Raw genomic sequence first — 57,671 nt, forward strand, 5'->3', positions numbered from 1 at the left:
GAAACGGGCCATCGGGCCTTTCGATATCAGGCCGGACGGCGGGAAGCGACTGCGGCATGAGGCTTGCAGCAACCAAAGCGCGGTCGTGGCGTTCCACCCCGCGAAATGTCCGATGTCCTGAAGCCCCATCCGGCCGACCGCACGAGCCCCTTCCCCTTGCGTCCCGGCCGCCGGTGCCTCGCGGCGCTCGGCATGGTCGCCGCCATGGCCGCGCTTCTCCTCGTCATGGGACGCGACCCCACCTGCCCCTGCGGGGTCGTCCGCCTCTGGCAATCCGGCCTCGACCCCCTGGAGAACTCCCAGCAGTTCGCCGACTGGTACTCGCTCCTCCACGTCGTCTTCGGCATGGCGCTCGCCGCCTTCGTCGCCTGGATGCGCCCCCGCTGGTCGCTCGGGGCCCTCCTCCTTTGCGTGATCCTCGGCCATTCCATCTGGGAGGTCGCGGAGAACACGCCCGTCATCATCGGCCTCTTCTCCGGCAGCGTGAACGCGCCGCACTACGAGGGCGACAGCATCCTCAACTCCCTCGGCGACACGGTCTTCGCTCTGGCCGGCGCCCTCCTCGCCCGGCGCGCTCCCCTCTGGACGAGCGTCCTCGTGGTGCTCGCGGTCGAGATCGCGGTGACGTTCGCGATCGACGACGGCTTCGTCATCGGGACCCTGCGGCTGGTGGGGGTGAATGTGTGATGGACGCGAGGTCGCAAGCGGTCACGACCGATTGAGCCGACCCGCTTCCGACGGACGTTGAGAGCGTTCAGAAGAAGGTAGACCCGTCGAAAGATGCTATGTTCGACGTCCATGTCGATCGACCTTCAGAACTGCTCTCGTGTTTTTCCTGTCGTCGAGGTCGGTATCGAAGCCGTCCTGGCGTCGACGACACGAACCTTCGCACGGCATTTTCACGATCAGTTCGGCATTGGGGTGATCCTCACGGGAGCCCAACGCTCCGCGAGTGGGCGAGGCCCCGTCGAGGCCATTTGCGGAGACGTCATCACGGTCAATCCTGGAGAGGTCCACGATGGCGCCCCCATCGACGGCGAAGCCCGCACCTGGGCGATGCTCTATATCGATCCCGACACGGTGGCGCGGATCGCTCTCGACCTCAGCGAAGGACGCACCTCCGACCTCCAACTCGAACATCCGGTTCGCACCGACCCCGCCCTCGCGAGGATGTTTCTCCGACTGTTCCACTCTTTGTCGAACGACCGCGGCTCGCGGGAGGATTTTGGCACCGAGCAGTTGATGCTCCTCCTCGAACGCTCCGCCTTGCAAGGTGCGAGGCTGGAAAGGAACGGCGGTGCGTCGCACGGCTTTCGTCGCGCGCGGCAGGCGATCGATGACGATCCCTTCGCTCGACACAGGCTCGATCGCCTCGCGTCGATCGCGGGCATGGGACCGTTCCGCCTGATCCGCGCCTTCTCGGCCGAGACCGGCATGACGCCGCATGCCTATGCGATGCAACGCCGACTGCAAGCCGCACGCCGCCTGCTCCGGCAGGGTCTGTCACCTGCACAGGCTTCGGCCGAAGCAGGCTTTGCCGACCAGAGCCATCTGACACGCCTTTTCGCCCGTAGTTACGGCATGACACCAGCCACCTACGCTCGCGCGGGCCGCTGACGCCGGCCGCTTTGCGCGATCCCAGCGCAATTTCGTTCAAGACCGGAACTTCGGGCTTCTCCAGGATAGATGGACCGATCTCTCCTAGGTTTTTGAAATGACAATGTCCTTCGAGCATTCCCATGTGGTCCGTGCCGCCTTCCCGAACCTCGTCTGCAGCACCCTTCGGATCGGCGGCCTCACAAGCGACGTCGATGCCTCCCCCTTCTCGCGCCTTCACATCGACCGCGCCCGCGACCGCCTGTCACGACAAAGCGAAGGCGACTGGCCCGAGATCCAGGCGTGGCGCCGCGCCTTCTCGGCCATGGGCTTGAAGCCGACGCAGTATCGGTGCGCGGCCGAAGCTCTTCTACGCAGGCTTCGGAAGGACGGCGAATTGCCCTCGCTTCACCCACTCATCGACATCTGCAACGCCATCTCGGTCGCGTTCGCCATCCCCATCGCGGTGTTCGACACCGACAGGATCGAGGGTGGGCTGATGGTGAAGCCCGCGCAGGGCGACGAGCGTTACCATGCGTTCAGCGGCGCGATGGAAACGCCGGAGCCCGGCGAGATCATCTTCGCCGATGGAGAGGGGCGTGCGCACTCGAGGCGTTGGACGAACCGGCAGAGCGCGGCTTCGGCCGTCGGTCCCGTGACATCGAACGCACTGATCGTCGCCGAAGCGCTTCATACCGATGCCGACGCCGATATGATCGCCTTGAAGGCTGCGGTCCAGGAGGCCGTATCCACCCTCTGGCCGACGGTGCATTGGGCGGATCGAGGCGCAGCGTGACCTCGGAATTTCTTCTGATGACGCTCGTCGTCGTCGCCTCGCCGGGAACCGGCGCGCTGTACACCCTGGCTGCGGGCCTGTCCGGAGGCGTTAAGGCCAGCGTCCTCGCCGCCTTTGGATGCACGCTCGGAATCGTTCCGCACATCGTTGCCGCCGTCAGCGGCCTCGCCACTTTGTTCCAAGCGAGCGACACGGCCTTTCAGGCCCTCAAACTCGCGGGCGTCGCTTACCTTCTTTTCATGGCAGGATCGATGCTGCGGGCCCGAGATGCCTTGGACCTCACAACGGAGAGGTCCGAGCCGTCACCGAGAGATCTCGTCGGAAGAGCCATCCTCCTGAACGTTCTCAATCCCAAGCTCTCCATCTTCTTTCTGGCTTTCTTGCCGCAATTCGTTGCCAGCGACGATCCCGCTCCGATCGTCCGGATGATGAAGCTCAGCCTCGTGTTCATGGCCGCGACGTTCATCATCTTCGCAGCCTACGGACTCTTCGCCGCCGCCGTACGATCCCATGTTCTGGCAAGCGCAACCGTGCGGCGCTGGATGCAGCGCGGCTTCGCGGCAGCCTTCGCCTACCTGGCCATCCAGTTGGCGTTCACCAGCCGTAGCTGACGCAGGGATCGCTGTTTGAATCGATGTTCGGACGGGCACGTGACGGTGGACATGCTTGGATGCATCTGGAGAACGACGTTGGAGCGCTCACACCGTCCCCCGTCTCGCCGCCCGTCTCAACCGCGCCTCGTCGAGCTTCGGCGGGGCGCTCGACTGGACGGAGCGCCAGCCGGTTCCCGTGATCGTCACGACCCGGTTGCCGCGGAAATCCGTCTCGGCGGTCACGAGGCCGCGGTCGGCCATGTAGCCGATGAGGAAGCGTCCGCGCGAGGGCGAGTGGCTGCCATAGGCCCGGGCGAGCGCCGCGTCGTCCGGCAGGGGCTCGCCGGCCCGCGCGGCCCGCGCCAGCATGAGATAGACGCCCTGCATCTCCTCCGGCAACGCGTCCGCGCGCTCGATCACCACCTGCCATTCCGGATCGTCCGCGCCCTCCGAGACGCCGGCCCGCGCCAGCGACAGCCGGCGGCGAAAGGCGGGCATGTCGGTTTCCGCGCCGCGCAGGCGCTTCAGCCGGCAATGGACGAGGAAGTCCTGGTAGAGGACGGGCACCGGCCGGAAGGCGGCTTCGGGATCGGCCAGCATCTCCGAGAAGATCGCCTCCACCAGCACCTCCCGGTCCTCCATCGAGCGGACGTCCTCGTCCTCCGGCGCCTCCGCGCGGGGCGCGGAGACCCGCTCGAGAAGATCGCGCGTCGGCACGCGCTCGCGCGAGCGCACGACCGGCATCTCATCCTCGCCGCCGGCCGGCGCGGAGAAGATGAGGTCCTGCATCTGGTCGCGGGTCATCTCGGGCAGCGCCATCAGCGAGGGCCGTCCCGTGCGGCCGCGCGTTTCCACCGAGCCGATGCGGATCGGCACCGGGCGGCGCGAGAGCGCCGGCCCGAGCGCCACGAAATGGCCGGGCTCGAGGTCGCGGAACCGCTCCGCCTGGCGGCGTTCCAGGCCGAGGAGATCGGCCGCGCGCGCCATGTCGATGTCGAGGAAGGTGCGTCCCATCAGGAAGTTCGAGGCCTCCGCCGCGACGTTCTTGGCGAGCTTGGCCAGCCGCTGCGTCGCCACGATGCCGGCAAGGCCGCGCTTGCGCCCGCGGCACATGAGGTTCGTCATCGCGCCGAGCGAGATCTTGCGCGCCTCGTCCGACACCTCGCCGGCAATGGCGGGCGCGAAGATCTGCGCCTCGTCCACGGCGATCAGCATCGGGAACCAGACGCTGTGGTCGGCCTCGAAGAGCCCGTTCAGGAAGGCTGCGGCGCACTGCATCTGCACCTCCGTATCGAGCCCCTCCAGATTGAGGACGACGGAGGCCCGGTGCTGGCGGATGCGGGCCGCGATGCGCTGGAGCTCGGCCGGCGTGCGGTCGGCATCGACCACGACATGGCCGAAGCGCTCGGCGAAGGACACGAAGTCGCCCTCGGGATCGATGATCGCCTGCTGCACCCATTCCGCGCTCTGTTCGAGGAGACGGCGCAGGAGATGGGACTTGCCCGAGCCGGAATTGCCCTGAACGAGGAGGCGCGTCGAGAGCAGTTCCTCCAGATCCATCTCGGCGGGCTCGCCGGTGGCGGTCGTGCCGAGATCGACGGCGACTTTCATCGGGAAACCTCCTGGGGGAACGGACGGACGCGAGGAGATACCACCGGACGGCGCCCAGGAGTCGGTCGGCTCGGCCGATCTCCACAGCTTCGATGCCGCATCCGCCTCGGGACGACGGGCCTCCCGGCGCCAGCGGCACTCGTCTTCGCAGGGCGCATCGCCTATTCCATGTCGTCATGTCTCACGAGGCGAAGGCGCCGGGCGGCGTCGGAAAGGATCCTTCATGCGGGTTGTTCTCATCGGCGCCAGCGGCACGATCGGGCAGGCGATCGACGCCGAGCTCGGCGCGCGCCACGAGATCGTGCGCGTCAACCGCACGAGCGGGGATGCCACCGTCGACATGACGGACGCCTTGTCCGTGAAGGCGCTCTTCGAGACGATCGGCGCCTTCGACGCCCTCGTCTGCGCCTCCGGCAAGGTCCATTTCGGCGCGCTTCAGGATTTCACCCCCGAGCTCTACGCCGTCGGCCTCGGCCACAAGCTGATGGGACAGGTGAACCTCGTCACGTTCGGCACGCCTTGGATCCGCGACGGCGGCTCCTTCACGCTGACCAGCGGCCTCCTCAACGACGACCCGATCCTCGAAGGCGTCTCGGCCGCGATGGTGAACGGCGCGATCGACGGCTTCGTGCGCGGCGCCGCCGTCGCCCTGCCCCGCGGCCTTCGAATCAACGTCGTCAGTCCGACGGTCATCACGCAATCCATGCCGTCCTACGGCCCGTTCTTCCGCGGCGTGAAGCCGGTGCCGGCCGACGAGGCGGCGCTGGCCTATGCGAGAAGCGTCGAGGGCGCCCATACCGGGCGTGTCTATCGCGTCGGCTGGACCCGCGACCACTGATCCTTCGCACGATCGCGCGGCGGGTTCCGAGGGTGGGGTGAGGATCGCAAATCGGTCGCCGCCCATGGGAGCCGGGAGCCCTCCCGGCGCGCGGGCGAGGGGCCGCCGATCGCTTTGCCGGCTTGCCTTCGCGCCGCTTTACCGCCACCCTGTTCCGCAGCGCAGCATTCGGGTTCGACGAGAGGGCGGCAGGCCGGGGAATGACGAAAGAGGCCCTCGCCATCCTGATCGTCGATGAGAACCGTGCTCGCGCGACCATCATCGAGGAAGGCCTGCGCGAAGCGGGGCACAGCCGCGTGCATGTCGTGCGCGAAATGCAGGGGCTGGTGCGCGAGATCGAGGCCTTCGCGCCCGACGTGATCGTCGTCGATCTCGAGAATCCCAATCGCGACCGGCTGGAACAGTTCTTCCAGGTCACGCGCTCGGTGCGCCGGCCGATCGCCATGTTCGTCGATCGCTCGGATGCGGCCTCAATGGAGGCCGCGATCGAGGCGGGAGTCTCGGCCTATGTCGTGGACGGATTGAAGAAGGAACGCGTGAAGCCGATCCTCGACATGGCGATCCTGCGGTTCGGCGCCTTCTCCCGGCTGCAGAGTGAGCTGGACGAGGCGCGTTCGGAGCTGGCGGACCGCAAGGTGATCGAAAAGGCCAAGGGGCTGATGATGAAGATGCGGGGCCTTTCCGAAGAGGAGGCCTACCGCCTCCTGCGCCAGACCGCGATGAACGAGAAGAAGAAGCTCGTCGAGATCGCCCGGTCGGTCGTGACGGCCGCCTCCCTTCTCGGCGGGGAGGCCGGTCAATGAGCGACGCCCCCGCGATCCGCCTCGGCTTCATCCCGCTCCTCGACGCCGCCGTGCCGATCGCGGCCGCGGCCCTCGGCTTCGACCGGCGCGAGGACGTCCGGCTGGAACTCGTGCGCGAGGTCTCCTGGTCGAACATCCGCGACCGCCTCGCCTTCCGCCAGTTCGACGTCGCCCATCTCCTCGGGCCGATGGCGGTCGCCTCCCAGCTCGGCCTTGGCTCCAATCCCTATCCCGTCATCGCACCGATGGCGCTCGGCCGGGGCGGCAACGCCATCACGCTTTCGACCGCGCTTTTCGAGGCGATGCGCGAAGCGGCGGGCGAGGACGGCCGCGACGAGGCGGACGCCCACGGCCGCGCCCTCGCCAAGGTCGTGGCCAAGCGAAGGGCGGCGGGCCAGCCGCCGCTCGTCTTCGCGATGACCTATCCCTTTTCGTCCCACAATTACGAATTTCGATTCTGGATGGCCGAAGCCGGCATCGACCCGGACCGCGACGTGACGATGACCGTCGTTCCCCCGCCGCTGACCGCCGACGCCCTGAAGGCCGGCGCCATCGACGGTTTCTGCGTCAACGCGCCTTGGAACGTGCTCGCGGCCGAGGCTGGGATCGGCCGCGTCGTCGCGGTCAAGGCGGACATCTGGCCGTCCTCGCCCGAAAAGGTCCTCGGCATGCGCCCGGACTGGTGGAGCGCCAACCGCGAGACGGCGGGACGTCTCCTCGTCGCGCTCGACGCCGCCGCGCGCTGGTGCGACGAGCCGGCGAACCGCCCGGAACTCTCCCGCATCCTGGCGCGGCCGGAGCATGTCGGAGGCTCCGCGGACATGATCTGCGAACTTCTGGCCGGCCGCATGCCCGTCGACGGCGCCGGCACGATCCGCAGCATTCCAGACTATCTCACCTTCCATGCCGGCGCCGCCACCTTCCCCTGGTCGAGCCAGGCGCTCTGGGTCTATTCGCAGATGGTGCGCTGGGGACAGGTGCCGCTGACGGCGGACGGCGAGCGCGCCGCGCTTGCCGCCTTCCGCCCCGACCTTTACCGCGAGGTCTTCGGCAGCCGCATCGCCGATCTTCCCGCAGCCGATACGAGGATCGAGGGTCTCGCGCCCTTCGACGCCATCGGCGACGGCCGCACCTTCGATCCCCGTGATGTCGCGGCCTATGTCGAGGGCTTCCCCATCCGCCATCTCGGGTCCTCCGGCTCCGGCGATCGCCCGGACTGACCCGGGCGGCGCCCTCCCCGGACGCCCGCCGAGACGGCGAACCGCTCGCCTTCCCCCGCTAGTCCTCACCGGTGTCGCATCGGTGTTCGACCATCGGTGGGGAAGATCGCATCGACGGTGCGGCACGTCGCGATGCGCGGATGATGTTTCCTTGCCTTACGTTCTACGGACGCAGCGCCGGCTCGCCCACGCAGTGCGACATATTCGTGCACCGCGATGTTTCTTTCAGCACGACGGGCGAGCAGCCTGAAGCCCTTACCGCATCGGCTGTTGAGACACTTCTGCTTGATTTTCAGGCATGCTGCATTGCCGCACATTTGGACTTTTCAAACCGTTCCAATTGCCGCTCAATAGGAGCGTGCCCGTCAAGGACGACAGGGCCATCGAGAGACCTCAAGCAGGTCCTCCTCCGAGACACCGACGTCGCGAGATCTTCCAGTCGGTCCCTTCTTCCAGGGACCACTCCGAAGGGACCGCGGCGTTTTTTCGTTTTCCACTCCGTTTTTCCGCCCGTGTTCCGCCGTCCCGCGAGGATTTTCATGTCCGATTTCGTCAGCATCAGCCGTCGTCGCTTCCTTCAGTCGACCGCCGCAACGGCGGGCACCGCGGCGCTCTTCTCGGCGATCGGGGCGAGCTTTCCCGGCGGCGCCTTCGCGCAGAGCGCCGGACCCGAAACCACCAAGGCGATCCTCGGCTTCATCGCGCTGACCGATGCCGCGCCGCTGATCGTCGCCAAGGAGAAGGGCTATTTCGCCAAGCACGGCATGCCGGACGTCGAGGTCGTCAAGCAGTCGTCCTGGGGCACGACCCGCGACAATCTCGTGCTCGGCTCGGACGGCTCCGGCATCGACGGCGCGCACATCCTGACGCCGATGCCCTACCTCATGACGGCCGGCAAGGTGACGCAGAACAACCAGCCGCTGCCGATGGCGATCCTCGCGCGCCTCAATCTCGACGGTCAGGCGATCTCGATCGGCAAGGCCTATGCGGATCAGAAGGTCGGCCTCGACTCCGGCGTCCTGAAGGAGGTCTTTGCGGCCAAGAAGGCGGCCGGCGCGCCCGCCAAGGTCGCGATGACGTTCCCCGGCGGCACGCACGACCTCTGGATCCGCTACTGGCTGGCGGCCGGCGGCATCGACCCCGACACGGATGTCGAGACGATCGTCGTTCCGCCCCCGCAGATGGTCGCCAACATGAAGGTCGGCACGATGGATGCCTTCTGCGTCGGCGAACCCTGGAACGCCCAGCTCGTCGACCAGGGCATCGGCTACACCGCGCTGACGACCGGCGAGCTCTGGTCGAAACATCCCGAGAAGAGCTTCGCCATGCGTGCGGACTGGGTGGAGAAGAACCCCAAGGCGACGATCGCCCTCCTCATGGCCGTGCAGGAAGCCGCCCAATGGGCCGACGAGATGGCCAACAAGGACGAGCTCGCCGATCTCCTCGGCAAGCGCGCCTGGTTCAACGTCAAGCCCGCCGATATCGGTCCGCGCATGAAGGGCGTCATCGACTACGGCAACGGCAAGACCGTCGACGCGTCCCCGCACTTCATGAAGTTCTGGCGGGACGACGCTTCCTATCCCTTCAAGAGCCACGACGCCTGGTTCCTCACCGAGGACATGCGCTGGGGCAAGTTCGAGGCGACGACCGACGTCAAGGCCATGGTCGACACGGTGAACCGCGAGGACATCTGGCGCGAGGCCGCCAAGGCGCTCGGCGTCTCGGCCATTCCCGCCTCCACCTCGCGCGGGAAGGAGACCTTCTTCGATGGCAAGGTCTTCGATCCGGAAGATCCCGCCGCCTATCTCGCCAGCCTCGCGATCACCCGCATCGCCTGATCCCGCCCGCGTCCTCTCCTGGCGGGAGGGCGCGGCTCGCGTCCCCCGCCGGACGCCCCTCACGAGCGACGCGGCCCGACCTTCGCGCATCGACCGACCCGGAGACGACCATGTCCCAGCCCATCCTCTCCCCCCTCGCGATCCCGTCGGCGGGCGCCGGCGTCGTCGCCATGCCGAAGGGCGCCGCGACCGTCGTGCCGCTGAAGCGGCAGGGTCCCGCGGCGGGCGACCGGATCGGCCGCATCGCCCGCTCGCTCGCCGAGAACCTCCTCCCGCCGCTGGTGACGCTTCTCGTCCTCCTCGCGATCTGGGAGGTCCTCTGCTCGGGGCCGGCATCCTCGCTGCCGCCGCCGAGTCAGGTCGTGACCGACACCTGGGAGCTGATCGCCCATCCCTTCTACGTCAATGGCGGCAACGATGTCGGCCTCGGCTGGCAGATCTGGGCGAGCCTCCAGCGCGTCGCCATGGGCTATTCGATCGCCGTCGTCGTCGGCATCTCGCTCGGCGTCCTGGTCGGCCAGTCGCAGCTCGCCATGAAGGGTCTCGACCCGATCTTCCAGATCCTGCGCACCGTGCCCCCGCTCGCCTGGCTGCCGCTGTCGCTTGCCGCCTTCCAGGACGGCCAGCCCTCCGCGATCTTCGTCATCTTCATCACCGCGGTCTGGCCGATCATCATCAACACGGCGGTCGGGGTGCGCAACATTCCGCAGGACTACCGCAACGTCGCCAAGGTGCTGCGCCTCAACGGGTTCGAGTTCTTCGCCAAGGTCATGATCCCGGCCGCCGCTCCGTACATCTTCACCGGGCTCCGGATCGGCGTCGGGCTGTCCTGGCTCGCCATCGTCGCGGCCGAGATGCTGATCGGCGGCGTCGGCATCGGCTTCTTCATCTGGGACGCTTGGAACTCCTCGCTGATCTCGGACATCATCCTGGCCCTCGTCTATGTCGGCATCGTCGGCTTCGTGCTCGACCGCTGCGTCGCCGCCATCGGCAAGGCCGTCACCCGCGGCACCTCCGCCTGAGCCCTACCTGAGCCTTCCGGACCGGAGACGAGACCATGACCAGCACCGCCAAGCCCAAGCCCTTCCTGTCCATCGAGGGCGTCGCCAAGCGCTACTCGCGCGGCGGCGTGACGAGCGAGGTCCTGAAGGGCATCGACCTCACCGTCGAGAAGGGCGAGTACATCTCCATCATCGGCCATTCCGGCTGCGGGAAGTCGACGCTCCTCAACATCGTCGCCGGCCTCACCGACGCGACGACGGGCGTCATTCTTCTCGAGGACAAGGTGGTGGACGCGCCGGGCCCGGACCGCGGCGTGGTCTTCCAGAACCACTCGCTGCTGCCCTGGCTCACGGTGTACGAGAATGTCGCGCTCGCGGTCGACAAGGTGTTCGGGCGCACCAAGAGCGCCTCCGAGCGGCGCGAATGGGTGATGAAGAATCTCGAGCTCGTCCATATGGGCCACGCCCGGGACAAGCGCCCTTCGGAAATCTCAGGGGGCATGAAGCAGCGCGTCGGCATTGCCCGCGCGCTCGCCATGGAGCCGAAGATCCTCCTCCTCGACGAGCCCTTCGGCGCGCTGGACGCTTTGACGCGCGCCCATCTGCAGGACCAGGTCATGCAGATCCAGGCCAATCTCGGCACCACCGTGATGATGATCACCCACGATGTCGACGAGGCCGTGCTTCTGTCGGATCGCATCGTGATGCTCACCAACGGTCCGTCCGCCGGCATCGGCGAGATCCTGTCCGTGCCGCTGCCCCGCCCGCGCGACCGCATCAGGCTCGCGACCGACCCGACCTATCTGCGATGCCGCCAGTCCGTCCTGAAATTCCTCTACGAACGCAACCGCTTCGTCGAAGCGGCCTGACCCGACGGGCAGCGGCGTCCCGACATCGTCCTTCGACAGGCTCACGACGAGCGCCCGAAGGACACGCCGTGAATGCGCATCGCATTCCCGGCCGATCGCGCCGCGGCACGACGCCGGCCTGCCTCCCCATCCTTTGTCTCTCAACGGACGAGGGACGGCACGCACCATCCGACACCCCATTTCTCGCGAGGCCCCCATGCCCGAAAAACTCGTCGTCATCGGCAACGGCATGGCCCCTGGCCGGATGCTGGAGCACCTCTTCGAGAAGGCGCCCGGCGCCTACGAGGTCACGATCTTCAACGCCGAACCGCGCGTGAACTACGACCGGATCATGCTCTCCCCGGTCCTGTCCGGCGAGAAGAGCTTCGACGACATCGTGATCCATGGCGACGGCTGGTACGTCCAGCACGGCGTCACGCTCTACAAGGGCCACAAGATCGTCGCCATCGACAGGAACGCGAGGACGGTCACCTCCAACCACGGGGTGACGGAGGCTTACGACCGCCTCGTCATCGCCACGGGCTCCTCCCCCTTCATCCCCCCGGTTCCCGGCAAGGATCTCCCCGGCGTCCTCTCCTATCGCGATCTCGACGATGTCGAGGCGATGATCCTCGCGGCCCAGGCCCGCGCCAAGGCGGTGGTCATCGGCGGGGGCCTGCTCGGGCTCGAAGCCGCGGCCGGTCTCCGGGCGCAAGGGCTCGACGTCACGGTCCTCCATCTCATGCCTTCGCTGATGGAACGCCAGCTCGATCCCGCCGCCGGCTATCTCCTGCAGAAGGCGCTGGAAAAGCGCGGCATCGAGGTCGTGACGGGCGCCAACACCAAGGCGATCCTCGGCACCGAGCGCGTGGAAGGCGTGGAACTGGCCGACGGCCGCGTGATCCCGGCCTCGTTGGTCGTCATGGCCGTGGGCATCCGGCCCTCCTGCGTGCTCGCCAAGGAGGCGGGGCTTGCGGTCGGGCGCGGCATCCATGTCGACGAGCACATGGTCACCTCCGACCCCGCCATCCTGTCGCTTGGCGAATGCGTGGAGGTCGACGGGCGCATCTACGGCCTCGTCGCGCCGCTCTACCAGATGGCCGAGGTCGCCGCCCGGCATCTCGCCGGCGAGGGCGGCCAGGGTTTTCGCCATTCCGACACCCCGACGAAGCTGAAGGTCACCGGAATCGATCTCTACTCCGTCGGCGACTTCGCCGATGCGCCGGACCGCGAGGAGATCGTCCTGCGCGATGCTTCCGCCGGCATCTACAAGCGCCTCGTCCTCCAGGACAACAAGATCCTCGGCGCGGTCCTCTACGGCGAGACCTCGGACGGCGGCTGGTTCGGCGACCTCATGAAGAAGGGAGCGGACATCGCCGAGATGCGCGACACGCTGATCTTCGGCCAGAGCTACCAGGGAGGGTCCCCCCTGGACCCTATGGCGGCCGTTGCAGCCTTGGGCGATGACGCCGAGATCTGCGGCTGCAACGGCGTCTGCAAGGGCAAGATCACATCCACCATCACCGCGAAGGGCCTGACCACGCTCGACGAGGTGCGCTCCCACACCAAGGCCTCCTCCTCCTGCGGCACCTGCACCGGCCTCGTCGAGCAGCTGATGAGCCTGACGCTCGGGCAGAGCTTCAATCCGAACGCGGTCAAGCCCATGTGCACCTGCACCGATCTCGGCCATGGCGACGTCCGACGCCTGATCGTCGCCAAGGAGCTCAAAAGCATTCCCGCCGTCATGCAGGAGCTTCAGTGGAAGACCTCCTGCGGCTGCGCCAAGTGCCGGCCGGCGCTGAACTACTATCTCCTGGCGGACTGGCCGGGCGAGTCTGTGGACGACAAGCAGTCCCGCTTCATCAACGAGCGCGTCCACGCCAACATCCAGAAGGACGGCACCTATTCCGTCGTCCCCCGCATGTGGGGCGGCATGACGAGTTCGGCCGAGCTTCGCGCCATCGCCGACGTCGTCGACAAGTTCGCCATTCCCGCCGTCAAATGCACCGGCGGCCAGCGCATCGATCTCCTCGGCGTGAAGAAGGAGGACCTTCCCGCCGTCTGGGGCGATCTCAATGCCGCCGGCATGGTGTCCGGCGCGGCCTATGCCAAGGGCCTTCGCACGGTGAAGACCTGCGTCGGCACGGATTGGTGCCGCTTCGGAACGCAGGATTCCACCGGCCTCGGCATCCGCATCGAGAAGTTCATGTGGGGCTCCTGGACGCCCGCGAAGGTCAAGATGGCCGTGTCCGGCTGTCCCCGCAACTGCGCGGAGGCGACCTGCAAGGATGTCGGCGTGATCTGCGTCGACAGCGGCTACGAGATCCACTTCGCGGGCGCCGCCGGCCTCGACATCCACGGCACGGTCGTCCTCTGCCACGCCAAGACCGAGGACGAGACGCTGGAGATCATCGTCGCGCTGACGCAGCTCTATCGCGAGCAGGGCCACTATCTCGAGCGCATGTACAAATGGCTGAAGCGCGTCGGCATGGCCTCGATCCAGGCCGCCGTCGTGGAGGACGCGGGCAAACGCGCGCGGCTCTTCGAGCGCTTCGTCCATTCGCAGACCTTCAGCCAGAGAGATCCCTGGGCCGAGCGGGCGACCGGCGCCGTCGCCTCGCACGAGTTCCGGCCGATGGCCGAGATCGCACCCTTTCGGGAGGCCGCGGAATGACGATGACCACGACGACGACCATGAGCGGATCGGGGACCGGAACCTGGACCACCATCGGCAATGTCGCCGACATCCCCCGGCGCGGCGCACGCTGCGTGACCTCGCCGCTCGGCCGGATCGCCGTCTTCCGCACGATGGAGGACGAGATCTTCGCCACGGAGGACCGCTGCCCCCACAAGGGCGGGCCGCTTTCCCAGGGCATCGTCCATGGCGGGGCCGTCACCTGCCCCCTCCACTCCCAGGTGATCGCGCTCGACACCGGCCTCGTCCTGGGCCCGGACGAGGGGCGCGTGCGCACGTTCCCCGTGCGCGTCGACAGGGCGACCGGAGCGATCGAACTGATGGTCGCGCCGCAGACGGCTTTTGCCGAAGCGGCGGAATAGGAGACACGCGATGCTGTCGAAGAAGGACGTCACCGAGCTCGTCTACCAGCGCAAGCGGCAGGCCGGCCTCAGCTGGGCCTCGATCGCCGAGGGCATCGGCATGAGCGAGGTCTTCGTGACCTCCGCCTGTCTCGGCATGAACGCCCTGCCGCGCGACAAGGCCGATCTCCTCGCGGCCCATCTCGGCCTGCCCCAGGAGGCGGCCGTCGTGCTCGCGGACTCCCCGACCAAGGTCTGGGACCGCCAGGTGCCGACCGACCCTTGCATCTATCGCTTCGTCGAGATCGTCGGCGTCTACGGCGACACGCTGAAGGAGCTCATCCAGGAGAAGTGCGGCAACGGCATCATGAGCGCGATCGACTTCCACATGGAGGTCGAGAAGGTGCCGCACCCGAAGGGCGACCGGGTCGAGATCCGCATGAGCGGCAAATATCTCGCCTACAACAGCTGGTGACATGAACAAGCCGGCCGAGACGGGCGCGACCCGCACCACCTGCCCCTATTGCGGCGTCGGCTGCGGCGTCCTCGCGACGCCCCGGCCGGACGGCTCCGTCACCATCGCGGGAGACGCCGAGCACCCCGCCAATTTCGGGCGGCTCTGCTCCAAGGGATCCGCGCTCGCCGAAACGCTGATCCCGGACGACCGGCTGCTTCACCCCCGCATCGGCCGCGTCCGCGCATCCTGGGACGAGGCGCTCGATCTCGTCGCGACGCGCTTTCGGGCCGCGATCGACGGCTACGGGCCGGATTCCGTCGCGCTCTACGTCTCCGGACAGATGCTGACCGAGGACTACTACGTCGCCAACAAGCTGATGAAGGGTTTCGTCGGCTCGGCCAACATCGACACGAACTCGCGCCTCTGCATGGCCGCCTCCGTCGCCGGTCATGTCAGGGCCTTCGGCTCCGACACCGTGCCCGGCACCTACGAGGACCTCGAGGAAGCCGACCTCGTCGTCCTCGTCGGCTCCAACCTCGCCTGGTGCCATCCCGTCCTCTTCCAGCGCATCCTCGCGGCCAAGGCGCTCCGGCCGACGATGAGGATCGTCGTGATCGATCCGCGCGAGACCGCGACCTCGGCCGCAGCCGATCTCCATCTTCCGATCCGGGGTGACGGCGACGTCGCGCTCTTTCTCGGCCTTCTCGCCCATCTGGAAAGCGAAGGCGCGATCGACGAGGCCTATGCCGGCGCCCACACGACCGGCCTCGGCGCCGCCCTCGCCGCGGCCCGCCCCTTTGCCCATCCCGGCCGTCTCGAAGAGGCGACCGGGGTCGATCGAAACCGGCTGGAGACCTTTTTCCGTCTCTTCGCCGCGACCGGGAAGACGGTCACCGTCTACAGCCAGGGCGTCAACCAGTCGGCCTTCGGCACCGACAAGGTCAACGCGATCCTCAACTGCCATCTCGCCACGGGCCGCATCGGGCGGCCCGGCATGGGGCCCTTCTCCGTGACCGGGCAGCCCAATGCCATGGGCGGACGCGAGGTCGGCGGTCTCGCCAACCAGCTCGCCGCCCATATGACGATCGAGGACCCCGCCCATCGCGAAATCGTCAAGCGATTCTGGAACGCGCCGACGATCGCGGAAAGACCCGGCCTGAAGGCCGTCGAGCTCTTCGAGGCGGTTGCCGACGGACGCATCAAGGCGCTCTGGATCATCGGCACGAATCCGGTGGACTCACTGCCCGATGCCGACGGGATCCGGTCCGCCCTCGCCGCCTGCCCCTTCGTCGTCGTCTCCGACATCGTCGCGAACACCGACACGATGGCCTTCGCCCATGTCGCCTTGCCCGCGACCGGCTGGGGCGAGAAGGACGGGACCGTCACCAATTCCGAACGCCGGATCTCGCGCCAGCGCGCCTTCCTCGCGGCCCGCGGCGACGCGAAGCCGGATTGGTGGGCGCTGGCCGAAATCGGCAAGCGCCTCGGCCATCCCAAAGCCTTCGCCTTTCCGAACGCCGCCGCGATCTTCCGCGAACATGCCGCTTTGTCGGCCGACGCCAACGAGGGCACGCGCGACTTCGACATCGGCGGCCTCGCCGATCTCACCGACCCCGACTACGCGGCGATGGCGCCCGTCCGTTGGCCGGTTCGCCGCGGCGGCATCGGCACCGAGCGCTTCTTCGCCGAAGGCGGCTTCTTCACCGGGGATCGCAAGGCGCGGCTCGTCGCCGTCCAGGATCGGCGGGAAGACCCGACCTCGCAGGAGCACCCCTTGCTCCTCAACACCGGCCGCATTCGCGACCAGTGGCACACGATGACGCGCACCGGCCGCTCGGCCCGCCTGTCCGCGCACATGCCCGAGCCGTTCTGCGAGATCCACCCACACGACGCGGCGGCGAACGGCATCGCGGAGGCCGACCTCGTCGAGATCTCCAACGATCGCGGCAGCGCCATCCTGCGCGCGCTCGTGACCACGAGAGCCCGGCGCGGCGCGGTCTTCGCGCCGATGCACTGGACGGATGAATTCGCGGCGAAGGCGCGCGTCAACGCGCTCGTCGCGCCGCGCACGGATCCGGTCTCGGGACAGCCCGCCCTGAAGGCCGCGGCGGTCCGGCTCACGCGCTTCGACGCGGCCTGGCACGGTTTCGCCGTGTCCGTCCTGAAGCCCGAAACGACCGGCGCGGACCATTTCGCCCTCGCCCGCGCGCCCGGCGGCTGGCGGGTGGAACTGGCCGGCCGCGTCGCGCCCCGAGATGCCGATACCCTCGCCCGCCGGGTTCTGCGTCTCCCTGAAACCGCTGACATCCTTTCCTATATGGACGGAGCCGGTCACCGCCGCATCGCCGCCTTCGCCGGCGGTCGCTTTCTCGGGGCGCTGTGGATGGGGAACGGGCCGGTCGCGGTGTCGCGCGCCTATGCCGTCTCGTGCCTCGCAGGGGCCGCGCCGGAATCGGCCAAGCGCTTCCGCATCCTCGCCGGCCGGGCGGGTGCCGAGAGGCCCGATCCCGGCGCGCTCGTCTGTTCGTGCTTCGGCGTCGGCGCCGACGACATCCGCCGGGCGATCGCCGGTCCGGACTGCCGGAGCGTCGGCGATGTCGGGCGACACTTGAAGGCCGGGACGAATTGTGGCTCCTGCAGGAGCGAGATCCAAGGGTTGATCGATGCGAAGCCTGTCACAGAGCCCGTCTGACGAGACCGCCGGCGCAAAGCGCCCGCAGCGCATGGGCGAGCTCAGCGTCCTGCCGGTCTTCTTCGATCTCAAGGGAAAGCGCGTCGTCATGGCGGGCGGCGGGGACGGCGCGGCCTGGAAGGCCGAGCTGATGGCCGCGGCCGGCGCCAAGGTCGATCTCTACGAACCCGCCGAGGATCTCGGCGAGGAGATGCGGATCGTCCTCGCCCTGTCCTTCCCGGACGGCGAGATCCGCCACCACGACCGTCCCTGGGCGCTCGACGTCTTCGCAGGCGCGTCTCTCGCCGTCGCCGATTGCGAGACGATGTCCCAGGCGCAGGCCTTCTTCTGCGCCGCGCGCGGGGCCGGCGTGCCGGTCAACGTGATCGACAAGCCGGCCTTCTGCCAGTTCCGCTTCGGCACGATCGTCAACCGTTCGCCGGTCGTCGTCGGCATTTCGACGGACGGCGCGGCTCCGATCCTCGGGCAGGCCATCCGCCGCCGCATCGAGACGCTGCTGCCGGCCACCCTCACCGGCTGGGCGAAACTGGCGGCGAAGGTCCGCGCCGAGGTCATGGACCGGCTCGAGGCCGGCCCCTTGCGCCGGGCCTTCTGGGAGCGTTTCTCCGACGAGGCCTTTACCCGCAAGAGCCCCGACGGCGCCGCCGAGACCGATATCCGGCGCTTCGTCGGCGACCTCGCCGCCCGTCCCCAGGCCGGCGGCCGCGTGACGCTGGTCGGCGCCGGTCCCGGCGAGGCCGAACTCCTCACGCTGAAGGCCGTGCGCGCCCTTCAGGCCGCCGACGTCATCCTCTTCGACGACCTCGTTTCCGACGACATCCTGGAGCTCGCCCGCCGCGAGGCCAAGCGCATGCTCGTCGGCAAGCGCGCCGCCCGCGATTCCTGCCGGCAGGAGGACATCAACCGGACGATGGTGCAGTTCGCCAAAGCGGGCAAACACGTCGTGCGCCTGAAGTCCGGCGACGTCTCCGTCTTCGGCCGTTCCGGCGAGGAGATCGCGGAGCTGCGCCGCGAGGGCATTCCGGTGAAGATCGTCCCCGGCATCACGGCGGCGTCCGCGCTGGCCGCCGGCTTCGGCGTGTCCCTCACCCACCGCGACTGCGCCCAGCAGGTCCGCTTCGTCACGGGCCATTCCAAGAAGGGTGACCTTCCCGACGACATGAACTGGGAAACGCTGGCCGACGACCGCGCGACCTCGATCTTCTACATGGGCGGGCGCATGGCATCGCGCATTTCCATGAAGCTGATCGAGCACGGCCTGTCGCCGCACACGCCCGTCGCCGTCGCCGCCTCGATCAGCCGTGAGGACGAGACACGCGCCGTGGGCACCCTCGCCGAACTCGGCGCCATCGTCGCCCGGATCGGCGTCGACCGTCCCATCCTCATCGGCGTCGGCCGCGTCTTCGCCGATTGCGAGGCCGAGGTGCTGGAAGGTTTCGAGCCCGAACGCGAGGGCGGAGCGGTGGAAGTCTCGCGGCTGAAGGCGCGGATGGGATAAAGGCGACAGGGGCCCGCAGCGCTCTGCCTGTCCAGCGCGTCTCCGACGTCCCGACCATTCTCTCCAATCGTTCATCTGCCCCATCGCCCTTGTCGTCTCCGGCGCCATCTCTGCCCGGATCGCCATCTGAGCCGGGGACCGCCACATGCCGACGACCGTGATTCCATCTTCCTGCCGGCTTCCATCGTGACCGCCCACTGGCGTTGGGCGCTCGGCCAGATCACGCGGCGCGTCTGGTTCCGGGCGAGTCTGTTCTCGGTGCTCGCGGTCGTCACGGCCTGTCTCGGGATCTGGCTGAGCCCGTTCATCCCGGCCGATATCCCTGCGCAGATCGGCTCGGATGCGGTCGACAACATTCTCGGCATCATCGCCTCCTCGATGCTGACCGTGACGACCTTCTCGCTGTCCACGATGGTCGCCGCCTATTCCGCCGCCACGAGCAACGTCACGCCCCGCGCGACGAAGCTGATCATGGAGGACTCGACCACCCAGACCGTGCTCTCGACCTTCATCGGCTCGTTCCTGTTCAGCCTCGTCGGCATCATCGTCCTGTCGACCGGCGCTTACGGTGACAGGGGTCGCGTCGTGCTCTTTGCGGTGACCATCCTCGTCGTCGTCTTTATCGTGGTGACGCTCCTGCGCTGGATCGACCATCTCTCGCGCCTCGGCCGGGTGACGGAAACGACGCAGCGCGTCGAGGCCGTCGCCATCGCCGCCTTGCGCCGGCGACGGGACGCGCCTTATCTCGGCGGGCGGGCGCGGGCGGACGGGGGCGCCGCGCCGTCGGAGCGGGGACGCGAGATCGCGGCCGGGGACATCGGCTATATCCAGCATGTCGACATGACGGCCCTGTCGGCGATCGCGGAGCGTGGCGGCGGGGAGATCCGTCTCGACGCCATTCCCGGCACCTTCGTCGATCCCACCCGCGCCCTGGCGACGAGCTACGGCCTTTCGGGCGAGGACGACGCGCAGCGCATCCGCGCCTGCTTCACGATCGGCGACGTCCGGTCCTACGACCAGGACCCGCGCTTCGGGCTCTCGGTCCTTACCGAGATCGCAAGCCGCGCGCTCTCCCAGAGCATCAACGATCCCGGCACCGCCATCGATGTCATCGGCCGCGCCTTGCGCGCGCTCGCGGTCTGGGCGGAGCCGCCGTCCCGCGACGTCGAACTGGCCTATTCCCGCATCCACGTCCCCGCCATCACCGTCGCCGATCTCTTCGAGGACGTCTTCGGCCCGCTGTCGCGCGATGGTGCGGCCCTGCTCGAAGTCGGCATCCGTCTCCAGAAGACCTGTCTCACGCTGGCCCGCCTCGGCCGGGAGGATTTCGCCGTCGAGGCTCGCCGGCATTCGCGCCTCTCGCTTGCCAGGGCCGAGGCGGCGCTCGTGCTCGACGAGGACAAGGCGGTTCTGCGCTCCCTCGCGGCGGAGGTGGCGGCCACGCAGCGCTGACGCGCGGGGCCGTCAGGCCAACGCGATTTCCGGCACGGTGCGCCGCACGAGGCCCATGTCGGCCGCGAAGGCCTCCGTTTCGCGTGCCTGCGCCTCCGGGTCGGGAAGGCGCAGGATATAGGCGGGATGAACGGTGACGAGAAGCTTGGTCGTCGGGTCGAGGTCGATCAGGCGCGAACGCGTGTCGCGGATCGTGACGCTCTTGCCGAGGACGGAGGCCGCCGCCGTCGCGCCGAGCGCGACGATCAGCTTGGGTTTCACGATGTCGCGCTCGATCTCCAGCCAGAACCGACAGGCGCGGACCTCGCCGACATTGGGCTTCTGGTGGATGCGCCGCTTGCCCCGCGGCGTGAACTTGAAGTGCTTCACGGCATTGGTGACGTAGGCCTGAGCCCGGTCGATCCCCGCCGTCGCCAGCGCCTGGTCGAAGACGCGGCCGGCCGGGCCGATGAAGGGCTCGCCCGCGAGATCCTCCTGGTCGCCCGGCTGCTCGCCGACGAAGATGACCGGCGCGTGGTCCGGCCCCTGGCCGAAGACCGTCTGCGTCGCCGGCTCCCAAAGCGGGCAGGCCTTGCAGGCCTTGGCCTCCTCGCGCGCCGCCTCGATCGTCGCCGGCTGGTTGCCCGTCCGCGGTTCTGCCGCCACCTTCGCCATCTCGTCCCGCTCCGCCTGTCTCTCGTGACGAAAACTCGGCAGCGTCGGCGCGGTTTCCAGCATGCGCCGCGATGCCGCCTCCGCCCCGCGGATCAACGGCTCGATCAGCTGAGCCTCGGGCAGATTGTGCCAGTATTTCTTCGGCATCTCCGCCTGCATCGCCTTCACCTTGAGACGCGCGGGATTGAAGATCGAGGCGTAGTAGGTGAGCCACAGCGCCTCCATGTCGTCGTCCTTCGGGCGATCCTCGACGGAGGCGGCCGGGCCGAAGGTGAGATCCGCCCCGTCCCAATGGGCCGAGCGCTTCGGCGTCAGGATCGACCAGACCATGCCGGTGAAGCGCCGGACGAAGAAGGGCGCGGTCCGCTCCACGATGTGGTGCGTCGGCTCGAACCAGGCGATGTAGTGCCGCGTGCCGTCCTCGACCTCGATCTCGCGGAAGCGCACGAAAGCCTTCATCTTGTGGCTGTCGCGCCGCACCGCCTTGTCCATCTCCACGGCAGCGATCACGTCGTCGTCGGAGGCGACGTCGAGCAGCCCTTTCTCCGACTGCAGCCGCCAGAGCAGCCGATAGGCGAGATCGAAGCGTTGGGGATCCGAGTGGCAGACGACGCGGCCGGCAAGCTCGGGAAAGGCCTTCGCCACCGTCACGCGGCGCGCGGGCGCCTGGGGTCGCGCAGGAAGCGGCTCGGCGAAGAGGTTGGCGACATCCTCGCCGACCGCGAAGCTCATCGCCTCCGGAGGGATCCCGAGCTCGACGGCCGTGCGGGCCGCCTCACGCCAGCCGTCGTAATCAGCGGGATGGGACAGGCGGGCGACATACATGGGAGGATCCGGAGCCATTGCTCCGTCTGAAACTGGGAGCGGCCCCGGCATTCGCAATGCGCGGCGACGTCGCGTAGCGGCCCGGCCGTAGCGCGGCCGTCCTGCCGGCGACCATCCCACCCTCATAACGTTAAGTTAAGATTTGAGAACAGAACCCTTGATTGACGTAAGGTTGTGTTGCACGATCCACAGCGGGGACAAGCAGAGACCGGGCCCGCCAACGGGCCGGATGGGGGGATGCGAGCATGATGCGAAAGCTGGCAGCCGAGGCCTTCGGCACGTTCTGGCTGGTCTTCGGGGGCTGCGGAAGCGCGGTTCTCGCAGCCGGCTTTCCCGACCTCGGCATCGCCTTTGCCGGCGTCGCGCTGGCCTTCGGCCTCACCGTCCTCACCATGGCCTACGCCGTCGGCGGCATTTCCGGAGGCCATTTCAATCCCGCCGTGTCGCTCGGCCTCGCCGCCTCTGGCCGCTTCCCGTTCGGCGAACTCCTGCCCTATTGGGCGGCGCAGATCCTGGGCGGGCTCATCGGTGCCGCCGTCCTCTACGCCATCGCCTCGGGAAAGCCGGATTTCGTCGCGGGCGGTTTCGCGTCCAACGGCTATGGCGTGAATTCGCCGGGCGGCTATGGCCTCGGCGCGGCCTTGATCGCGGAGTTCGTGCTGACGGCAGCCTTCCTCGTCATCATTCTCGGCGCAACCGCCAAGGCCGCGCCCGCCGGCTTCGCGCCGATCGCCATCGGCCTCGGCCTGACCTTGATCCACCTCATCTCGATCCCGGTCACGAACACCTCCGTCAATCCCGCGCGCTCGCTCGCCGTCGCGGTCTTCGCCGAAAACGGCGCGATGGGCCAGCTCTGGCTTTTCTGGATCGCGCCGCTCGCGGGAGCCGTCGCAGGCGCTTTCATCTGGCGCTACGTCCTGTCGCCCGGCGAATCTCCCCGCGGCATCGGCGGCGACGACACCCGGGCGCCCTGACGGACGAGATGGAGCCGGTCGTCCACGCGTGCCGCGTCAGGCGCAGGCAGCGGCCAGGGTCCCATCCTCCCGGCGCGATCGCCGCGTGATTGCAAGCCTCGGTGAAGATACGCTACACGTGGATTGCAGTGACCATGGAAGGAAGGCGCCCCATGCGAACGTTCGCGTTGACCGTCTGCGTGGCCCTGGCGAGTGGAACGGTAGCCGCCGAAGCGGCGGTTCCGTTCTTCAACGCCTCGTGCCCCGGGAAGATCGAAGTTCATGCCGACGAGGGAGGTCCGATCTACATCGGCGGCAAGGAGGCGCGGCTGAAGCGCTTCAACGAGAACTACTACGAGGCCCGCTCGGGCAACGTCACCGTCTCCTTGACCATCCGGCCCGACGGCAGCCCCGATGTCTCCTATACGGGCAAGGGCGGTGCGAACGGGGTCTGCCAGATCAAGGCGGCGCCCGGCGCAGGGGTCCGGTCAGGCGATCGCACCTTCGACGATCCACTGCCGCAACGTCGCGGGGGCCGGACGGCGATGGGCTCGCTGCCCGCCTTCTGCCGGGGAGAAGCGTCGGATGAGTTCGACGTCCGGCCCAGCGAGATCACCACCAACATGGCCTTCAAGGCCGGGAACCGCATCGTCGTGCAGGGGAACTATCCCGACGGCAAGCGGACGCAATTCTTCAACTGCTGGTTCGATGCCGACGGCGATTTCGTTTCGGTGAACTGATCCATGATGACGTCGCGGCACGAGCGACCCCGTGCTGCGGACGCGAGCCGAGCGACGGACCTCCCGTTCTGCGACGGGGTGCCCGTTCGGCTGGCCGGCCGGGACTGGATCGTCGTCCTGGCCGCCACGCTGGCGGCATTCGGCATCCTCTCGCTCTCCCCTGCCGGGATGCTGTCCGGCGCTCTATCGATCCTCCCGGCGATCCTCTTCACCGGGCTGCCCCTCGCTGCCCTGGCCTTCGTGTCCGGAGGTCACGCAGGTGCCCTGTTCAAACCCTATGGCCTACGCGCCTTTGGCCAATCGGTGCTGTTCGCCTTCGCGACCATCACCGCATCGCTGGCGGTCGCATCGGTGGTCCAGACCTTCGCTCCGCTGCAGCCGAACGCCGTCGCGGATGTCCTGGCGACGATCGGAACGTTCGATCTCGTCGTCTTCCTCGTCCGGACCTTCATCCAACTGATCGGCGAGGAGCTCACAACGGTCCTGCCGCTGCTCGCGGTCGTGTGGATGTGCCGCGCGAGGTTCGGGTTCGGCCACCGGGCCAGTCTCGTGGCGGGCGTCGCGGTCTCGACGACGTGGTTCGCGGCCTTGCATCTGCCGACCTACGGATGGAACGTCCTGCAGTGCTTCGCCGTGATCGGCACTGCCCGGCTCGTCCTGACATGGGCGTATCTGCGAACCCGGAACCTCTGGGTCTGCGCCGGGGCGCACATCATCAACGACGGGTCGATCTTCGCCATCGGCTATGCGGGCAGCCATCTCCCCGTGGGGGTCTGATCGGCGGGCGGGTCGCCGTCACACCGGGGAAACGAAGGGCGCGACAGCCAGGGTGATCAGGATGAAGAGCAACGCGCCGACGAACACGGTCGCCAGCACGCGCACGAACGCCGCGACATGCCCCACACCCGCACACAGCGCGAACCAACGTGTTTCCACGGCGATGTACCAAGCGAAGCCCACGGCCAACGTCGCGATGGTGACGATCAAGGCCGTCGTCGTCGCGTAACGCACGCTCGTCATGGCGAGGTCGAAGGCGAGAGCAAAGGGCGCCGCGACGTAGCACTGGCTGTAGAAGGACGGGCGCAGCGTCTCGCGCGTCAGCGCCTGCGCATCCCTGCGGACGCGCTGGATCGCCATCATCAGCGGAAGCAGGCTGAACATGACGGCTCGCAGGAGAAGGAGGTTGCGCTGGTCCGCCAGTGCCCCGGTCAACTCGGGCCCCGGCACTGCGAAGCGCAGTTCCACGACATGCGCGATGATCAGGGTGAGGAACAGGAAGATGGGCGGGCTGAGGGCGGCCGAGAAGCGTGATGTCGGATCGGCGGCGAGCTCGGCTTCGGCATAGGCGATCATGCGGATCGGATAGCGAACGCATTTCCAGAACGTCAGTGGGTAGAACAGGAGCCAAGAGACCACCTCGTAGAGCAGCTCCTCGATGGACTTGAGGAGGTTCATCAGGTCCATGCACTACGCTCCATCGGCGCGAACGGTCGGATGACATCCGCTACCTTACGATCCAACTCCGCGCGTGGATATGTCCGCAAGCGTCGCCTCGGATGCGCTCCACGGTGTCACCGCGTCGGCATCCGCCGACAGCCTCGACGGCTTGCTCGACTGCTCTTCCAGCCAATGCAGGACCATCGAACGGCAGCCAGGTCCCGGCCGATCCGGTCTGATCCACCCGCGCATCGCACGTCCCCGGATGACATTGGTCCGCAGCACCCAATCGGCGACCCGATCGCTGACGCCGTCAGAAGAGGCTCAGCTGCTGCGCCGGTTTCGGACGCGGGGTGAAGTCGAGCTTCAGGTCCGCCTTGTCCGTCAAACCGCCCGGAGTCCAGTCGAGAGCGGTGAGGAACGGGCGCACCTTGGCGATGGACTGGCAGAGCTTGGCGACGTCGTCGAGGCGAAGGGTGCGGTGCCGGCGTGTCGAAAGGATCCGCTTCACGGCCTTGGTGCCGAGTCCGGGCACGCGCAGCAGCATTTCCTGATCGGCCTTGTTGACGTCGACCGGAAAACGTTCGCGGTGCTTCAGCGCCCAGGCGAGCTTCGGGTCGATCGAAAGATCCAGCATGCCGTCCTCGCCGCCCGAGACGATCTCGCCGCGATCGAAGCCGTAGAAGCGCATCAGCCAGTCCGCCTGATAGAGACGATGCTCCCGCATCATCGGCGGCTTCTGGAGCGGCAGGCGCGAGGAGGCGTCGGGGATCGGCGAGAAGGCGGAATAGTAGACGCGTTTGAGCTGGTAATTGCCGTAGAGATTCTCCGACCGGCCGAGGATCGCGTCGTCGTCCGACCCGTCGGCCCCGATGATCATCTGCGTCGACTGTCCGGCCGGCGAGAAGCGCTGGGGCTTTGCCCGGTCCTTCGCCTCGCCCTTGTGCTCCTCGATCTTCGCCCGGAGATGGCCCATGGAGCGCCGGATGTCGCGCGGGTCTTTTTCCGGCGCGAGCGAGGTCAGCGAGATGTCGGTCGGCAGTTCGATGTTGATCGACAGGCGATCGGCGAAGAGACCGGCCGTCTCGATCAGCTGGGGCGAGGCGTCGGGGATCGTCTTCAGGTGGATGTAGCCGGAGAAGTTCTCCTCCAGCCGCAGCTTGCGCGCGATCTCCACCATCTGCTCCATCGTGTGATCGGAGTTCTGGATGATGCCGGAGGACAGGAACAGGCCCTCGATGTAGTTCCGCTTGTAGAATTCCATCGTGAGCTTCACGACCTCGGCCGGCGTGAAGCGCGCGCGGGCAACGTTCGACGAGGAGCGGTTCACGCAGTAGACGCAGTCGTAGATGCAGAAGTTCGTCATCAGGATCTTGAGGAGCGAAATGCATCGCCCGTCCGGCGCATAGGCATGGCAGATGCCGGACCCTTCCGTCGAACCGATTCCCTTGGTCTTCTCCGACGATCGCCGCACCGTTCCGCTCGAGGCGCAGGAGGCATCGTACTTCGCCGCGTCGCTGAGGATCGCGAGCTTGTCCATGAGCGTCATCTTGGCCATGGAAGGCATATAGCGTTCGCACTCCGTTCCGCCCACCTGCCGCGGACGGGAGCATGTGGAAACCCGGCCCGGAGCCTGTGGCGGATTGCCGCTTTGGGTCATCAGCGGATCGCATGAATTCCCCGTCATGATGGAACGTCCGCCTTACGAGATCCATTGGAAGCGCACAGGGACGAACAGGCCCCCCGACGGGATCGGGAGCGGCCATTGGAGGATGCGCGTTTTCATGAAGATGCTGATCAAGGCCGTGACGACCTTCGCCGTCGTCGCGACGAGCTTCGTTTCGCTCGCACCGACGCCGGCCGAGGCGCAGGGGTTCCGCGAGCGCCAGCGCTATGTCGAGCGCTACTGCGCCCGCAACCCGCGTGACCGCGATTGCCGCGAATTCCGCCGTGATGCCCGCCGTTGGGACAATCGACGTTACCAGCGTTTCGCGCGCGATCGTCGCGACATCCGGGGCGATGCGGCGGCGGCTGCGATCTTCGGACTCGCGGTCGGCGCGATCGCGGGCGGTGCGGCGGCATCGAGCGGCGGGGGCAACGATCGCAACCACATCCAGCGCTGCCTGAACCGCTACCGCTCCTACGATCCCGCAACCGACACCTATCTCGGCAATGACGGTCGTCGTCGCGCCTGCAACCTCTGACGCCTGATCCTTCGAAAGAAAGCCGGCCGATGCGCAGAGCATCGGCCGGCTTTTGCATGTCTCATGGGATGCGGCGCGGGCGTGAGGCGCCCTGGAGTGCCTTCATCGTCCGCCGGACCGCGCCCCGCCGAGCAAATCGACCGGCCACGACAATGGGGGGCACAGGCGCCCCCGTTGCCGATCTCAGCCCTGGCCGAGGGCCTTCTTCACGGCCCGCTTCGTCACGACCTTCACGAGGTTCGCCCGATACGCGGCGGAACCGTGGAGATCCGACAGCATGTTGTCGGTCGTCACGCTCAGAGCGTCCACGGCGGAGGGATCGAAATTCGCGGAAAGGACGGACTCTGCCTCCGTCCAGCGGAATGCGCCGCCCTGTCCGGCGCCCGTCACGCCGATGCGCGCCTCGCCGCCCCGCCGCGCCGCGAAGACGCCGCACATGGCGTAGCGCGAGGCGGGATTGCGGAACTTCTCGTAGCCCGAGGCGTCGGGCGCCTCGAAGGACACGCCGGTGACGATCTCGCCGTCGTCCAGCGCGGTCTCGAACATGCCGAGGAAGAACTCGTCCGCGGAATAGGTGGACGTGTTCGTGTGGATCGTCGCGCCCATGGCGAGCAGGGCCGCGGGATAATCAGCGGCGGGATCGAAATTCGCGACGGATCCGCCGATCGTGCCCATGTGGCGGACGGCGGGGTCGCCGATGACGCTGGCCAGATAGTGGAAACCCGGCGCGATCGCCTCGATGCCCTCGTGCGCCGCGATCTCGGCATGGGTCGTGCCGCCGCCGATCGTCACCGAACGGCCCGAGACGCTGATCCCGGTCTTCAACTCCGCGACGTGGCGAAGATCCACGAGGTCGGACGGCGCGGCGAGGCGCTGCTTCATCGTCGGGATCAGCGTCATGCCGCCCGCGAGGTATTTCGCGTCCGCGCCGCCCGAGAGAAGCGAGGCCGCCTCCGAAAGCGAGGTCGGGCGATGGTACTGGGTCTCGTACATGTCGAATTCCTTTTGATGCTGGCCGGGTCTTCGCGCATCCCCGTCGGGGAGATGGAGCCGCGCGGCCGAGGAAAGGGATGGCGGTGGCGGATCGGCGGGGCAGCGGCGCCCGACCGATCCGGCCCGCTTCAGGATACCGCGTTCAGCGCCTTCCAGACCTTCTCCGGCGTCGCCGGCATGGAGAGGTCGTTGTTGCCGATCGCGTCCGTGATGGCGTTGATGACGGCCGGCGGCGATCCGATCGCCCCCGCTTCGCCGCAGCCCTTCATGCCAAGCGGGTTCGACGGCGAAAGCGTCTCGGTGGTCGAGACCTGGATCATCGGGAGGCTGGAGGCGCGCGGCATGGCGTAGTCCATGTAGGACGCGGTCACGAGCTGGCCTGTGTCGTCGTAGACCGTGCCCTCCAGAAGCGCCTGCCCGATGCCCTGGGCGACGCCGCCATGGACCTGGCCCTCGACGATCATCGGGTTGATCACGCGGCCGAAATCGTCGGCGGCGATGAACTGGATGATCTCGGTCGCGCCGGTCTCGGCATCCACCTCGACCTCGCAGATGTAGCAGCCCGCGGGGAAGGTGAAGTTCTGCGGATCGTAGAACGCGCCTTCCTTGAGGCCCGGCTCCATGCCGTCCGGCAGCTTGTGGCCGGTATAGGCGTTGAGCGCGACCTCGTGCCAGCCGAGCTTCTTGTCCGTGCCCTTCACGCGCACTTCGCCATTCGCGATCTCGATGTCGCCCTCGTCCGCCTCGAGCAGGTGGGCGGCGATCTTCTTGGCCTTGGCCTCGACCTTGTCCAGCGCCTTGACGATCGCCGACATGCCGACCGCTCCCGAGCGCGAGCCGTAGGTGCCCATGCCGAACTGCACCTTGTCGGTGTCGCCGTGGATCACCTGGACATTGTCGACGGGCAGTCCGAAGCGCTCGGCGATCAGCTGGGCAAAGGTCGTCTCATGGCCCTGGCCATGGCTGTGCGAGCCGGTGAGGATCTCGATCGTGCCGACCGGATTGACGCGGACCTCGGCCGATTCCCAGAGGCCGACGCCCGCGCCGAGCGAGCCGACCGCCTTGGAGGGCGCGATGCCGCAGGCCTCGATGTAGCAGCTCATGCCGAGCCCGCGCAGCTTGCCGTGCCGGGCGGCTTCCGTCCGGCGGGTCTCGAAGCCCTCGACGTCGGCCGCCTTCATCGCGGCGTCGAGCGAGGCGTCGAAGTCGCCGGCGTCATAGGTCATAATGACCGGCGTCTGGTGCGGGAAGGAGCGGATGAAGTTCTTGCGGCGGAATTCGGCCGGCGAAAGACCGAGTTCGCGCGCCGCCGTCTCGACGGTCCGCTCGACGACGTAGGTGGCCTCCGGCCGTCCGGCGCCGCGATAGGCGTCGACCGGCACGGTGTTGGTGTAGACGGCCCGGACATTGGCGTGGATCGCGGGGATGTTGTACTGGCCGGACAGGAGCGTCGCGTAGAGATAGGTCGGCGTCGCGGAGGAGAAGAGCGACATGTAGGCGCCCAGATTGGCGATCGTGTCGACCTTCAGGCCGATGATCCGGTGATCCGCGTCGATCGCCATCTCGACCTCGGTCACGTGGTCGCGGCCATGCGCGTCCGTGAGGAAGGCCTCCGTGCGGTCGCTCGTCCACTTCACCGGGACGCCCGTCTTCTTCGAGGCCCAGAGGCAGACGATCTCTTCGGGGTAGATGTAGATCTTCGATCCGAAACCGCCGCCGACATCGGGCGCGATCACGCGCAGCTTGTGCTCGGGCGCGACGTTGTAGAAGGCGCTCATCACGAGCCGCGCGACATGCGGGTTCTGCGAGGTCGTCCAGCAGGTGTAGTGATCCTCGGCCGGATCGTAGAGGCCGAGCGCGGCGCGCGGCTCCATGGCGTTCGGAACGAGGCGGTTGTTGACGATGTGGAGCTTGGTGACGTGGGCGGCCTTGGCGAAGGCGGCCTCCGTCGCGGCCCGGTCGCCGATCTCCCAGTCGAAGACGACGTTGTCGGGCGCCTCGGGATGGAGCTGCGGCGCGCCCGGCTGGATCGCCTTGGAGGCCTGCGTCACCGCGGGCAGCTCGGCATAGGCGACCTCGACGGCCTCGGCGGCGTCGCGCGCCTGCGCCTTGGTCTCGGCGACGACCACCGCGACGGCCTGGCCGACATGGCGCACCGTGCCGACCGCCAGCGCCGGCCAGGCGCCCATCTTCATCGGCGAGCCGTCCTTGGAATTGACCGCCCAGCCGCAGATGAGGTTGCCGATGCCGTCCGCCTGGAGCTCCGCACCGGTGAGGACGCCGATCACGCCCGGCATCGCCATGGCGGCGGCGCTGTCGATCGAGGAGAAGGTGGCGTGGGCATGCGGCGAGCGGACGAAGGCCGCATACTTCATGCCGGGCACCGTCATGTCGTCGACGTAACGCCCGCGACCGGTGATGAACCGTCTGTCTTCCTTGCGCAGAACGCTTGCGCCGATGCCTTCGATACCCATGCCAGAAACCTCCCAGAGTTCAGCGATCGCGGGCGGCGGCCGTTTTCCGGCGCTCGTCCCGTCTCGGATGATGCGTCGTCGCCGCGGCCTTACTCGGCCGCGATGCGCTGGTCGCCGGAGCCGCTCTTTTCGGCGGCCGACAGGATCGCCTTGACGATGTTGTGGTAGCCCGTGCACCGGCAGATGTTGCCTTCGAGCTCCTCGCGGACCGTCTTCTCGTCGAGATCGCCGTCATGCCGGCGGATCATGTCGACCGCGGTCATGATCATGCCCGGCGTGCAATAGCCGCACTGCAGCCCGTGATGCTCGCGGAACGCGGCCTGGACGGGGTGCAGCTCCTGCCCGTTGGCGAGGCCTTCGATCGTGACGACCTCCGAGCCGGAGGCCTGGACGGCGAGGATCGTGCAGGACTTCACCGCGCGTCCGTCGATATGGACGACGCAGGCGCCGCACTGCGAGGTGTCGCAGCCGACATGGGTCCCGGTCAGTCCGAGATTGTCGCGCAGATATTGGACGAGAAGCGTGCGGTCCTCCACCTCACCCGTCATCGTCCGACCGTTCACGGTGATCGAAACCTGGCTCATGCACGTCCTCCCGTCATTGACGAGCGGGCCGGGTTCACCGCCGGGCGGTCCCAAGCTCCGCACTTCGAAGTCTGCGGCGGCGGCGCAAGGGGCACCGTCCGTCTCGGCGCGAACACTGCCCCGAGCCCGGAACCGCGTCCAGCAGATTCTAGAACTATTCCATGCGACCAAGGGCGCAGGGAGCGCCGCCCGACGACGGCCGGACCCTTAGCCGTCTGTGTCACACATCGGGCACAACCCGCGGACCGAATGACCGCGATCACGATGAGGTCAGCGCCGGGCAAGGCGTTCGGTGTTGTTATTTCAAACTTTACCCGCATCCTTAAGGCTCGCTTCGGGAGTGGCGGGCCGGACAGCGATCGTCCTTCGTCTTTCTCCAGACGCTGACATGACGTTGAGTTGTTCGAGGTGTGCGTGGCCCTTTCCCAGTCGAAGATCAGGAGCGTTCCGCTTCGCCGCGACGGGACGGCCAAGGCCGGACCCGCGCTTGCGCGTCGCGGTCTCATCGTCCTCGTTCTCGGCTCCGCCCTTGCTCTGTGCGCCGCGCCCGGCGCCGGCGCCTTCGAGATCTTCGGCTTCAAGTTCTTCGAAAAAGACGAGGACACCGCCGACATCGTCGATCCCGTCCGCTACACCGCGACGCTCACCGTCCTCGGCGCCGAAGACGAGACCACCGAGGACCTGAAGGAAGAGCTCGAGGCCGCCTCGACCCTCGTCTCCGACGCGGACGATCCGGTGTCCGGATCGCTCGGGCTCCTGTCGAAGGCCAAGGGCGACCGCAAGCGCCTCGTCGCCTCGCTCTATGAGAACGCCCGCTACGAAGGCCTCGTGACGATCCGGATCGAGGGCTCCGATATCGCCGACCTCGCGCCCGACGCGAAGTTCGACACGTCGGGTGGGCCGGTTCCCGTCGAGATCACCGTCGATCCCGGCGCGCTGTTCACGCTGGGCTCGGTCGACATCACGGCGGACGGCACGCCGGTTCCCGCCGATGCGACCGAACTCGCGCCCGGGGGAACGGCCGAGTCCGTCCGCGTCCTGCGCGAGGAGGGCCGGCTCTTCGAGCGCCTGCGGAGCGAGGGCCGCCCCTTTGTCGCCGTGACCGAGCGCGACGTCGTCGCCGACGGCGCGACGAAGACCCTCGACTACCGCCTCGCCGTTTCGCCGGGCGAGCCGGTGCCCTTCGGCGAGATCTTCGTGGAGGGCGCGCAAGACGTCGATCCCGGCTTCATCGCCTACATGGCCGGCATCGAGCAGGGGAAGGTCTTCACGCCGGAGGACCTGAAGAAGGCCCGGGAACGGCTCCTGAAGCTCGACGTCTTCTCCAGCGTGACCGTTCGCGAGGGCCAGGCCGAGGCCGCCGACGGCACGCTTCCCGTCCAGATCGAGGTCGGCGAGCGCAAATTCCGCTATTACGGCGTCGGCGCGACCTATTCCAACACCGACGGCGCGGGCGTTTCGGGCTATTGGGGCCACCGCAACCTCTTCGGTCGCGCCGAATCCCTGCGCCTCGACGCCTCCGTTTCGCGGATCGGCGCGACCGCCGTCAGCGACACCGTCCGCGAGACCGACGAATTCGACTACCGCGTATCGGCCGTCTTCAAGAAGCCGGGCGTCCTCGGTCCCGATTCGGTCTATGTCGGCTCGATCGAAGCCGTCAGCGAGCATCCCCTCGCCTATGACCGCGATTCCATCGCCGCGACATCGGGCGTCCAGTACGAACTGACCGACCAGCAGACGATCGAGGCGCGGATCCGCGGCGAGTACGAGGAGATCACCGATTATCTCGGCACCGAGGACTTCCTGATCGCCTCGGTCCCGATCACCTACACGTTCGACGGCCGCGACGACAAGCTGAACCCGACCAAGGGCTTCCTCGCCAAGCTCTACGCCGAGCCCTCCTACGAGATCGGCGAGGGCACGCCCTTCCTGAAGGCGCGCGGCGATCTGTCCGCCTATCTCTCGCTCACCGAGAGCAACCGTTTCATCCTCGCGGGCCGCCTCGCCTACGGCTCGATCTTCGGCGCGGATCTCCAGGACATCCCGAACGACCGCCGCTTCTATGCCGGCGGCGGCGGCTCGGTGCGCGGCTACGGCTTCCAGACGATCGGGCCCTACTATCCCTCGTTCCCCCGCCCCGGCGGCGACCCCTCCTTCGTCGACACGCCGACCGGCGGGCTCTCGCTCTTCGAGGCATCCGCCGAAGTCCGCGTCGGCGTCACCGAAAACATCCAGATCGTGCCCTTCGTCGATGCCGGCGCCGTGTCGGACGAACTGACGCCGGACTTCTCGAACCTCAAGATCGGCGCGGGCATCGGCGCGCGCTATCTCACGAGCTTCGGCCCGATCCGCGTCGATGTCGGCATCCCCCTCGATCCCGGACCGCGCGACGCCGACTTCCAGATCTATGCCGGCATCGGACAGGCTTTCTGATCATGACCAGACGCTTCTCCGCCGCTCTTCGCTTCGCCCTTCTCGCCCTCGCGCTTCTCGCACCGGCCACGGGCGCGAGCGCGCAGGCCTTCATCGCCAATCAGATCGAAAACCTCCTCTCCTCCGACACGACCAAGGTGGAGATCGAGGGGCTGACGGGCGCCCTGTCCGGCGCGATCCGGATCCAGCGCGTGACGATCGCCGATCCGCAAGGCGTCTATCTCACCGCGACCGACCTCGCCATGGACTGGTCGCCGCTGGCGCTCGCCCGCGCCAATGTCGAGATCCAGGCGCTCACCGCCGGCAGCATCGTCCTGGAACGCCTCCCCGAAGGCGCGCCGGCCGACCCGAACGAGGAGAGCGGCGGCTTCAGCCTGCCCTCGATCACGGCCAACATCGAACGAATCTCGCTCGGCGAGTTCGTGCTCGGACAGGCCATTGCCGGCGTGCGCGCCCGCCTCTCGGCCGAAGCCCGGCTCGTCCTCGACGACGATCCGACCAAGCTCGACGTCTCCGCCAACATCACCCGTCTCGACCAGCCCGGCCAGATCGCGGCGACCCTCGTCTTCGCGCCGGACGAGAACCGGCTGGAAGTCGCCGTCGATGCGAGCGAGCCGGCCGGGGGTCTCGTGGCGACGCTCCTGGCGCTGCCGGGCGCTCCCGCGGTGAACCTCAAGATCCAGGGCTCCGGCCCCCTGTCCGACTTCATGGCGAACGGCGCTCTGACGGTCGGCGACGAATCCGCCGCGACCCTCACCGCGCAGGTGACCGACACCGCCGAAGGCCGCCGCATCTCCGCCGCGCTCGGGATTTCCGCCGAACGCTTCGTGCCGGACGCCTATGCCGCCTATGTCGACGGCGGCGTCGATCTCGACGCCCAGGTGCTGATCCGCAACGACGGCGTCATCGCCATCGATCAGGCCTCGCTCGCCTCGGGCCGGATCAACGCCACGGCCTCGGGCACCTATGACGGCACCGGTGCGGGCAACGCGCTGACGATCGAGGTGTCCGGGCGCGACGGCGGCACGATCCCGATCCGCCTCGGCGCGAACGACGCCAAGACCGCCATCGACATCGCCAGCCTCCGAGCCACGCTGAACGGCGCGCTCGCCGCCGCCGCGCTCGATGTGTCCGCGAGCCTCCCGACCGCCGGCTTCAGTGCCTATGTCGCGACGGACCTCGCCCTGTCCGCGGTCTCGCCGGCCTTCGACGTGAAGGCGCTGACGGGTCCCTTGAAGCTCGTCGCCACGGCGGCGTCGATGACCGCGCCGGACGGCGTCCAGGATCGCTTCCTCGAAGGCGCGATCCGCATCGAGGCCGACGGCGCGCTGTCCTCCGCCGGGCTGTCGCTGACGACCTCGAAGGTCTCGACCGCCGTCGCCAACGCCGCCTTGACGGGCACGGCCGCGCTGAACTTCTCCACCTTCGACCTGACGCTCGCCTCCGACTTCGAAACGCTCGCGCTCTCGGCCGCCGCGGTGCCGCTGGCCGGCGACCGGCTGAACGTCTCCGGCTCGGTCGCGCGGACCCCGGATGGCGCGCTCGCCGCCCGCGACCTCGCCGTGCGCGGCACGGGCCTCGTCATCGACGGTTCGGTGAATCTCGCGAACGACACCGTCTCCGCCGACGTCACCGGCCGCATCGACGCCGCCGTTGCGGAGAATGCGGCGATCTCCGGCAAGGCCGAGTTCAAGCTCACCGCCGATGGCCCCGTCGCCCAACCCAATGTCGATGTCAGCCTGACGAGCCAGGGCCTTCGCGTGAACGGACGCGAGCTGGCAAACCTGAAGCTCGAAGCGCGCGGCGACTTCACCTCGGCCAGACCCTCCGGCACGGTGGATCTCTCCGGCACGCTCGACGGCGTTCCCCTGTCGGGCACGGCGCTCCTCGAAACGCTGGAGAACGGCGACCGCCGCATTTCCAATCTCGCGATCTCGCAAGGCCCGAACCGCATTTCCGGCGAGCTGCGCCTCACCGAGGCCGCCGCTCCCATCGGCCAGCTCGATTTCGCGGTGGCCGATATCGGGCCGCTGGCCGCCCTCGCCCTCCAGAAGATGAGCGGCGACCTCAACGGCACGGTCGGTCTGTCCATCAACGCGGCCGACTTCCCCGTCGCCGACGTCGACCTCACCTCCGAGCGCCTCGACGTCTCCGGCACCGTTCTCGAAGGCGTCGCCGTCGATCTCGCCGTCGAGGACTATCTCGGCCGGCCCTTCCCGGTGGGGCAGGTGCGGGGGACACGCGTTTCGGCTGGCCCCGTCGATGTCACGGCGCTCGTCCTCGACCTCACCCGCAGCGGCGACTTCACGCGCCTCGAAGCCCGGGCCGAGGCCAACGGCGCGCCGGTGACGCTGGCCGGCCAAGCCAATCTCGCGCCGACCGAGACGGTCATCGGCATCGATGCCCTCACCGTCGAGATCCCCGACGCCGCGGTCGCCCTCACGGCGCCGGCCACGATCACCATCCGCAACGGCACGACCGAGATCGGCAGGCTGGAGCTGAAGACCGGCGACGGATCGCTGTCGCTCGTCGGGCGAAGCGGCGCCACGCTCGACCTCGACGCGCGGCTCGACCGCGTTCCCGCAGCCCTCGCCAACCCGTTCGTGGCGGGCCTCGACGCCGCCGGCACCTTCACCGGCTCGGCGCGTGTCACCGGCTCGCCGGCCGCACCCGAAGCGGTCTTCGACCTGCGCGCCGAGAACCTCGCCACGAGCCAAACGCGGGCGGCGAACCTGCCGGCGCTTCAGGCCGTCGTCGCCGGAACTTACGCGAGCAACATCCTCACCCTGCGAACCGCCGACCTCGACGTCGGCGACGGCTCGCTGTCGGCGAGCGGCCGGGTCGGGCAGACCATTCTCGACCTCCAGCTGTCGCTCGACCGCCTGCCCGTCGCGCTTGCCAACGACTTCGTCTCCGGCCTCGGCGCCTCCGGCGAGATCTCCGGCACCGCGACCGCGACCGGCACGCCCGCCGAGCCGCGCGCCGCCTTCACCCTCACCGGAACCGGCATCACCGCGCGCGAAGTGGCCGATGCCGGCATCGCGCCGATCGAGCTCGATGCGGCCGGCCGCTACGAGGCTCGCCTCCTGACGCTGGAACGCGCGCGCGCCACCGTCGGCGCCGGCTCGCTCACCGCCTCCGGCACGGTCGGCGACACGCTGAACGTCGACGTCGCCTTGACGGACATTCCCGTCGGTCTCGCCAATGCCTTCGTCAGCGATCTCGACGCCACCGGCACGATCTCGGGAACCGCCAGGGCGACAGGGCCTCTCAGCGCCCCGAACGCCGATTTCGACCTCAACGGCAGCGGCATCGGCGCCCGGCGCATCGCCGACAGCGGCATTCCGCCGATCGACCTTCGCGTCGCCGGCCGGATGGTGGAAGGCACGGCAAATCTTCAGACGGCCGTCGCCAATATCGGCGCGGCCTCGCTGACGGCGTCGGGGACGGTCGGCAAGGTGCTCGACCTCCAGGTCCGGGCGAACGAAATTCCCGTCGGCCTCGCCAACGGCTTCGTGCCCGACCTCGAGGCATCCGGCACGATCTCCGGCACGGCGACCGCGACCGGAACGCTGTCCGCCCCGAATGCGGTCTTCGACCTCACAGGCAGCGGCATCACGGAACGGCGCGTCGCCGGGAGCGGCCTGCCGCCGGCCGAGCTTCGCCTCGCCGGACGATACGAATCCGGCACCGCGACGCTCCAGACCGCCACCGCGACGCTCGGGAACGCGTCGATCTCCGCCACCGGCACGGTCGGAGAGCGCCTCGACCTCGACGTGACCGCGCGAGAGTTCCCGGTCGCCGTCGCCAACGGCTTCGTTCCCGATCTCGGCGCTTCCGGCACGCTGTCGGGATCGGCGAAGGCGACCGGCTCGATCGCCGATCCCTCCGCCACGTTCGACATCGCGGGCCGCCGCATCACGACGGAAAAGCTCCGAGCCTCCGGCACGCCCGCCATCACGCTGGATGCGAACGGCACCTATGCCGCCGGCTCCGCGACGATCGAGGCGGCGCGCGCCACGATCGGAGACGGCTCCCTTTCCGCCTCCGGCACGGTCGGGGAGGTGCTGGACGTGGACGTCGCGCTCGATCGCCTGCCGGTCGCGCTCGCCAACGCCTTCGTCGCCGATCTCGGCGCGCGGGGCACGATCTCCGGCTCGGCCAGCGCCAACGGCATCCTTTCGAACCCGCAGGCGAGCTTCGACCTCACCGCGTCCGGCATCTCGACGCGGCAGACGCGCGAGGCCGGGGCGCCCGCCGTCAACGCGATCGCGCGGGGCAGCTTCGCCGCGGGCACCGCCGATCTCGAAACCGCCCGGATCGACGTCGGTCCCGGCCGCATCACCATTTCCGGCCGGGCCGGGCAAGAGCTCGACCTCGACGTCACCGTCGCCGATCTCCCCGCCTCCATCGCAGGAGCTGCCGCCGAGGGGCTGGATCCCCAAGGCACGATCGCGGGCCGGATCCGCGCGACCGGGCCGCTCGCCGCGCCCGACATCACGTTCGACGTGACGGGGCGCGGTCTGTCCGTTGCGCAGACCCGCAATGTCGGCGTCTCCGCCCTTTCCTTCGACGCCGACGGCCGCTTCGCCGCCAACGTCCTGACGCTCGATGCCGGTCTGTCCGGCAGCGGCCTGGAGCTTCGCGCCAACGGCACGGTCGGCACCGCCGGCACGCCGCAGCTGAACCTGTCCGTCAACGGCACCGCACCGCTCTCCATCGCCAACGCGATTCTCGCGGAGGGCGGGCGCTCGGTGCAGGGCACGGTCGCCGTCGATGCGACGATCCGCGGCACGACGGCCGCGCCGGACGTCAACGGCACCATCCGCGCGAGCGGGGCCTCCTTCGTCGACACCGGCTCCAACGTCGCGGTCAACAACATCGACGCCACGATCACGCTGGCCGGGCGCACGGCGACGATCAGCGCCTTCACCGCCGATCTCGCCGCGGGCGGCTCGATCGCCGTCACCGGGACGGTCGGGCTCGATGCCGGCTTCCCCGCCGATATCCGCGTCCGCGTGAACGAGGGGCGCTACAACGACGGGGAACTCGTCGCCGCGCAGGTGAACGCCGACCTCTCGCTCACCGGCTCGCTGATCGCGACGCCGCTTCTCGCCGGCACGATCGATGCGATCGAGATCAACATCCTCGTTCCCGACCGCCTGCCCACCTCGCTCTCCCGGATCGACGTCCGCCACAAGAACACGTCCGAAGCCGTCCGCAAGCAGGCCCGCGAGATCGCGCCGAAATCCTCCGGCGGCGGCGGCGGTGGCGGGATCGCGCTCGACGTCCGCTTCAATGCGCCGAACCGCGTCTTCGTGCGCGGCCGGGGCCTCGACGTGGAGCTCGGCGGCGCGATCACGATCCGCGGCACCGCTTCGGCCCCCGCCATCACCGGGGCGCTGGAGCTGCAGCGCGGACGCTTCAACATCCTCGCCAACCGCCTCGATTTCGAGCGCGGCATCCTCACCTTCAACGGCGATCTCCTGCCGACGCTGGATCTTCTGGCGACCTCCGACACCGGCGACGTCACCGTTCAGGTCTCGGTGACGGGCCCGGCGACCGATCCAAGCTTCAACTTCTCGTCCAGTCCCGCCCTGCCGCAGGACGAGGTGCTGGCGCGGCTGATCTTCGGTCAGGGAACCGCCGATCTGTCGCCGCTGCAGATCGCGCAGCTCGCCGAAGCCGCAGCCCAGCTCGCTGGCGTCGGCGGCTCGACGGGGCTCCTCGAAAACCTCCGCGCCCAGCTCGGCGTCGACGATCTCGACATCAAGACGAACGCCGATGGTCAGGCCTCCGTCGGTGTCGGGAAGTATCTCAACGACAATACCTATCTCGGTGTCGACTCCACCGGCCGCGTCTCGATCGACCTCGATCTCGGCGCGGGACTCAAGGCGCGCGGTGCCGTGTCGGCGACGGGCGGTGGAGAGGTCGGCGTGTTCTACGAAAACGAGTACTAGGGCAAAGGCGCTCCGGAGCCTCCCAAGTGCGCAAGCGGGTTCGAGTGTCCACGAAGGAGGGAGCCGCTTGCGACGGGCCTGGACGAGCCCGGACATGAGAACACCCCGGGCTCAGCCGGGGTGCCTGGGATCGCGAGGGATCGGGTCAGAACTCTTCCCAGGAATCCGTCCCGACGGTCGCCTTGGGAGCGGCGCCTCCGCCTGAACCGACCGACCTCATCTGTACGACGGGTCCGGAACTGGCACGGGGAGCCGCGCCAGCACGCCGGGTGATCGGCAGAGGCTGGGTCTGCCGAGGAGCGGAGGTCGTGAAATGTTCGACCATAGAGGCGAGCTTTTCGGTTTCGGCGCTCAGATTCTGCGCCGCGGCGCTCGTCTCCTCGACCATCGCCGCATTCTGCTGGGTCACCTTGTCCATCTGGTCGGCGGCGGTGGAAACCTCCTTCAGCGAGACGGCCTGCTCACGCGCGCTCCGGGCGATCTCCTGGACTCCACGGCTCATGTCGCCGACCTGATGCACGATCTCCTCCAGCGACCGACCGGAAGCGGTGACGAGTTCGACGCCGACGGCGACCTGCGCGGAGGAGGTCGAGATCAGTCCCTTGATCTCCTTGGCCGCTTCCGCGGAGCGCTGGGCGAGCCCCCGGACCTCCTGGGCGACAACGGCAAAGCCCCGTCCGGCTTCTCCGGCGCGCGCCGCCTCGACGCCGGCGTTGAGCGCGAGGAGGTTCGTCTGGAAGGCGATCTCGTCGATGACGCCGATGATCTTGCTGATCTGGTCGGACGAATTTTCGATCTGCGCCATGGCCGTGATGGCACGACTGACGATCTCGCCACCCTTTTCGGCGTTCTTCTGCGCCGTCACGGCGGAGGATTGCGCGCTTCCGGCTCCCACCGCCGTCTCGTTCACCGCACCGGTCACTTCGCTCAAGGCCGCAACCGTCTGTTCCAACGATGCCGCTTGCTGTTCCGTGCGCTGGGACAGGTCCCCCGACGCGACGGAAATTTCGCCAAGGCCGATGCGGATCGTGCCGACGGCCGACACCACTTGGGAAATGGTGCCCTCGAGGGAGGCGAGACTGTCGTTGAACTGACGACGGATCGGCTCGAACTCCTGCGCCACCGCCTTGTTCATCCGAACCGTCAGGTCGCCGTCCGACAAAGCGCTGAACCCTGCCTCGACCGCACCGATGAAATCGCGAAGCTCCTGGGCCTTGGCTTGATCGATGCCGTTCTGTCGGTCGCGAAGGTTCACTTCGGCAGTCCGGGCATCGCCCGCCTCCGCCTCGAGCTTGATGGTCCTGTGAGCGGCTTGCTTGAAGACCTCCACCGCAGAAGCCATCGCGCCGATTTCATCGGTACGATCCGTGCCGACCACGTGGGCGGTCAGGTCGCCGCGCGCCAGCCGCTTCATGACGTCGGTCAGAACCTTGAGCGGCTTGACGACACTCGCGGCCCAGATGGCGACGCCGAACCCGATGACGAGCGCTCCCAGGCAGAGAAAGATCATCAGGACCTGGAAGCCGTGGGCCACGGACCGGGTATCGGTCGCAAGCGACTGGTTCGCAGCTTCCTCGAGGTCGATGAACTGGTTGATCCGTTTCAGCCATTCCTTGAAGGCAGGCCGGGCTTGCGCCATGAGGAGGTCGTGGGCGGCCACGACGCCACCGGACTGACGCAACGCGATCACCTGCGTGATCAGGGGCAGTGTCTTGGCCTCGATGTCCTTGATGCTCTCGAGGATCTGCGTTTCGGTCGGCGTCACGCCGGTTCCGGCCGCGAAGATGTCATCCATCTTGGTAGCGGACGCCTTGTAGGCGTCCGACAGCCGCTCAATGTCCGCAAGCGCGGACGTGAGGTCATCCGCATCCGCGAACAGAACGACGTCGCGAAGGCTGATGGCCCGATCGTGAACGCTGCCCCGGAAGTTGATGGCATAGCGCTGCTTCACGCTGTTCACGTCGTTCATCGCCGTCAGATTGTCGTTGATGACGTTGACTTGGTAGGTGCTGATGGCCGCCGTTCCAAGCATGACGAGAATAATCGTCGAGAACCCAACGTAGAGACGCGTTTTCAGACTGAAGTTGACGGCCATGACGAAACCTCTAAGGCATGCTTGCCCTGGCGATTTGTCTCAGCTATTCCCTAACGAAGTCGCCGGGTCTCCCGGACATATTTTTGATGATCTTTTCGATCGGTAGAATTGCCCGACCAACGCCGATGAAAAGACGATGCGCTATGTGTTTTTACTTAATCAGCACATGATGGGGGCGGAGGTTCCGATGGAGCTGCTTGCTCCGCGCCCTTGCCGGCCGTGGCCTGCGCATCGTCGGCGGCCGGAACCGCCCGAAGGACCGGCGCCGGGATCGGGCTGAACGGGCGGTCGCTCTCATGAACGCCTTGGTGCGGTCGTCCCGTATCGTCTCGCGCCAGCCTCGCCTCCGGCCCGGATACCTCAACGAAAAAGGCGCCGCCCATTGGCGACGCCCTTCCCGTAGAACCTGTCTCGAAGGATCAGGTCGTCGAAACGATCAGGAACCCTGACCGTAGACTTCGACCTGGCCGTTCGGCTTGATCTGGATCGAGCCGATCTCGGAGAGCTTGATGCCGTTCTTCTCGAGCGCCTCGGCAAGACCCGGATTGGCCGCGATCGTCGAGGCGACCTGAGCCGCGTCGGTCTTGGTGTTGGTCGGGTTCTGGGCCGCGAGATTGTTCACGATCGTGTAGTTGCCCGTCAGGTCGGTCGACGCGGTCGTCGCGTTGTCCGTGCCCATCGTGGCGGTCTGAGCGAAGGAAGCGGCCGGGATCATGAACGAGGCGACCGTGGCGGCGAGAATGAACTTCTTCATGGAATGAACCTTTCGACGTTGGTTTTCCGGTGGTCCCCGCCAGGCGGGGTTGCGAACATCTTTTGCAAGTTTCCGCATCCGGTATCGGCGATGTAAACTGGCGTTGGGCGCTTCCGTTCCCGCCGAACGGGGCGAAAGATCCCGATGACGCGTCTGTGATCAGCGAAACGTTTCGTCAGCAAAGCGAAGTCTCGCTGCCCCAAAAAAGGCAGATTTTCGACCTGCCCCGTGGCGTTCAGCCGGGTTCTCCGCTTTACTGCGTAGGGATTGGACGACTAAGGGTCTGTTCCTGACTGTGCAGCAGATGCTCCCCGAACCAGCTCGGATCGATGCCTTGACCCACCATGTCTCAGACCTGAACGGGGATCGAATCGCGGCGCTCGCGACGGCCGGAGGCGCAGCGCGCGCCGCCGGCATCCATCGGCGCTTCGCCGAGGATGCCGCTCGCTTCGAAACCTTCACCCGTCGCCTGGACGACCTGCTTCTCGACGTCTCCAAATGCGCCATCGGCACCTCCGATCTCAACGCTCTCTATGCGTTCGCGCGGGATATGCAGCTCGAAGCCAAGCGCGACGCGATGTTCGCCGGCGCACCCATCAACACGACCGAGAACCGCTCCGTGCTCCATGTCGCTCTGCGGGGCGAGGAGAGCGACGGCTTTGCAATCGACGGACGCCCCGTCGGCCCCGACGTGTCGGCCGTTCTCGAGGCGATGAGCGCTTTTGCGACGAGCCTTCGCGACGGCTCGCGCACCGGCGCGACCGGCAAGGCCTTCACCGACGTCGTCAACATCGGCATCGGCGGCTCCGATCTCGGGCCGGTGATGGTCACCCTGGCGCTGGCCCCGTTCCACGACGGACCCCGCGCGCATTTCGTCTCCAATGTCGACAGCGCGCACATCGCCGACACCCTGAAGGGCCTCAATCCCGAGACGACGCTCTTCATCGTCGCCTCCAAGACCTTCACCACGATCGAGACCATGACGAACGCGGCCACCGCGAGGGCCTTCGTGGCCGAGGCGCTCGGCGAGGCGGCGGTGGCGAAGCACTTCGCGGCCGTCTCCACCGCGCTCGACAAGGTCGCGGCCTTCGGCATCGATCCGGCGCTCGTCTTCGGCTTCTGGGACTGGGTCGGGGGGCGCTATTCGGTCTGGTCGGCGGTCGGCCTTCCCGTCATGATCGCCGTCGGACCGGAGAACTTCCGCCGCTTCCTCGCCGGAGCGCGCGATCTCGACCGCCACTTCAGATCCGCGCCGCTGGAGGAGAACCTGCCGGTCCTGCTCGGTCTCGTCGGCTGGTGGCATCGCGTGGCGCAGGGCTACCCGGCGCGCGCGATCCTGCCCTACGACCAGCGCCTGCTGCGGCTGCCGGCCTATCTCCAGCAGCTCGACATGGAATCCAACGGCAAGCGCGTCGAGGTCGACGGCTCGGCGGTGCACACGCCGACCGGGCCGCTCGTCTGGGGCGAGCCCGGCACCAACGGGCAGCACGCCTTCTACCAGCTCATCCACCAGGGGACCGATCCGATCCCGGCCGAGTTCATCGTGGCGGCCCGAGGCCACGAGCCCGATCTCGCGGTCCATCACGAACTTCTCCTCGCCAACTGCCTCGCGCAGAGCGAGGCCCTGATGGTCGGGCGCTCCCTGGAACAGGCGCGTCGGCAGCTTCTCGACAAGGGCGTCGACGAGGCCGAGGCCGAGCGGCTCGCCCCGCATCGGGCATTCCCCGGCGACCGCCCCTCGATCACCATCCTTCACGAGACGCTCGATCCCTATGCGCTGGGACGCCTCGTCGCGCTCTACGAGCACCGCGTCTTCGTCGAGGCGCAGCTTTTCGGCATCAACGCCTTCGATCAGTGGGGCGTCGAACTCGGCAAGGAACTCGCCACCGGCCTTCTTCCGGTGGTCCAAGGTCAGGTCGCAACAACGGGACGGGACGGCTCCACGGCGGGCCTCGTCCGTGTCATCAGCGAGATGAGGAAGACATCATGACGTCTGCACTCGAAGCCCGCACCGCCGAGGACGAGGCCATCGGCTCCCCCGATCGCCCTGCGCCGATGGCCGAGCCACGCCGCAACGACGCCGATACGCTGGCACTCGAAATCCTCGAGAAACTGACCTACGCGATCGGCAAGGACCCGGCCGCGGCCCGCCGGCACGACTGGCTTCAGGCCACCACGCTCGCCGTCCGCGATCGCATCATCGACCGCTGGTTCAAGTCGACGCACGAGATCTACGACAAGCAGCAGAAGCGCGTCTGCTATCTCTCGATGGAGTTCCTGATCGGTCGACTCCTGCGCGATGCGATCGACAATCTCGGCCTCACGGTCGAGGTGAAGGCCGCCCTGTCGCGATACGACGTCGATATCGAGATGATCGAGCTTCTGGAGCCCGATGCCGCGCTCGGAAACGGCGGCCTCGGCCGTCTGGCCGCCTGCTTCATGGAATCCATGGCCTCCACCGGCGTCCCCGCCTTCGGTTACGGGATCCGCTACGTTCACGGCTTCTTCCGGCAGGAGATCGTCGGCGGCGAGCAGGTCGAACTGCCGGAGACCTGGCTCGCTCACGGCAACCCCTGGGAATTCGAGCGTCGCGAATCCGCCTACGAGATCGGCTTCGGCGGAAAGGTCGCCGCGATCGACGAACCCGGCAAGCCGCCGCGGCAGGTCTGGCGCCCGGCCGAGCGCGTTCTCGCCGTCGCCTACGACACACCCGTCGTCGGCTGGCGCGGTAAGCACGTGAACACGCTGCGCCTCTGGAGCGCGCAGTCGCTCGACCCGATCCTCCTCGACGCCTTCAACTCCGGCGATCACATCGGCGCCGTGCGCGAGGCCAACAAGGCCGAGGCGATCACCCGCGTCCTCTACCCCGCCGATTCGCATCAGGCCGGCCAGGAGCTGCGCCTGCGCCAGGAATACTTCTTCTCCTCGGCCTCGCTGCAGGACATCATCCGCCGCCATCTCAGCCAGTATCCGGACCTCTCGAACCTGTCCGAGAAGGTCTCGATCCAGCTGAACGACACCCATCCCGCCGTGTCGGTCGCCGAACTCATGCGCCTTCTCGTCGACGTCCACGGCTTCGCCTGGGACGCGGCGTGGACGCTGACCAAGGCGACCTTCTCCTACACCAACCACACCCTCCTGCCCGAGGCGCTGGAGACCTGGCCGATCCATCTCTTCGAGCGCCTCCTGCCGCGCCAGATGCAGATCATCTACGCGATCAACGCGCAGGTGATCCGCGAGGCCAGCCAGGACAAGGGACTCGACGGCGCCAAGATCGCGGCCATCTCGCTCATCGACGAGAACAATGGCCGGCGCGTGCGCATGGGCCAGCTCGCCTTCGCCGGCTCGCACACGATCAACGGCGTTTCGGCGCTGCACACCGAGCTGATGAAGCAGACCGTCTTCCACAATCTGCACGAGCTCTATCCGACGCGCATCCAGAACAAGACCAACGGCGTGACGCCGCGTCGCTGGCTGATGCAGTGCAATCCCGGGCTGACCTCGCTCGTCACGGAGGCCGTCGGTCCGGCCTTCATGGACGATATCGACCGCCTCGCCGATCTCGACGCGCTCGCCACCGACAGCGCCTTCCGCGAGCGTTTCATGGCGGTCAAGCGCCAGAACAAGGCACGCCTCGCGCAGGTCGTGGAGGACCGTCTGGCGATCTCGCTCGACCCGTCCGCGATCTTCGACATCCAGGTGAAGCGCATCCACGAATACAAGCGCCAGTTCCTGAACATCATCGAAGCCATCGCGCTCTACGACCAGATCCGCTCGCATCCCGAAATCGACTGGCAGCCGCGCGTGAAGATCTTCGCGGGCAAGGCCGCGCCGAGCTATGCGCAGGCCAAGGAGATCATCCATCTCATCAACGACGTCGCCCGCGTCGTGAACTCCGATCCCTCGGTGCGCAACCTCCTCAAGGTCGTGTTCGTCCCGAACTACAATGTCAGCCTCGCCGAGATCATCATGCCCGCGGCCGACGTCTCCGAGCAGATCTCGACCGCCGGCCTCGAAGCCTCGGGCACCGGCAACATGAAGTTCGCCCTCAACGGCGCGTTGACGATCGGCACGCTCGACGGCGCCAATGTCGAAATGCTGGAGCACATCGGGGCGGAGAACATCTTCATCTTCGGCCTCACCGCCGACGAGGTGGCGCAGCGGCGGCGCGAAGCCCATAGCGGTCGCTCCATCATCGACTCGACGCCGCTCCTGCGCGATGCGTTGGGCTCGATCGTCAAGGGCGTGTTCTCGCCGGACGGGGTCGAGCGCTTCCAGGGCCTCGTCCAGAACCTCTACAACAACGACTGGTGGATGATCGCGGCCGATTTCGAGGCCTATTGGAAGACCCAGCGCCGGATCGACGATCTCTGGAGCGACCAGCCGTCCTGGGGCGAGAAGGCCGTGCGCAACACGGCGCGGATGAGCTGGTTCTCCTCCGACCGCTCGATTCGCGAATATGCCAAGGACATCTGGCGCACCGGCACCGATGCCTGATCCAGCCGAACGTCGCGCGGCCGCGAGACCGGCCGCGCGACGTTCGCGCTTTGCTTGTGTCGAACCCGTGGAAGACGAGTTCTGGGGTGCTATGTTTCCGTGCAAGGACGTATAGGATACGCCCTTGCGCCTGAAAACGGCGACCGGGTCGAGCGGCGCCAGCCGAGTTCGCCCAGGAGAAAACATCTGGGAGGATGACGAATGGCGCAACGCAGACCCGGACCCATTTCGCGTGACACGATGGCCTATGTGCTGGCCGGCGGCCGTGGTAGCCGACTCATGGAGCTGACGGACACGCGTGCCAAGCCCGCGGTCTACTTCGGCGGCAAGTCGCGAATCATCGACTTCGCCCTGTCCAACGCTTTGAACTCCGGCATCCGCCGCATCGGCGTCGCCACGCAGTACAAGGCCCATTCCCTGATCCGCCACCTGCAGCGCGGCTGGAACTTCCTTCGGCCGGAGCGAAACGAAAGCTTCGACGTCCTCCCCGCCTCGCAGCGTGTTTCGGAGGACCAGTGGTATGCGGGCACCGCCGACGCGGTCTACCAGAACGTCGACATCATCGAGGACTACGCGCCCCAGTATATCGTCATCCTGGCGGGCGACCACGTCTACAAGATGGACTACGAGATCATGCTCCAGCAGCATGTGGATTCCGGCGCCGACGTGACCGTCGGCTGCCTGGAGGTCCCGCGGATGGAGGCGGTCGGCTTCGGCGTCATGCATGTCGACGAGACCGGTCGCATCACCGATTTCGTGGAAAAGCCCAAGGACCCGCCCTCGATCCCCGGCCGGCCCGACACCGCGCTCGCCTCCATGGGCATCTACGTGTTCGAGACGAAGTTCCTGATGGACCAGCTGCGGCGCGACGCCGCCGATCCGAAGTCCGACCGGGATTTCGGCAAGGACATCATCCCGCACATCGTGCGCCACGGCACCGCGCAGGCGCATTCCTTCAACCGCTCGGTCGTGCGCTCGGCCAATGAATCCGACGCCTACTGGCGCGATGTGGGAACGGTCGACGCCTATTGGCAGGCCAATATCGACCTGACCGACGTCGTGCCGCCGCTCGACATCTACGACCGCGACTGGCCGATCTGGACCTATGCGGAGATCACCCCGCCGGCCAAGTTCGTGCACGACGTCGACGGGCGCCGCGGCTCGGCCGTGTCCTCGCTCGTTTCCGGCGACTGCATCATCTCCGGCGGCTCGCTGAACCGCTCGCTCCTCTTCACCGGCGTGCGCCAGCGCTCCTATTCCCATCTCGACCATGCCGTCGTGCTGCCGCACTGCCATATCGGCCGGAACGTCCGGATCCGGAACGCGGTGATCGACCGGGGCGTCCACATTCCGGACGGGCTGGTGATCGGCGAGGATCCCGAGCTCGACGCGCAACGCTTCCGGCGCACCGAGAGCGGCGTCTGCCTCGTCACCAAGCCGATGATCGACCGGCTCAACTACCGATGAGATACAAGGTCCTTTCGGTCGCCTCCGAGGTCTATCCGTTCATCAAGACGGGTGGGCTCGCGGATGTCGCAGGCGCCCTGCCGCTGGCGCTGGCCGAACTCGGCATGGAGGTGAAGACCCTCCTGCCGTTCTATCCCGAAGTCGCCCGCGCCATCCCGAGGGATGCGACGACGGTCGTCTTCGAGATGGAGGATCTTTTCGGCGGCCCCGCGCGCATCCGCTCGGCCAAGGCCGCGGGGCTCGACGTGCTCCTCATCGACGCGCCGCATCTCTACGACCGGCCGGGCGGCCCCTATGTGACGACCGCCGGTCAGGAGCACCCCGACAACTGGGCACGCTTCGCCGCGCTCGGTCGCGTCGGCGCGATGATCGGCCAGGGCGCGTCCGGCTGGCAGCCGGACATCCTCCACGCCCACGACTGGCAGGCGGCGCTCGCACCCGTCTACCTCTCCTTCTCGGGCGGTCCCCGGCCGAAGACGGTGGTGACGATCCACAATCTCGCCTTCCAGGGCAACTATCCCCGCGAGATCCTGCCGGGCCTGAACCTGCCCTCGACCGCCTGGTCGCTCGAGGGTCTGGAATATTACGGCAGCGTCGGATTCCTCAAGGGAGGGCTTCACGCGGCGGACGCCGTGACGACGGTCAGCCCGACCTATGCCGAGGAGATCGTGACGCCGGAAGGCGGCATGGGCCTCGACGGTCTCCTGCGCGGGCGGTCGAACCGCCTCGTCGGCATCGTCAACGGCATCGACACCGCGGTCTGGGATCCCGGCGCCGACCCGATGATCCCGGCCCATTATGGTGCGAAGACCCTGAAGAACCGCGCCGCGAACAAGCGCGCCGTCGAAGCCGAGTTCGGCCTCGCGCCCGGCGACGGGCCGATCTTCGCCGTGGTGAGCCGCCTCACCTGGCAGAAGGGCATGGACGTGCTGGCCGGGCTCTGCGACGACATGGTGGCCATGGGCGTGCGCCTGGCCGTCATCGGTTCGGGCGAGCCGCTGATCGAGGGCGCGTTCCACGCCGCCCATGCCCGCCATCCCGGCGAGATCGGCGTTCGCATCGGCTATTCCGAGCCGCTCTCGCACCAGCTCCAGGCCGGGGCGGACGGTCTTCTCATCCCCTCGCGCTTCGAGCCCTGCGGACTGACGCAGCTCTACGCGCTGCGTTACGGATGCGTGCCGATCGTCTCCAAGGTCGGCGGGCTCGCCGACACGGTGATCGACGCGAACTACGCCGCCGTCGTCGCCAAGGTCGCCACGGGGATCATCGTCGACGAGGTCGCGAGCGCCCCGCTCCTCGACGCGATCGATCGCGCGCGCCGTCTTTACGACGATGCGCCGGTCTGGCAAGCCATGCAGAGCCGCGGCATGGCGACCGATGTCGGCTGGACGGCGAGCGCGGCCCGCTACAAAGACCTCTACGCTTCCCTTTTGAAGGACAGGCCCTGATGCTCCAAACCGTCGCGACGACGCCGTTCGACGACCAGAAGCCGGGCACGTCCGGTCTTCGCAAGAAGGTCCCGCATTTCAGCCGGCCGAACTATGCCGAGAACTTCATCCAGTCGATCTTCGACGTGGCGGACCGCGAACCCGGCGCGACCCTCGTCATCGGCGGCGACGGGCGCTTTCTCAACCGCGAGGTCATCGGCAAGGCGATCCGCATGGCCGCCGCGAACGGGTTCGGCCGCGTCGTCGTCGGCCGCGACGGCATCCTCTCGACGCCGGCCGCCTCGAACCTCATCCGCAAGCGCCGGGCCGCGGGCGGGCTGATCCTTTCGGCCAGCCACAATCCCGGCGGACCGGACGGCGATTTCGGCATCAAGTACAACATCGCGAACGGCGGCCCGGCCCCCGAAGCCATCACCGAGGCGACCTTCCGCCGCTCGCGCGAGATCGACGCCTATAAGATCTCCGATACGCCCGAGCCGGACCTGTCCAAGGTCGGCGAGACGGTGATCGAAGACATGGTGCTGGAGGTCGTCGATCCCGTCGACGACTATGCCGCGCTGATGGCGACGCTCTTCGACTTCGACAAGATCCGCGCCCTCATCGCCGGCGGCTTCACGCTCTCCTTCGACGCGATGCACGCCGTCACCGGCCCCTATGCCAAGCGCATTCTGGAGGAAACGCTCGGCGCGCCCGCCGGCACCGTCGTCAACGGCGTGCCGCTGGAGGATTTCGGCGGACACCATCCCGATCCGAACGCGGTCTACGCCGCCGATCTGATCTCCCGCCTCATGGCGCCGGACGGCCCCGATTTCGGCGCGGCCTCCGACGGCGACGGCGACCGCAACCTCATCGTCGGGCGCGGCATCGTGGTCTCGCCGTCGGATTCGCTGGCGATCCTCGCCGCCAACGCGCATCTGGCACCCGGCTATGCCAGGGGAATCGCCGGCATCGCCCGTTCCATGCCGACGAGCCAGGCCGCCGATCGCGTCGCCAAGAAGCGCGGCATCGGGATCTACGAGACGCCGACCGGCTGGAAGTTCTTCGGCAACCTCCTCGATGCCGGAAAGGTCACGATCTGCGGCGAGGAGAGCGCCGGCACCGGCTCCGACCATGTCCGCGAGAAGGACGGTCTCTGGGCCGTGCTCCTCTGGCTGAACGTTCTCGCCGAACGCCGGACAAGCGTGAAGGCGATCGTCGAGAGCCACTGGACCGAGTTCGGCCGCACCTACTACCAGCGGCACGATTACGACGAGATCGACAAGGAAAAGGCGGACGGCCTGATGGGCTCGCTCCGCGACCGCCTCGCCTCCATGTCCGGCCAGCGCTTCGGCACGCTCGTCGTCTCGGAAGCCGACGACTTCTCCTACAAGGACCCGATCGACGGCTCGATCTCGACCGGCCAGGGCGTCCGCATCCTCTTCTCCGGCGGCTCGCGCATCGTCTACCGCCTGTCCGGCACCGGCACGGTCGGCGCGACGCTGCGCGTTTACATCGAGCGCTACGAGCCCGACACGACCAAGCACGGAACGGCGCCCGAAGTGGCGCTGAAGGAACTGATCGAGACCGCCGACGTCATCGGCGAGATCCGGAAGCGCACGGGTCGGACGGCGCCGGACGTCGTGACCTGATATCCGGCAGGGTGGACGTCCGATTGCGCTAGGCGCGAGGCGCCCCCCTCTGTCCTGCCGGACATCTCCCCCTTAAGGGGGGAGATCGGCAGCTCCGTCGATAGAGACAAGCCTGATCTCCCCCCTGGAGGGTGAGATGCCGGCAGTCCGAGCGGGGCGCCGTGAAGCGCCACCGGCCACGAATCAGACCACCGGCAAAGCCAGACCACTGGCAGGAAATTGCCTCACGTCGTTCTCTGCTCGAGCCAACCTTTCCCCATACCCGCTCGCTTCGCTCCGAAGGATCCCCCGCATGGCGACATCCATCACCGCCGAGCGCGGCAGGCCCGATGCCCTCGGCGCGACGGTCGAGGCGGACGGCGTCCATGTCGCGGTGGTCTCGGAGAATGCCGACGCGATCGAGCTCTGCCTCTTCGACGAGGCCGGCACGATGGAAACCGAGCGGCTGGAGCTTCCGGGGCATGACGGCCTCACCCGCTTCGGCTTCGTGCCCGGCCTTGCCGAAGGCGCACGGTACGGCTTGCGCGCCAGGGGACCGTTCGACCCGAAGAACGGCCACCGCTTCGACCATTCCAAGCTTCTCGTCGATCCCTATGCCGTGCGGCTCGACCGGCCCTTCCTCTACGAGCCCTCGCTGACCGCGCCGCCCGAGCGCGAGCTCGACAGCGCCGCCTTCCTGCCGCGTGCGATCGTCACCGCGCCGGCCCGAGACGCCGAGCCGCTTCCCTTCGCGCCGCCGGGCTTCACCTACGAGCTTCTGGTGCGCGCCTTCTCACAGGCCGATCCCGACGTCTCGGCCGAGTTGCGCGGGACGATTTCGGCGCTGGCCGAGCCGCACTATATCGACCATCTCCAGCGGATCGGCATCGACACGATCGAGCTGATGCCGCTGGCCGCCTGGATCGACGAGGGGCACCTGACGGCCCGCAACCTCACCAACGCCTGGGGCTACAACCCGATCACCCACATGGCGCCGGACCCGCGCCTCTGCCCCGGCGGCCTCGCCGAGATCCGCCGCACCGTCGACGCCCTCCACGCGCGGGGCATGCGCGTTCTTCTCGACGTCGTCTTCAACCATTCCGGCGAGGGCGACGACGAAGGTCCGACGATCTCCTATCGCGGTCTCGACAACCGCCTCTACTATGCGCACGAGGAGGAGAGGCCGGACGTCCTCGTCAACGTCACCGGCACCGGCAACACCTTCGCCGCCTGGAAGGAGCCGGTCGCCCGCCTCTTCGTCGACGCTGCGCGGACCTGGGTCGAGACCACCGGCATCGATGGTTTCCGCTACGATCTCGCCACCGTCCTCGGCCGCTTCCCCGACGGGTTTCGCGACGACGCGCCCTACTTCAGCATGATCGCCGAGGATCCCGTCCTCAAGGACCGCATCCATCTCGCCGAGCCCTGGGACATCGGCATGGGCGGCTATCAGGTCGGCCGCTTTCCCAAGCCCTTTCTCGAATGGCAGGACCGGTTCCGCGACGACGTGCGCAAGTTCTGGCGCGGCGAGGACGGGCGCGTGCCGGGGCTCGCCACGCGCCTCGCCGGCTCGGCCGATCTCTACGACCGCGACGGCCGCAAGCCCTCCGCCAGCGTCAATTTCGTCGCCGCCCATGACGGGTTCAGCCTCGCCGACCTCGTCATGCACGAGCACAAGCACAACGAGGCGAACGGCGAGGGCAACCGCGACGGCTCGAACGACAACCATTCCTGGAACAACGGCGTGGAAGGGCCGACCGACGATCCCGCCATCATCGCGGCGCGAGGACGCGACATGCGTGCGCTGCTGGCGACGCTGATGGTGGCGCGCGGCAATCCGATGATCGTCGCCGGCGACGAGTTCGGCCGCAGCCAGGGCGGCAACAACAACGGCTATGCGCAGGACAACGAGGTCACCTGGCTCGACTGGGCCCGGGCCGACGAGGCGCTGATCGCCTTCACCGCCGATCTCGCCGCGCTGCGCCGCGATCATCCCGCGCTCTCGGCCGATGCCTTCCTGACCGGATCCCGCCTCGATGACACGGCGTTGCCCGATGTCGTCTGGCGCCGCGAGGACGGCGCGGCGATGGAAAACGGCGACTGGCAGGATCCCGGCCGCCGCTTCCTCGGCATGGACCTCGCCGCGAAGGGCGCGGACGGCGCGCCGGAGCGGGCGCTCGTCTACCTCAATGCCGGGCGGGACGATGCGGGCGTCGCCCTTCCCGCGCCGCAGCCGGGACGGCGCTGGACGCTTCGCCTCCAGTCGGACTGGCCGGGCCTGGAGCCGCGCCCTCTCGACCCCTCGGCCGGACTGGTCGTGAAGGCGCGCTCGGTCTTCGTGCTGGTGGAACGGACGGAGACGGATTGAAGGCCGGGGAAGACAACCGACAGGCCGTTCCCGCCTCATCCACGGCATTTGCCCCCGACCGCCCGAACCCGTAAAACCCCGCCATGCCGATCCGCGCCCTCACCGAGACCATCATCGACCAGATCGCGGCCGGCGAGGTGGTCGAGCGGCCGGCAAGCGTCGTCAAGGAGCTGGTGGAGAACGCGATCGATGCCGGTGCGCGGCGGATCGAGATCGTCACGGCCGGCGGCGGCAAGAGCCTGATCCGCATTTCCGACGACGGGCACGGCATTCCGGCCGCCGAACTGCCGCTCGCGGTGCGCCGCCACTGCACCTCCAAGCTGACCGACGATCTCGCCGCCATCGCGACGCTCGGCTTTCGCGGCGAGGCCCTGCCCTCGATCGGGTCGGTCGCGCGGCTCACCCTGCGCTCGCGCCATCGGGGCTCGGAGGACGCACACGAGATCGAGGTCCATGGCGGACGCACATCCGCAGTCCGTCCCGCCGCCCATGGCGCGGGCACCGTCGTCGAGGTCCGCGACCTCTTCCACGCCGTTCCCGCCCGGCTGAAGTTCCTGAAGAGCGAGCGCGCGGAGACCGCCGCCATCACCGACGTCGTCCGGCGGATCGCCATCGCCGCGCCAAGGGTCCGCTTCGAGCTGGCCGGCGCCGATCGCGTGCCCCTGACGCTGGAGGCCGGCGACGGTCTCGCGCGGATCTCGGCCGTCGTCGGCGCGGATTTCGCCTCGGATTCGATCCCGATCGACGCGTCCCGCGACGGCGTCGCCCTCACCGGCTTCGCCGGCCTTCCCACGACGGGACGCGGCAATGCGCAGTTCCAATATGTCTACGTGAACGGCCGGCCCGTTCGCGACAAGATGATGCTCTCGGCGCTCCGCGGCGCCTATGCCGACGCCATGGCGCGGGACCGTCATCCCGTCGCGGTCCTGTTTCTCGAGATCGATCCCGCGCTCGTCGACGTCAACGTCCATCCCGCCAAGGCCGACGTGCGCTTCCGCGATCCCGGCCTCGTGCGCGGTCTCATCGTCGGCGCGATCCGCGAGGCGCTGGCGGCGCGCGGCCTCAGCCGTTCGGCGCAAGGAGCGGCCGAGATGATGGACCGCTTCCAAACGGGCGGCGACGCGTCCGCGCCCGCCTGGCAGCCGTCCTTCGCCACCGGCGGTTTTCGGCCGGCCTTCGCGGAGCGCTCGCAGGCGCCCTATCGCGCGGAGGCCTCGCCCTTCCGACCGCTGGAGCCGGACGCGCGCGGCGCCGCGTCGTCCGGCGATGTCGGAAGCGACTTCGCGCCGGCCGCGCGCATGGCCGATCCGAACCCGGACACGGCGCCGGGGGACCACCCGCTCGGCGCCGCGCGGGCGCAGGTCCACGACAATTACGTGATCGCCGAGACGCCCGACGGGATCGTCATCGTCGACCAGCACGCGGCCCACGAGCGTCTCGTCTACGAGACGCTGAAGACGGCGATCCACGGCAGGCCGCTCCCCGCCCAGTTCCTGCTGCTGCCCGAGATCGTCGATCTGCCGAGCGACGACGCCGACCGCCTCGCCACCGCCGCGGAGGCGCTCGAACGCTTCGGGCTGTCGCTGGAGCGCTTCGGGCCGGGCGCCGTCGCCGTCCGTTCCACGCCGGCGATCCTCGGCGCGGTCGATGTGCCCGCCCTCGTGCGCGATCTCGCCGACGAACTCGCCGAGGACGAGACGGTCGAGGGCTTGAAGGGCCGCATCGACGCGGTGGCGGCGACCATCGCCTGCCACGGATCGGTGCGCTCCGGCCGCCGGCTCCGGGCCGAGGAGATGAACGCGCTGCTGCGCCAGATGGAGGCGACGCCGGGCTCGGGCACCTGCAATCACGGCCGCCCCACCTTCGTCGCCCTGAAGCTCGTCGATATCGAGCGTCTCTTCGGCCGGCGGTGAGGCCGCTGCGCCGGGCGAGGCAGGCTCGGCGGTTGACACACACCCGCCGATCTTGTTTCACCGGTCCATGACGCACGCGAGAGGAGCCGCCCGGCGATGATGAACCGCATGGAAAGCTCGGGCGAGGCCCGCATCCGCTACGGCGACGGCGATTTCGAGATCCAGCGGCCGGGCGCCTATGTCCGCTGCGCGGTCACCGGCGAGACGATCCCGCTCGACATGCTGCGCTACTGGAGCGTGGCGCGGCAGGAGGCCTATGTCGACTGCGCCGCCTCCCTGAAGCGCGAACTCGCCTGCAACCCCAAGCTCGCGGCCATCGCGGCCGGCCTCTGAAACCGGCGGCCCGTCCCGCCTCGCGCGGCGGCGAGGCCGCGTCCGGATCAGGCGAACGGGTCGCTATCGCAGATGACGCGCCTTGAACGCGTCGATCGTCTGACGGATGAGCCGTTCTCCGAGCGCTTGGGGTTCGAAGACGAGATCGATATCGAGCACCTCGACGTCCCCGGCGAAGCCGCACGCGGCCGGACCGCCGCCGGCGAGGCGGGCGGCATCCTTGCGGGTCGTCGCCAGCGTGAGGCCCTCGCGGTCCGCCGACCGGCGAAGATCGGCGATCTCGTCGTCGGACAGGGGATGGTGGTCGGGATAATCGGCCGTCGCCGCGACTTCGGCGCCGATCGCCTGAAGCGTGCGGTAGAACTTGTCGGGATCGGCGATCCCGGCGAAGGCGAGGACCTTCAGGCCCGCGAAGCGCCCGGCGTCGCGCGGCACGATGCGGGCTTCGTGGATCGGCTTGCCCGCCCGCGCCGCCGAGCGAACCGCAAGGCCGCCCGCCTCTCCCTCGCCGACGAGAAGGACCGCGTCGGCATGGCGCACCTGATCGACCAGGGGCGCGCGGAGCGGTCCCGCCGGCAGGACGCGTCCGTTGCCGATGCCGCGCTCGGCATCGACGACGAGGAGGGCGAGGTCGGGCCGGAGCCGCGCCGACTGGAAACCATCGTCCATGATCACGAGATCGGCGCCCGCCGCCCGCAGGAGCGCCGCGCCGCGCTTGCGATCGGCCGCGATCGCCGTCGGGGCGAGGGCGGCCAGGAGCATCGGCTCGTCTCCGACGAGACCCGCGCGATGCCGCTCGGGATCGACGATCATGGCGTTGCGCGCGGCCCCGCCATGGCCGCGCGACAGAAAACCCGGTTTCAGGCCGAGATCGATCGCGCATCGCCCGAGCGCCAGCGCCGTCGGCGTCTTGCCGCCGCCGCCGACGGTGAAATTGCCGACGCAGAGGACGGGCAGGCCCGCCTCCGCCCGCTCCCCATGGTCAAGACGCCATCGCGCCACGGCGCCATAGGCTGCGGCCGGCGCCGCCAGCAGCGCCGAGGGCCAGCCCGGCTCGCGCCACCAGAAATCGGGCGCCTCCGCCTTCACGTCGGGATCTCCGCTCCGGCGGCCGGCCTCATCGCGGCGGCGCTCCGCGATCCAGCGAGATCGCGAGCTTCAACGGGTGAAGGAACGGCTCCAGGGCCTGCATCGTGCGGCCGAGAGCCCCGCGCATCTCGCCCACCGTGTTGGCGGCGGCTTCGATCATCCGATCGCGCATCTGGGGCTCGGCGAGAAGCTGGCCGATCATGTCGATCAAGCCCTCGCGGTCCTGCACGAGCCGGGCGCCGCCGTTGCGCAGGAGACGCTGGTAGGTCTCGCGGAAGTTCTGGACATAGCGGCCGGACACGATCGCCGTGCCGAGCATGGCCGCCTCCAGCGGGTTCTGCCCGCCTTGAGCCTCCAGCGAGCGGCCGACGAAGGCGATGTCGGTGAGGCGGAGGTACAGGCCCATCTCGCCCATCGTATCGCCGAGGAAGAGATCGGCGTCGCGCGGCACGGGACCATAGGCGCTGCGCCGGACCACGCGCAGACCCTTGGCGAGAAACGCCTTCTCCAGGGCGTCGGCGCGCTCGACATGACGCGGCACGATGATCGTCAGGAGATCGGGGT

At 68.1% G+C, this 57,671-nt stretch carries 42 protein-coding genes (2 of these 42 only partly in view); 30 read left to right on the forward strand and 12 right to left on the reverse strand.

What is annotated here, in order from left to right; translation table 11 throughout:
- Positions 1-12 carry the start of a glycosyltransferase gene (locus tag ASG43_RS04320; RefSeq protein ID WP_056500549.1) on the reverse strand. Its footprint begins 1,260 nt before the window's first position, so 12 of the gene's 1,272 nt are visible here — the first part of the coding sequence; its start codon is at positions 10-12; its stop codon lies beyond the left edge, outside the window.
- 51 nt (positions 13-63) lie between these two features.
- On the opposite strand from ASG43_RS04320, the gene ASG43_RS04325 reads away from it, so the two are divergent.
- The 4 genes from ASG43_RS04325 (at position 64) to ASG43_RS04340 (ending at position 3,003) form a co-directional block, all read left to right on the forward strand.
- Positions 64-687 carry a DUF2585 family protein gene (locus ASG43_RS04325; RefSeq protein ID WP_156386415.1) on the forward strand — a complete coding sequence of 208 codons (624 nt, stop codon included), beginning with the start codon at positions 64-66 and terminating at the stop codon, positions 685-687.
- Positions 688-798: 111 nt separating this feature from the next.
- Positions 799-1,617: an AraC family transcriptional regulator gene (locus ASG43_RS04330; RefSeq protein WP_056500555.1), complete on the forward strand. Its 819-nt coding sequence runs from the start codon at positions 799-801 to the stop codon at positions 1,615-1,617.
- 97 nt (positions 1,618-1,714) lie between these two features.
- On the forward strand, positions 1,715-2,392 hold the full coding sequence (locus tag ASG43_RS04335; protein WP_156386417.1) for a phenylalanine--tRNA ligase beta subunit-related protein: 678 nt from the start codon (positions 1,715-1,717) through the stop codon (positions 2,390-2,392).
- Positions 2,389-3,003 carry a LysE family translocator gene (locus ASG43_RS04340; protein WP_056500559.1) on the forward strand — a complete coding sequence of 205 codons (615 nt, stop codon included), beginning with the start codon at positions 2,389-2,391 and terminating at the stop codon, positions 3,001-3,003. Before ASG43_RS04335 ends, ASG43_RS04340 begins: the two co-directional genes overlap by 4 nt.
- Positions 3,004-3,090: 87 nt before the next feature.
- On the opposite strand, the gene ASG43_RS04345 is transcribed toward ASG43_RS04340, so the two are convergent.
- Positions 3,091-4,596 (reverse strand): ATP-binding protein, encoded by a 1,506-nt coding sequence (locus tag ASG43_RS04345; RefSeq protein ID WP_056500562.1) that lies wholly within the window; start codon positions 4,594-4,596, stop codon positions 3,091-3,093.
- Between the two features lie 223 nt (positions 4,597-4,819).
- Here ASG43_RS04345 and ASG43_RS04350 point away from each other — a divergent pair, with 223 nt between their 5' ends.
- The 12 genes from ASG43_RS04350 (at position 4,820) to ASG43_RS04405 (ending at position 20,279) form a co-directional block, all read left to right on the forward strand.
- Positions 4,820-5,434, forward strand: a complete 615-nt coding sequence (locus ASG43_RS04350; protein ID WP_056500565.1) for a short chain dehydrogenase — start codon at positions 4,820-4,822, stop codon at positions 5,432-5,434.
- A 200-nt stretch (positions 5,435-5,634) separates the two neighbouring features.
- Complete coding sequence (locus ASG43_RS04355) at positions 5,635-6,237, forward strand: ANTAR domain-containing protein (RefSeq protein ID WP_056500568.1); 603 nt, start codon at positions 5,635-5,637, stop codon at positions 6,235-6,237.
- Positions 6,234-7,457, forward strand: a complete 1,224-nt coding sequence (locus ASG43_RS04360) for a CmpA/NrtA family ABC transporter substrate-binding protein (RefSeq protein WP_082490590.1) — start codon at positions 6,234-6,236, stop codon at positions 7,455-7,457. The genes ASG43_RS04355 and ASG43_RS04360 overlap by 4 nt, the downstream gene beginning before the upstream one ends.
- A 539-nt stretch (positions 7,458-7,996) precedes the next feature.
- Positions 7,997-9,295: a CmpA/NrtA family ABC transporter substrate-binding protein gene (locus tag ASG43_RS04365; RefSeq protein WP_056500571.1), complete on the forward strand. Its 1,299-nt coding sequence runs from the start codon at positions 7,997-7,999 to the stop codon at positions 9,293-9,295.
- Positions 9,296-9,405: 110 nt separating this feature from the next.
- Positions 9,406-10,317 carry a nitrate ABC transporter permease gene (gene ntrB / locus ASG43_RS04370; RefSeq protein ID WP_082490591.1) on the forward strand — a complete coding sequence of 304 codons (912 nt, stop codon included), beginning with the start codon at positions 9,406-9,408 and terminating at the stop codon, positions 10,315-10,317.
- A 35-nt stretch (positions 10,318-10,352) separates the two neighbouring features.
- A complete protein-coding gene (locus ASG43_RS04375; RefSeq protein ID WP_056500574.1) occupies positions 10,353-11,165 on the forward strand; it encodes an ABC transporter ATP-binding protein in 813 nt (270 codons plus the stop codon).
- Between the two features lie 196 nt (positions 11,166-11,361).
- Positions 11,362-13,818 carry a nitrite reductase large subunit NirB gene (nirB, locus tag ASG43_RS04380; RefSeq protein ID WP_056500578.1) on the forward strand — a complete coding sequence of 819 codons (2,457 nt, stop codon included), beginning with the start codon at positions 11,362-11,364 and terminating at the stop codon, positions 13,816-13,818.
- 2 nt (positions 13,819-13,820) lie between these two features.
- Positions 13,821-14,201: a nitrite reductase small subunit NirD gene (gene nirD / locus ASG43_RS04385; RefSeq protein WP_244487961.1), complete on the forward strand. Its 381-nt coding sequence runs from the start codon at positions 13,821-13,823 to the stop codon at positions 14,199-14,201.
- Positions 14,202-14,211: 10 nt separating this feature from the next.
- Positions 14,212-14,655, forward strand: coding sequence for a cyanase (cynS, locus tag ASG43_RS04390; RefSeq protein ID WP_056500580.1), 444 nt, complete (start codon positions 14,212-14,214; stop codon positions 14,653-14,655).
- Position 14,656: 1 nt separating this feature from the next.
- Positions 14,657-17,329, forward strand: coding sequence for a nitrate reductase (locus tag ASG43_RS04395; protein WP_056500584.1), 2,673 nt, complete (start codon positions 14,657-14,659; stop codon positions 17,327-17,329).
- Positions 17,301-18,827, forward strand: coding sequence for a siroheme synthase CysG (cysG, locus tag ASG43_RS04400; RefSeq protein WP_056500586.1), 1,527 nt, complete (start codon positions 17,301-17,303; stop codon positions 18,825-18,827). Before ASG43_RS04395 ends, cysG begins: the two co-directional genes overlap by 29 nt.
- A 186-nt stretch (positions 18,828-19,013) precedes the next feature.
- Entirely contained in the window at positions 19,014-20,279 is a 1,266-nt protein-coding gene (locus ASG43_RS04405) for a DUF2254 domain-containing protein (RefSeq protein WP_056500589.1), read from the forward strand.
- A gap of 12 nt (positions 20,280-20,291) precedes the next feature.
- On the opposite strand, the gene ASG43_RS04410 is transcribed toward ASG43_RS04405, so the two are convergent.
- The gene (locus ASG43_RS04410) at positions 20,292-21,758 is read right to left on the reverse strand and encodes a UdgX family uracil-DNA binding protein (RefSeq protein ID WP_056500590.1); all 1,467 of its coding nucleotides are present in this window, start codon (positions 21,756-21,758) and stop codon (positions 20,292-20,294) included.
- A 245-nt stretch (positions 21,759-22,003) separates the two neighbouring features.
- On the opposite strand from ASG43_RS04410, the gene aqpZ reads away from it, so the two are divergent.
- The 3 genes from aqpZ (at position 22,004) to ASG43_RS04425 (ending at position 24,228) form a co-directional block, all read left to right on the forward strand.
- Positions 22,004-22,732, forward strand: coding sequence for an aquaporin Z (gene aqpZ, locus ASG43_RS04415; RefSeq protein WP_056500593.1), 729 nt, complete (start codon positions 22,004-22,006; stop codon positions 22,730-22,732).
- Between the two features lie 152 nt (positions 22,733-22,884).
- Positions 22,885-23,451 (forward strand): hypothetical protein, encoded by a 567-nt coding sequence (locus ASG43_RS23435; RefSeq protein ID WP_244487962.1) that lies wholly within the window; start codon positions 22,885-22,887, stop codon positions 23,449-23,451.
- 3 nt (positions 23,452-23,454) lie between these two features.
- Entirely contained in the window at positions 23,455-24,228 is a 774-nt protein-coding gene (locus ASG43_RS04425) for a type II CAAX endopeptidase family protein (RefSeq protein WP_056500595.1), read from the forward strand.
- An 18-nt stretch (positions 24,229-24,246) separates the two neighbouring features.
- On the opposite strand, the gene ASG43_RS04430 is transcribed toward ASG43_RS04425, so the two are convergent.
- Positions 24,247-24,915, reverse strand: a complete 669-nt coding sequence (locus ASG43_RS04430) for a hypothetical protein (RefSeq protein ID WP_056500598.1) — start codon at positions 24,913-24,915, stop codon at positions 24,247-24,249.
- Positions 24,916-25,201: 286 nt separating this feature from the next.
- Complete coding sequence (locus ASG43_RS04435) at positions 25,202-26,446, reverse strand: putative DNA modification/repair radical SAM protein (RefSeq protein WP_056500600.1); 1,245 nt, start codon at positions 26,444-26,446, stop codon at positions 25,202-25,204.
- A 226-nt stretch (positions 26,447-26,672) separates the two neighbouring features.
- Here ASG43_RS04435 and ASG43_RS04440 point away from each other — a divergent pair, with 226 nt between their 5' ends.
- Positions 26,673-27,092 (forward strand): BA14K family protein, encoded by a 420-nt coding sequence (locus ASG43_RS04440; protein ID WP_244487963.1) that lies wholly within the window; start codon positions 26,673-26,675, stop codon positions 27,090-27,092.
- Between the two features lie 183 nt (positions 27,093-27,275).
- Here ASG43_RS04440 and ASG43_RS04445 read toward each other — a convergent pair whose 3' ends face one another.
- The 3 genes from ASG43_RS04445 to ASG43_RS04455 form a co-directional block, all read right to left on the reverse strand.
- Positions 27,276-28,085, reverse strand: a complete 810-nt coding sequence (locus ASG43_RS04445) for a xanthine dehydrogenase family protein subunit M (RefSeq protein WP_056500607.1) — start codon at positions 28,083-28,085, stop codon at positions 27,276-27,278.
- Positions 28,086-28,213: 128 nt separating this feature from the next.
- Positions 28,214-30,559, reverse strand: a complete 2,346-nt coding sequence (locus ASG43_RS04450; protein ID WP_056500610.1) for a xanthine dehydrogenase family protein molybdopterin-binding subunit — start codon at positions 30,557-30,559, stop codon at positions 28,214-28,216.
- An 89-nt stretch (positions 30,560-30,648) separates the two neighbouring features.
- Positions 30,649-31,143, reverse strand: a complete 495-nt coding sequence (locus tag ASG43_RS04455; RefSeq protein WP_056500613.1) for a (2Fe-2S)-binding protein — start codon at positions 31,141-31,143, stop codon at positions 30,649-30,651.
- Positions 31,144-31,557: 414 nt separating this feature from the next.
- Here ASG43_RS04455 and ASG43_RS04460 point away from each other — a divergent pair, with 414 nt between their 5' ends.
- Entirely contained in the window at positions 31,558-33,576 is a 2,019-nt protein-coding gene (locus tag ASG43_RS04460) for an autotransporter assembly complex family protein (RefSeq protein ID WP_244487964.1), read from the forward strand.
- Between the two features lie 2 nt (positions 33,577-33,578).
- Complete coding sequence (locus tag ASG43_RS04465; RefSeq protein ID WP_056500617.1) at positions 33,579-39,536, forward strand: translocation/assembly module TamB domain-containing protein; 5,958 nt, start codon at positions 33,579-33,581, stop codon at positions 39,534-39,536.
- Positions 39,537-39,681: 145 nt separating this feature from the next.
- On the opposite strand, the gene ASG43_RS04470 is transcribed toward ASG43_RS04465, so the two are convergent.
- Both ASG43_RS04470 and ASG43_RS04475 read right to left on the reverse strand, forming a co-directional pair.
- Positions 39,682-41,631 (reverse strand): methyl-accepting chemotaxis protein, encoded by a 1,950-nt coding sequence (locus tag ASG43_RS04470; RefSeq protein WP_056500618.1) that lies wholly within the window; start codon positions 41,629-41,631, stop codon positions 39,682-39,684.
- Positions 41,632-42,067: 436 nt separating this feature from the next.
- The gene (locus tag ASG43_RS04475) at positions 42,068-42,385 is read right to left on the reverse strand and encodes a hypothetical protein (RefSeq protein ID WP_056500621.1); all 318 of its coding nucleotides are present in this window, start codon (positions 42,383-42,385) and stop codon (positions 42,068-42,070) included.
- A 370-nt stretch (positions 42,386-42,755) separates the two neighbouring features.
- On the opposite strand from ASG43_RS04475, the gene pgi reads away from it, so the two are divergent.
- The 8 genes from pgi to ASG43_RS04515 all read left to right on the forward strand — a co-directional run bounded on the left by pgi (position 42,756) and on the right by ASG43_RS04515 (position 56,018).
- Positions 42,756-44,375, forward strand: coding sequence for a glucose-6-phosphate isomerase (gene pgi, locus ASG43_RS04480; RefSeq protein WP_056501145.1), 1,620 nt, complete (start codon positions 42,756-42,758; stop codon positions 44,373-44,375).
- A 65-nt stretch (positions 44,376-44,440) separates the two neighbouring features.
- A complete protein-coding gene (locus ASG43_RS04485; RefSeq protein ID WP_244487983.1) occupies positions 44,441-46,882 on the forward strand; it encodes a glycogen/starch/alpha-glucan phosphorylase in 2,442 nt (813 codons plus the stop codon).
- Between the two features lie 201 nt (positions 46,883-47,083).
- Positions 47,084-48,349 carry a glucose-1-phosphate adenylyltransferase gene (gene glgC, locus ASG43_RS04490; protein ID WP_056500626.1) on the forward strand — a complete coding sequence of 422 codons (1,266 nt, stop codon included), beginning with the start codon at positions 47,084-47,086 and terminating at the stop codon, positions 48,347-48,349.
- Positions 48,346-49,797, forward strand: a complete 1,452-nt coding sequence (gene glgA / locus ASG43_RS04495) for a glycogen synthase GlgA (RefSeq protein ID WP_056500628.1) — start codon at positions 48,346-48,348, stop codon at positions 49,795-49,797. The genes glgC and glgA overlap by 4 nt, the downstream gene beginning before the upstream one ends.
- Entirely contained in the window at positions 49,794-51,425 is a 1,632-nt protein-coding gene (locus ASG43_RS04500) for an alpha-D-glucose phosphate-specific phosphoglucomutase (RefSeq protein WP_056501147.1), read from the forward strand. The genes glgA and ASG43_RS04500 overlap by 4 nt, the downstream gene beginning before the upstream one ends.
- Positions 51,426-51,717: 292 nt before the next feature.
- The gene (gene glgX / locus ASG43_RS04505; RefSeq protein ID WP_056500629.1) at positions 51,718-53,772 is read left to right on the forward strand and encodes a glycogen debranching protein GlgX; all 2,055 of its coding nucleotides are present in this window, start codon (positions 51,718-51,720) and stop codon (positions 53,770-53,772) included.
- Positions 53,773-53,855: 83 nt separating this feature from the next.
- Positions 53,856-55,685, forward strand: coding sequence for a DNA mismatch repair endonuclease MutL (mutL, locus tag ASG43_RS04510; protein ID WP_056500632.1), 1,830 nt, complete (start codon positions 53,856-53,858; stop codon positions 55,683-55,685).
- Between the two features lie 96 nt (positions 55,686-55,781).
- Positions 55,782-56,018: a DUF2093 domain-containing protein gene (locus ASG43_RS04515; protein WP_056500636.1), complete on the forward strand. Its 237-nt coding sequence runs from the start codon at positions 55,782-55,784 to the stop codon at positions 56,016-56,018.
- A gap of 63 nt (positions 56,019-56,081) precedes the next feature.
- On the opposite strand, the gene lpxK is transcribed toward ASG43_RS04515, so the two are convergent.
- Together lpxK and waaA are read right to left on the reverse strand one after the other, a co-directional pair.
- Positions 56,082-57,107 (reverse strand): tetraacyldisaccharide 4'-kinase, encoded by a 1,026-nt coding sequence (gene lpxK / locus ASG43_RS04520; protein ID WP_056500637.1) that lies wholly within the window; start codon positions 57,105-57,107, stop codon positions 56,082-56,084.
- Positions 57,108-57,135: 28 nt separating this feature from the next.
- Positions 57,136-57,671, reverse strand: the 3' end of a protein-coding gene (waaA, locus tag ASG43_RS04525; protein WP_056500640.1) for a lipid IV(A) 3-deoxy-D-manno-octulosonic acid transferase. 787 nt of this gene lie beyond the right edge of the window; the window shows 536 of its 1,323 coding nt (coding positions 788-1,323); the start codon falls outside the window, past its right edge — the gene reads right to left on this strand; the stop codon is at positions 57,136-57,138.

It is taken from the genome of Aureimonas sp. Leaf454 (genome assembly GCF_001424685.1).
GTDB lineage: Bacteria > Pseudomonadota > Alphaproteobacteria > Rhizobiales > Rhizobiaceae > Plantimonas.

Coding starts and splice junctions, on each gene's coding strand:
- ASG43_RS23435 (WP_244487962.1), top strand. CDS start 22,885: ATGCGAACGTTCGCGTTGACCGTCTGCGTGGCCCTGGCGAGTGGAACG.
- ASG43_RS04455 (WP_056500613.1), bottom strand. CDS start 31,143: ATGAGCCAGGTTTCGATCACCGTGAACGGTCGGACGATGACGGGTGAG.
- ntrB (WP_082490591.1), top strand. CDS start 9,406: ATGTCCCAGCCCATCCTCTCCCCCCTCGCGATCCCGTCGGCGGGCGCC.
- ASG43_RS04355 (WP_056500568.1), top strand. CDS start 5,635: ATGACGAAAGAGGCCCTCGCCATCCTGATCGTCGATGAGAACCGTGCT.
- cynS (WP_056500580.1), top strand. CDS start 14,212: ATGCTGTCGAAGAAGGACGTCACCGAGCTCGTCTACCAGCGCAAGCGG.
- glgA (WP_056500628.1), top strand. CDS start 48,346: ATGAGATACAAGGTCCTTTCGGTCGCCTCCGAGGTCTATCCGTTCATC.
- aqpZ (WP_056500593.1), top strand. CDS start 22,004: ATGATGCGAAAGCTGGCAGCCGAGGCCTTCGGCACGTTCTGGCTGGTC.
- ASG43_RS04515 (WP_056500636.1), top strand. CDS start 55,782: ATGATGAACCGCATGGAAAGCTCGGGCGAGGCCCGCATCCGCTACGGC.
- ASG43_RS04345 (WP_056500562.1), bottom strand. CDS start 4,596: ATGAAAGTCGCCGTCGATCTCGGCACGACCGCCACCGGCGAGCCCGCC.
- ASG43_RS04360 (WP_082490590.1), top strand. CDS start 6,234: ATGAGCGACGCCCCCGCGATCCGCCTCGGCTTCATCCCGCTCCTCGAC.
- cysG (WP_056500586.1), top strand. CDS start 17,301: ATGCGAAGCCTGTCACAGAGCCCGTCTGACGAGACCGCCGGCGCAAAG.
- ASG43_RS04430 (WP_056500598.1), bottom strand. CDS start 24,915: ATGGACCTGATGAACCTCCTCAAGTCCATCGAGGAGCTGCTCTACGAG.
- ASG43_RS04365 (WP_056500571.1), top strand. CDS start 7,997: ATGTCCGATTTCGTCAGCATCAGCCGTCGTCGCTTCCTTCAGTCGACC.
- ASG43_RS04475 (WP_056500621.1), bottom strand. CDS start 42,385: ATGAAGAAGTTCATTCTCGCCGCCACGGTCGCCTCGTTCATGATCCCG.
- ASG43_RS04465 (WP_056500617.1), top strand. CDS start 33,579: ATGACCAGACGCTTCTCCGCCGCTCTTCGCTTCGCCCTTCTCGCCCTC.
- glgC (WP_056500626.1), top strand. CDS start 47,084: ATGGCGCAACGCAGACCCGGACCCATTTCGCGTGACACGATGGCCTAT.
- ASG43_RS04410 (WP_056500590.1), bottom strand. CDS start 21,758: ATGTATGTCGCCCGCCTGTCCCATCCCGCTGATTACGACGGCTGGCGT.
- ASG43_RS04445 (WP_056500607.1), bottom strand. CDS start 28,085: ATGTACGAGACCCAGTACCATCGCCCGACCTCGCTTTCGGAGGCGGCC.
- ASG43_RS04440 (WP_244487963.1), top strand. CDS start 26,673: ATGAAGATGCTGATCAAGGCCGTGACGACCTTCGCCGTCGTCGCGACG.
- ASG43_RS04350 (WP_056500565.1), top strand. CDS start 4,820: ATGCGGGTTGTTCTCATCGGCGCCAGCGGCACGATCGGGCAGGCGATC.
- glgX (WP_056500629.1), top strand. CDS start 51,718: ATGGCGACATCCATCACCGCCGAGCGCGGCAGGCCCGATGCCCTCGGC.
- ASG43_RS04450 (WP_056500610.1), bottom strand. CDS start 30,559: ATGGGTATCGAAGGCATCGGCGCAAGCGTTCTGCGCAAGGAAGACAGA.
- ASG43_RS04425 (WP_056500595.1), top strand. CDS start 23,455: ATGATGACGTCGCGGCACGAGCGACCCCGTGCTGCGGACGCGAGCCGA.
- ASG43_RS04395 (WP_056500584.1), top strand. CDS start 14,657: ATGAACAAGCCGGCCGAGACGGGCGCGACCCGCACCACCTGCCCCTAT.
- ASG43_RS04330 (WP_056500555.1), top strand. CDS start 799: ATGTCGATCGACCTTCAGAACTGCTCTCGTGTTTTTCCTGTCGTCGAG.
- mutL (WP_056500632.1), top strand. CDS start 53,856: ATGCCGATCCGCGCCCTCACCGAGACCATCATCGACCAGATCGCGGCC.
- nirB (WP_056500578.1), top strand. CDS start 11,362: ATGCCCGAAAAACTCGTCGTCATCGGCAACGGCATGGCCCCTGGCCGG.
- ASG43_RS04485 (WP_244487983.1), top strand. CDS start 44,441: ATGGCCGAGCCACGCCGCAACGACGCCGATACGCTGGCACTCGAAATC.
- ASG43_RS04335 (WP_156386417.1), top strand. CDS start 1,715: ATGACAATGTCCTTCGAGCATTCCCATGTGGTCCGTGCCGCCTTCCCG.
- nirD (WP_244487961.1), top strand. CDS start 13,821: ATGACCACGACGACGACCATGAGCGGATCGGGGACCGGAACCTGGACC.
- ASG43_RS04375 (WP_056500574.1), top strand. CDS start 10,353: ATGACCAGCACCGCCAAGCCCAAGCCCTTCCTGTCCATCGAGGGCGTC.
- ASG43_RS04470 (WP_056500618.1), bottom strand. CDS start 41,631: ATGGCCGTCAACTTCAGTCTGAAAACGCGTCTCTACGTTGGGTTCTCG.
- ASG43_RS04435 (WP_056500600.1), bottom strand. CDS start 26,446: ATGGCCAAGATGACGCTCATGGACAAGCTCGCGATCCTCAGCGACGCG.